Source organism: Variovorax sp. PvP013 (assembly GCF_050435945.1).
In the GTDB taxonomy this organism is placed as follows: domain Bacteria; phylum Pseudomonadota; class Gammaproteobacteria; order Burkholderiales; family Burkholderiaceae_C; genus Variovorax.
The window spans coordinates 225,514-282,311 of sequence record NZ_JBNDLF010000003.1 but is presented as its reverse complement, the minus strand read 5'-3'; the positions used below and the strand labels follow the sequence as shown (position 1 = coordinate 282,311).

49 protein-coding genes (2 of these 49 only partly in view) are annotated in these 56,798 nt (G+C 71.0%); 32 read left to right on the top strand and 17 right to left on the bottom strand.

Features of this window, described 5'->3' with window-relative positions:
* On the top strand, positions 1-752 hold the 3' portion of the coding sequence (locus ABID77_RS11685; RefSeq protein WP_429595501.1) for a urate hydroxylase PuuD. 454 nt of this gene lie to the left of the window's left edge; 752 of the gene's 1,206 nt are visible here — the last part of the coding sequence; its start codon lies off the left edge, out of view; the stop codon is at positions 750-752.
* A gap of 226 nt (positions 753-978) precedes the next feature.
* On the opposite strand, the gene ABID77_RS11680 is transcribed toward ABID77_RS11685, so the two are convergent.
* Positions 979-2,376 carry an 8-oxoguanine deaminase gene (locus tag ABID77_RS11680; RefSeq protein WP_429595498.1) on the bottom strand — a complete coding sequence of 466 codons (1,398 nt, stop codon included), beginning with the start codon at positions 2,374-2,376 and terminating at the stop codon, positions 979-981.
* A 34-nt stretch (positions 2,377-2,410) separates the two neighbouring features.
* Between ABID77_RS11680 and ABID77_RS11675 the strand changes: the two genes are divergently transcribed.
* A complete protein-coding gene (locus ABID77_RS11675) occupies positions 2,411-3,769 on the top strand; it encodes a glycerate kinase type-2 family protein (protein WP_429595495.1) in 1,359 nt (452 codons plus the stop codon).
* 6 nt (positions 3,770-3,775) lie between these two features.
* Here ABID77_RS11675 and ABID77_RS11670 read toward each other — a convergent pair whose 3' ends face one another.
* Positions 3,776-4,816: a LacI family DNA-binding transcriptional regulator gene (locus ABID77_RS11670; RefSeq protein ID WP_429595492.1), complete on the bottom strand. Its 1,041-nt coding sequence runs from the start codon at positions 4,814-4,816 to the stop codon at positions 3,776-3,778.
* Between the two features lie 190 nt (positions 4,817-5,006).
* Between ABID77_RS11670 and ABID77_RS11665 the strand changes: the two genes are divergently transcribed.
* The 15 genes from ABID77_RS11665 (at position 5,007) to ABID77_RS11595 (ending at position 22,845) form a co-directional block, all read left to right on the top strand.
* On the top strand, positions 5,007-5,699 hold the full coding sequence (locus ABID77_RS11665) for an amino acid ABC transporter permease (RefSeq protein ID WP_429595489.1): 693 nt from the start codon (positions 5,007-5,009) through the stop codon (positions 5,697-5,699).
* On the top strand, positions 5,696-6,367 hold the full coding sequence (locus ABID77_RS11660; RefSeq protein ID WP_429595486.1) for an amino acid ABC transporter permease: 672 nt from the start codon (positions 5,696-5,698) through the stop codon (positions 6,365-6,367). The genes ABID77_RS11665 and ABID77_RS11660 overlap by 4 nt, the downstream gene beginning before the upstream one ends.
* Before the next feature lie 11 nt (positions 6,368-6,378).
* Positions 6,379-7,107, top strand: a complete 729-nt coding sequence (locus ABID77_RS11655) for an amino acid ABC transporter ATP-binding protein (protein WP_429595483.1) — start codon at positions 6,379-6,381, stop codon at positions 7,105-7,107.
* A 51-nt stretch (positions 7,108-7,158) separates the two neighbouring features.
* Positions 7,159-7,956 carry a transporter substrate-binding domain-containing protein gene (locus ABID77_RS11650; protein WP_429595480.1) on the top strand — a complete coding sequence of 266 codons (798 nt, stop codon included), beginning with the start codon at positions 7,159-7,161 and terminating at the stop codon, positions 7,954-7,956.
* A gap of 2 nt (positions 7,957-7,958) precedes the next feature.
* Positions 7,959-8,501, top strand: coding sequence for a VOC family protein (locus tag ABID77_RS11645; protein ID WP_429595477.1), 543 nt, complete (start codon positions 7,959-7,961; stop codon positions 8,499-8,501).
* Positions 8,498-9,799, top strand: coding sequence for a ribulose-bisphosphate carboxylase large subunit family protein (locus tag ABID77_RS11640; RefSeq protein WP_429595475.1), 1,302 nt, complete (start codon positions 8,498-8,500; stop codon positions 9,797-9,799). Before ABID77_RS11645 ends, ABID77_RS11640 begins: the two co-directional genes overlap by 4 nt.
* Positions 9,796-11,142, top strand: coding sequence for a four-carbon acid sugar kinase family protein (locus ABID77_RS11635; protein ID WP_429595472.1), 1,347 nt, complete (start codon positions 9,796-9,798; stop codon positions 11,140-11,142). The genes ABID77_RS11640 and ABID77_RS11635 overlap by 4 nt, the downstream gene beginning before the upstream one ends.
* 57 nt (positions 11,143-11,199) lie before the next feature.
* On the top strand, positions 11,200-12,453 hold the full coding sequence (locus tag ABID77_RS11630; protein WP_429595469.1) for an Nramp family divalent metal transporter: 1,254 nt from the start codon (positions 11,200-11,202) through the stop codon (positions 12,451-12,453).
* A gap of 226 nt (positions 12,454-12,679) precedes the next feature.
* Entirely contained in the window at positions 12,680-14,413 is a 1,734-nt protein-coding gene (xdhA, locus tag ABID77_RS11625; RefSeq protein ID WP_429595466.1) for a xanthine dehydrogenase small subunit, read from the top strand.
* Positions 14,410-16,863 (top strand): xanthine dehydrogenase molybdopterin binding subunit, encoded by a 2,454-nt coding sequence (gene xdhB, locus ABID77_RS11620; RefSeq protein WP_429595464.1) that lies wholly within the window; start codon positions 14,410-14,412, stop codon positions 16,861-16,863. The genes xdhA and xdhB overlap by 4 nt, the downstream gene beginning before the upstream one ends.
* A 71-nt stretch (positions 16,864-16,934) precedes the next feature.
* Positions 16,935-17,942: a LysR family transcriptional regulator gene (locus ABID77_RS11615; protein WP_429595461.1), complete on the top strand. Its 1,008-nt coding sequence runs from the start codon at positions 16,935-16,937 to the stop codon at positions 17,940-17,942.
* A complete protein-coding gene (locus ABID77_RS11610; protein WP_429595458.1) occupies positions 17,939-19,537 on the top strand; it encodes an ABC transporter ATP-binding protein in 1,599 nt (532 codons plus the stop codon). Before ABID77_RS11615 ends, ABID77_RS11610 begins: the two co-directional genes overlap by 4 nt.
* Complete coding sequence (locus ABID77_RS11605) at positions 19,530-20,705, top strand: ABC transporter permease (protein WP_429595455.1); 1,176 nt, start codon at positions 19,530-19,532, stop codon at positions 20,703-20,705. The genes ABID77_RS11610 and ABID77_RS11605 overlap by 8 nt, the downstream gene beginning before the upstream one ends.
* The gene (locus ABID77_RS11600; RefSeq protein ID WP_429595452.1) at positions 20,705-21,625 is read left to right on the top strand and encodes an ABC transporter permease; all 921 of its coding nucleotides are present in this window, start codon (positions 20,705-20,707) and stop codon (positions 21,623-21,625) included. The genes ABID77_RS11605 and ABID77_RS11600 overlap by 1 nt, the downstream gene beginning before the upstream one ends.
* A 56-nt stretch (positions 21,626-21,681) precedes the next feature.
* Entirely contained in the window at positions 21,682-22,845 is a 1,164-nt protein-coding gene (locus ABID77_RS11595) for a BMP family ABC transporter substrate-binding protein (protein WP_429595449.1), read from the top strand.
* Positions 22,846-23,008: 163 nt separating this feature from the next.
* On the opposite strand, the gene ABID77_RS11590 is transcribed toward ABID77_RS11595, so the two are convergent.
* Positions 23,009-24,526, bottom strand: a complete 1,518-nt coding sequence (locus ABID77_RS11590; RefSeq protein WP_429595446.1) for a SulP family inorganic anion transporter — start codon at positions 24,524-24,526, stop codon at positions 23,009-23,011.
* Between the two features lie 66 nt (positions 24,527-24,592).
* Between ABID77_RS11590 and ABID77_RS11585 the strand changes: the two genes are divergently transcribed.
* Together ABID77_RS11585 and ABID77_RS11580 are read left to right on the top strand one after the other, a co-directional pair.
* Entirely contained in the window at positions 24,593-25,648 is a 1,056-nt protein-coding gene (locus ABID77_RS11585; protein ID WP_429595443.1) for an adenosine deaminase, read from the top strand.
* Positions 25,649-25,661: 13 nt separating this feature from the next.
* Positions 25,662-26,321, top strand: a complete 660-nt coding sequence (locus ABID77_RS11580) for a DUF4124 domain-containing protein (RefSeq protein WP_429595440.1) — start codon at positions 25,662-25,664, stop codon at positions 26,319-26,321.
* A gap of 7 nt (positions 26,322-26,328) precedes the next feature.
* Here ABID77_RS11580 and ABID77_RS11575 read toward each other — a convergent pair whose 3' ends face one another.
* The 5 genes from ABID77_RS11575 to ABID77_RS11555 all read right to left on the bottom strand — a co-directional run bounded on the left by ABID77_RS11575 (position 26,329) and on the right by ABID77_RS11555 (position 31,272).
* A complete protein-coding gene (locus ABID77_RS11575; protein WP_429595437.1) occupies positions 26,329-27,111 on the bottom strand; it encodes an SDR family NAD(P)-dependent oxidoreductase in 783 nt (260 codons plus the stop codon).
* Entirely contained in the window at positions 27,111-28,151 is a 1,041-nt protein-coding gene (locus tag ABID77_RS11570) for a VWA domain-containing protein (protein WP_429595434.1), read from the bottom strand. Before ABID77_RS11570 ends, ABID77_RS11575 begins: the two co-directional genes overlap by 1 nt.
* A gap of 16 nt (positions 28,152-28,167) precedes the next feature.
* Positions 28,168-29,184: a DUF58 domain-containing protein gene (locus ABID77_RS11565; RefSeq protein ID WP_429595431.1), complete on the bottom strand. Its 1,017-nt coding sequence runs from the start codon at positions 29,182-29,184 to the stop codon at positions 28,168-28,170.
* A 154-nt stretch (positions 29,185-29,338) separates the two neighbouring features.
* Entirely contained in the window at positions 29,339-30,358 is a 1,020-nt protein-coding gene (locus ABID77_RS11560; RefSeq protein WP_429595428.1) for an AAA family ATPase, read from the bottom strand.
* A 32-nt stretch (positions 30,359-30,390) separates the two neighbouring features.
* A complete protein-coding gene (locus ABID77_RS11555; RefSeq protein WP_429595424.1) occupies positions 30,391-31,272 on the bottom strand; it encodes a S1C family serine protease in 882 nt (293 codons plus the stop codon).
* 149 nt (positions 31,273-31,421) lie between these two features.
* On the opposite strand from ABID77_RS11555, the gene ABID77_RS11550 reads away from it, so the two are divergent.
* From ABID77_RS11550 to ABID77_RS11525, 6 genes are all read left to right on the top strand, one after another.
* Entirely contained in the window at positions 31,422-32,273 is an 852-nt protein-coding gene (locus ABID77_RS11550) for a TatD family hydrolase (RefSeq protein ID WP_429595421.1), read from the top strand.
* Between the two features lie 115 nt (positions 32,274-32,388).
* The gene (locus ABID77_RS11545) at positions 32,389-32,790 is read left to right on the top strand and encodes a hypothetical protein (protein ID WP_429595418.1); all 402 of its coding nucleotides are present in this window, start codon (positions 32,389-32,391) and stop codon (positions 32,788-32,790) included.
* Positions 32,791-33,075: 285 nt separating this feature from the next.
* Positions 33,076-33,834, top strand: coding sequence for a spermidine synthase (locus ABID77_RS11540; RefSeq protein ID WP_429595416.1), 759 nt, complete (start codon positions 33,076-33,078; stop codon positions 33,832-33,834).
* Positions 33,835-33,876: 42 nt separating this feature from the next.
* Positions 33,877-35,679: a GspE/PulE family protein gene (locus tag ABID77_RS11535; RefSeq protein ID WP_429595413.1), complete on the top strand. Its 1,803-nt coding sequence runs from the start codon at positions 33,877-33,879 to the stop codon at positions 35,677-35,679.
* A gap of 116 nt (positions 35,680-35,795) precedes the next feature.
* The gene (locus ABID77_RS11530; protein ID WP_429595410.1) at positions 35,796-36,284 is read left to right on the top strand and encodes a tripartite tricarboxylate transporter TctB family protein; all 489 of its coding nucleotides are present in this window, start codon (positions 35,796-35,798) and stop codon (positions 36,282-36,284) included.
* Between the two features lie 10 nt (positions 36,285-36,294).
* Entirely contained in the window at positions 36,295-37,806 is a 1,512-nt protein-coding gene (locus ABID77_RS11525; protein ID WP_429595407.1) for a tripartite tricarboxylate transporter permease, read from the top strand.
* 22 nt (positions 37,807-37,828) lie between these two features.
* Here ABID77_RS11525 and ABID77_RS11520 read toward each other — a convergent pair whose 3' ends face one another.
* Positions 37,829-38,755, bottom strand: a complete 927-nt coding sequence (locus ABID77_RS11520) for a LysR family transcriptional regulator (RefSeq protein WP_429595404.1) — start codon at positions 38,753-38,755, stop codon at positions 37,829-37,831.
* Between the two features lie 96 nt (positions 38,756-38,851).
* On the opposite strand from ABID77_RS11520, the gene ABID77_RS11515 reads away from it, so the two are divergent.
* The 4 genes from ABID77_RS11515 (at position 38,852) to ABID77_RS11500 (ending at position 43,438) form a co-directional block, all read left to right on the top strand.
* Positions 38,852-39,826, top strand: a complete 975-nt coding sequence (locus ABID77_RS11515) for a Bug family tripartite tricarboxylate transporter substrate binding protein (RefSeq protein WP_429595401.1) — start codon at positions 38,852-38,854, stop codon at positions 39,824-39,826.
* Between the two features lie 102 nt (positions 39,827-39,928).
* Positions 39,929-41,542 (top strand): gamma-glutamyltransferase family protein, encoded by a 1,614-nt coding sequence (locus ABID77_RS11510; protein ID WP_429595398.1) that lies wholly within the window; start codon positions 39,929-39,931, stop codon positions 41,540-41,542.
* A 173-nt stretch (positions 41,543-41,715) separates the two neighbouring features.
* Positions 41,716-42,618 carry a DMT family transporter gene (locus tag ABID77_RS11505; protein WP_429595395.1) on the top strand — a complete coding sequence of 301 codons (903 nt, stop codon included), beginning with the start codon at positions 41,716-41,718 and terminating at the stop codon, positions 42,616-42,618.
* A 19-nt stretch (positions 42,619-42,637) separates the two neighbouring features.
* Positions 42,638-43,438 (top strand): SDR family oxidoreductase, encoded by an 801-nt coding sequence (locus ABID77_RS11500; RefSeq protein WP_429595392.1) that lies wholly within the window; start codon positions 42,638-42,640, stop codon positions 43,436-43,438.
* A gap of 137 nt (positions 43,439-43,575) precedes the next feature.
* On the opposite strand, the gene ABID77_RS11495 is transcribed toward ABID77_RS11500, so the two are convergent.
* Entirely contained in the window at positions 43,576-44,484 is a 909-nt protein-coding gene (locus ABID77_RS11495) for a DMT family transporter (protein WP_429595389.1), read from the bottom strand.
* An 82-nt stretch (positions 44,485-44,566) separates the two neighbouring features.
* On the opposite strand from ABID77_RS11495, the gene ABID77_RS11490 reads away from it, so the two are divergent.
* The gene (locus tag ABID77_RS11490) at positions 44,567-45,556 is read left to right on the top strand and encodes a quinone oxidoreductase family protein (protein WP_429595386.1); all 990 of its coding nucleotides are present in this window, start codon (positions 44,567-44,569) and stop codon (positions 45,554-45,556) included.
* Here the strand turns inward: ABID77_RS11490 and ABID77_RS11485 are convergent.
* The gene (locus tag ABID77_RS11485) at positions 45,546-46,487 is read right to left on the bottom strand and encodes a LysR family transcriptional regulator (protein WP_429595383.1); all 942 of its coding nucleotides are present in this window, start codon (positions 46,485-46,487) and stop codon (positions 45,546-45,548) included. The two genes, ABID77_RS11490 and ABID77_RS11485, sit on opposite strands and share 11 nt — an antisense overlap.
* 70 nt (positions 46,488-46,557) lie before the next feature.
* Here ABID77_RS11485 and ABID77_RS11480 point away from each other — a divergent pair, with 70 nt between their 5' ends.
* Positions 46,558-47,628, top strand: a complete 1,071-nt coding sequence (locus tag ABID77_RS11480) for a bile acid:sodium symporter family protein (RefSeq protein ID WP_429595380.1) — start codon at positions 46,558-46,560, stop codon at positions 47,626-47,628.
* 7 nt (positions 47,629-47,635) lie between these two features.
* Here ABID77_RS11480 and ABID77_RS11475 read toward each other — a convergent pair whose 3' ends face one another.
* The 4 genes from ABID77_RS11475 to ABID77_RS11460 all read right to left on the bottom strand — a co-directional run bounded on the left by ABID77_RS11475 (position 47,636) and on the right by ABID77_RS11460 (position 53,974).
* A complete protein-coding gene (locus tag ABID77_RS11475) occupies positions 47,636-49,297 on the bottom strand; it encodes a Na/Pi cotransporter family protein (protein ID WP_429595378.1) in 1,662 nt (553 codons plus the stop codon).
* 83 nt (positions 49,298-49,380) lie between these two features.
* Positions 49,381-49,923: a signal peptidase II gene (lspA, locus tag ABID77_RS11470; RefSeq protein WP_429596135.1), complete on the bottom strand. Its 543-nt coding sequence runs from the start codon at positions 49,921-49,923 to the stop codon at positions 49,381-49,383.
* A complete protein-coding gene (gene ileS / locus ABID77_RS11465; RefSeq protein ID WP_429595374.1) occupies positions 49,920-52,769 on the bottom strand; it encodes an isoleucine--tRNA ligase in 2,850 nt (949 codons plus the stop codon). The genes lspA and ileS overlap by 4 nt, the downstream gene beginning before the upstream one ends.
* A 143-nt stretch (positions 52,770-52,912) precedes the next feature.
* Positions 52,913-53,974 (bottom strand): bifunctional riboflavin kinase/FAD synthetase, encoded by a 1,062-nt coding sequence (locus ABID77_RS11460; RefSeq protein WP_429595371.1) that lies wholly within the window; start codon positions 53,972-53,974, stop codon positions 52,913-52,915.
* A 176-nt stretch (positions 53,975-54,150) separates the two neighbouring features.
* Between ABID77_RS11460 and ABID77_RS11455 the strand changes: the two genes are divergently transcribed.
* On the top strand, positions 54,151-54,708 hold the full coding sequence (locus tag ABID77_RS11455) for an HNH endonuclease (RefSeq protein WP_429595368.1): 558 nt from the start codon (positions 54,151-54,153) through the stop codon (positions 54,706-54,708).
* 129 nt (positions 54,709-54,837) lie between these two features.
* Here the strand turns inward: ABID77_RS11455 and ABID77_RS11450 are convergent, their stop codons facing one another.
* Entirely contained in the window at positions 54,838-55,950 is a 1,113-nt protein-coding gene (locus tag ABID77_RS11450) for an acyl-CoA dehydrogenase family protein (protein WP_429595365.1), read from the bottom strand.
* A gap of 10 nt (positions 55,951-55,960) precedes the next feature.
* Positions 55,961-56,798: the 3' portion of an acyl-CoA dehydrogenase family protein gene (locus ABID77_RS11445; protein ID WP_429595363.1), read on the bottom strand. The gene runs 344 nt beyond the window's last position; only the last 838 of its 1,182 coding nucleotides appear in the window; its start codon lies off the right edge, out of view; it ends in the stop codon at positions 55,961-55,963.

Here is a 56,798-nt window from a genome sequence, read left to right as displayed (position 1 = left end):
ACACCATCGTCGGCGTGCTGATCGCGATCTTCATCGCCTTCGCGACCTGGCTGGCCTGCCAGTGGTTCGCCGGCCGCGCCGCCTTCCTGCTGGTGGGCGCGATGATGGCCACGACCATGAGCGCCAACGTGTTCTTCTGGATCATCCCCGGCCAGCGCGAGAACGTGGCCCTGCTGCGCGAGGGCAAGCCGGTCAACCCGATCCACGGCCAGCGCGGCAAGCAGCGCAGCGTGCACAACACCTACTTCACGCTGCCGGTGCTCTTCGCCATGCTGAGCAACCACTACAGCTTCACCTACACCCACAAGTACAACTGGGTGGTGCTGCTGCTGATCATGCTCGGCGGCGCGGCCATCCGGCAGTTCTTCGTCGTGCGCCATCGCTTCAAGCTGGGCAACGCGGGCAACCCGCTGCCCTACGCGATGGTCGGCGTCGCGGTGCTGGGCCTGACCATCGTCTGGATGCGGCCCGAGCCGGTGGCCGCCCCGGCGCCGGGCGCGGCGGTGCAGCAGGTGTCCTTCGGCGAGGTGCAGAAGGTGCTGGAGCAGCGCTGCTACATGTGCCACGGCGCGGCCGTGCAGATGAAGAACGTGCGCCTGGACACGCCCGACCAGGTCGCCCTGCACGCCCAGGCCGTCTACCAGCAGTCGGTGGTGACGAAGATCATGCCGATGAACAACGCCACCGGCATCACGGACGCGGAGCGGGCGCTGATCGGCAAGTGGTTCCTGGCCGGCGGAAAAACGCAATGACCCCCAGTCTTCGCGCACTGCGTGTCGCTTCGCCAACCCCCTTCCAGGGGGGGACACCGGCGGCCCGGCGGAGCCGGTTCCGCGGTGTCCTGGGCTGAGGCACGGTGCCAGTCAAGCCAGGCGATCCATCACAGCCATGCAGGTCCTCCTCGACTTCATCAACAACCTGCTGCAGCTGCTGCGCATCCTGGGCTGACCCCCACGGGCAAAGCCGGATCGCGGCGGCCTAGGCGCCGTTGCGCGCCAGCGTCACCGCCAGGCGGTTGTGGCGCTCCACCAGCGGGCCGAGGTCGAGCGTCGCGAGCCGGCCCTCGCGCACCACCACGCGCCCGTCGACCACGGTGAACGCCGCCTGCGGGCTGGCGCACAGCAGCAGGGCGGCGACGGGGTCGTGCACGGCGCCGCCGGCGAAGCCGAGGCCGTCGAGGTCGAACAGCGCCAGGTCGGCGCACAGGCCGGGCGCGAGCCGGCCGATGTCGGCGCGGCCGAGCACCTCGGCGCCGCCGCGCGTGGCCAGCGCCAGCGCGTCGCGCGCGGTCATCTCGGCCGGACCGTGGTCGCAGCCGTCGGGTTCCAGCGAACGCCCGACGCGCGCCAGCAGCAGCGCCTGCCGGGCCTCGCCCACCATCTGCGCGCCGTCGTTGCTGGCGCTGCCGTCCACGCCCAGGCCGACCGGCACGCCGGCGTCGAGCATGCGGCGGATCGGCGCGATGCCCGAGGCCAGCCGCATGTTGCTGCACGGGCAGTGCGCGACGCCGGTGCGGGTGCGCGCGAACAGCGCGATGGCGTCGGCGTCGAGCTTCACGCAGTGCGCGTGCCAGACGTCGGGGCCGACCCAGCCGAGGTCCTGCGCGTACTCGGCCGGCGTGCGGTTGAACTTCTCGCGGCTGTAGGCGACGTCGTGGTCGTTCTCCGCCAGGTGCGTGTGCAGCCGCACGCCCCGGCCCGTGAAGGAGCGCGCCAGCGCGGCCGATTCGCGCATCAGGTCGCGGCTGACGCTGAAGGGCGAGCAGGGCGCCACCGCCACCTGCGTCATGGCGCCGGGCGATGCGTCGTGCCAGGTCTCGATCAGGCGGCGCGTGTCGCGCAGGATGACGTCCTCGCGCTCGACCACGGCGTCCGGCGGCAGGCCGCCCTGGGACTGCCCGACGCTCATGCTGCCGCGCGTGGCGACGAAGCGCATGCCGATCTCGTGCGCCGCCTCGATGCTGTCGTCCAGGCGCACGCCGTTGGGATAGAGGTAGAGGTGGTCGCTGCTGGTGGTGCAGCCCGACAGCAGCAGCTCGGCCATCGCCACCTGCGTCGACACCCGCACCATCTCCGGCGTCAGCCCGGCCCAGATCGGATAGAGGCCGCGCAGCCAGGAGAAGAGTTCCGCGTCCTGCACGGCGGGAATCGCCCGCGTGAGCGACTGGTACATGTGGTGGTGCGTGTTGACCAGGCCCGGCACCACCAGGTGATGGCGGGCGTCGATCACCTCGTCGGCGGTCTGCGGCAGGTCGGCGGCGGGGCCGATGGCCTCGATGCGGCGGTCGCGCACCAGGATCGAGGCGTCGGACAGCTCGGTGCGGGCGTCGTCGAAGGTCGCGACGCGACGGGCGTTGCGGATCAAAAGCGTGGGCATGACGCGAGAATAGGCCACAGGAGACACGAAACCAATGACCTCGCCGCATCATCCGAATCCTTCGTCTTCCCCGGCCGCCACGGCCCCCGACGCGCACGCCGCGCCGCGCGAATTCCTCGAGCACCTCTACCGCGTCGCCGTCGAGCGCGCGCTGCCGCTGGCGAGCCTGGGCGCGCACCTGCCGCCGCCGCCCAGGGGGCGCACGCTGGTGCTCGGCGCGGGCAAGGCCGGCGGCTCGATGGCGCAGGCGCTCGAAGCGCTCTGGCCGGCCGACGCGCCGCTGTCCGGGCTGGTGGTCACGCGCTACGACCACATCCCGCCGCGCCCCGAGGGCCTGCCCGAACGCATCGAGCTCGTCGAGGCCGCCCACCCGGTGCCGGACGCGGCCGGCATGGCGGCGGCCGAGCGCATCCTGGCCCTGACCGAGGGCCTGACCGCCGACGACCTGGTGCTGTGCCTGATTTCCGGCGGCGGCTCCTCGCTGCTCACGCTGCCGGCCGAGGGCCTGACCCTGGCCGACAAGCAGCGCATCAACAAGGAACTGCTGGCCAGCGGCGCCCACATCGGCGAGATGAACTGCGTGCGCAAGCACCTCTCGCGCATCAAGGGCGGCCGGCTCGCGGCGGCCTGCGCGCCGGCGCGCGTCGTCACGCTGACCATCAGCGACGTGCCGGGCGACGACCCGGCCGTCATCGCCAGCGGCCCGACCGTGCCCGACGCCACCACCTGCGCCGACGCGCTGGCGATCCTGGATCGCTACCGCATCGAGGTGCCGGATGCCATCCGCGCGCGACTGGAGGACGGCTCGCTGGAGACGCCCGAGCCCGGCGACGCCGTGTTCGCCAGCCACGAAACGCACGTCATCGCCGCGCCGCAGCAGTCGCTCGACGCCGCCGCCGCCGCCGCGCGCGCCGCCGGCATCGCCGCGCACGTGCTCAGCGACGAGATCGAGGGCGAGTCGCGCGAGGTCGGCAAGGTGCTGGGCGCGCTGGCGCGGTCGGTGGCCCGGCGCGGCGCGCCGTTCGAGCGGCCCTGCGTGATCCTCTCGGGCGGGGAGACGACGGTCACGATCCGGCCGCGCCAGCCCGTCCAGGCCAAGGGGCGGGGCGGACGGGCGGGCGAGTTCTGCCTCGGCCTGGCCGGCGCGCTGGCGGGCCAGCCGGGGGTGTGGGCGCTGGCGGCCGACACCGACGGCATCGACGGCATCGAGGACAACGCCGGCGCCTTCGTCGCGCCCGACACGCTCGCGCGCGCCGAGGCCGCCGGCCGCAAGCTCGCCGACCACCTCGACCGCAACGACGCCTACGGCTGGTTCGAGGCGCTCGGCGACCTGCTGGTGACCGGGCCGACGCACACCAACGTCAACGACTTCCGGGCGCTGCTGATCCTGTAGCCGCGCTCAGGGCAGGTTCTCGCGGAAGATCACCTGACTGCGGGTGTTCTCCACGCCGACGAGCGCTTCCCGGCCATCGCGCAGGTTGGCGAAGATGCGCACGCAGTTCATCAGCGTGGTGTGCGGACTCTGGGTGATGACGGCGTCCATGCTGCCGTCGATCAGCAGGGCGCGCGTGTCGGGCGTGAGACCGTGGCCGATGAAGACGACCTTCTGGTCGCGCCCGGCCCCCCTGAGGGCGCGCGCCACGCCGTCGGAGGCGCCGCCGATGTTGTAGATGCCCGCCAGGTCCGGGTGCTGGTCGATCAGCGCGCGGGTCTGGCGGTAGTTCTGTTCGGCGTCGTCGTGGCCCTCGCGCAGGCCCACCACCTGCAGCGGCTTGAACATCTCGTCGATCACGTGCAGGAAGCCGGCCTCGCGTTCCTCGTGCGCGCGATAGCTGAGGCTGCCGGCGATGAGCGCCACCTTGGCCGGGCGCGCGCCGATGAAGCGGCCGATGAGGTAGCCGGCCGTGCGCCCCGCAGCGCGGTTGTCCAGCCCGACGTAGGCCACGCGCGGCGAGTTGGAAAGGTCGGAGATCAGCGTGATCACCGGCACGCCCCGTTCGACCAGCTCGGCCACGGCCTCGCGCACCGCCGGATGTTCGAGCGCCATCACCACGACGCCGTCGCTGCGCTTGCCATGGCGGCGCAGCGCGGCCGCGAGCGCGAGCGGATCGAAGCTGGCGATGAACTCGGTGCGGCAACGCACGTTGAACGGCGCCCAGTGCTCCTGCGCGTAGCCCACCATGTCGCCGAGCATGCGGATGAACCGGTTGTGGCCGGCCGGCAGCAGGAAGCTCAGCCGCATCGATCCGGCCAGGGTGGCGGCGGAGCCGTGCGCGTCGGCCTGCGCCGGCACGTAGTCGAGCTCGACCGCGGCGCGCAGCACGCGCTGCAGGGTCGCGGTGCGCACGCCGGGGCGCCGGTTGAGCACCCGGTCCACCGTGGCGGTCGAGACGCCGGCGGCGCGGGCGATGTCGGGGATGCGGGCGGCCTTGGTTGTCATGGTTCGAATCACATCAAAAAGCATCAGTCCGTTCGCTGGCACATCTGATGTGGCGGGGATACTATCACTCGGAGTTCGATGGCATGAAGCATCAAATCGAATCAGTGAAATCCCCAGGTCGAGCCGATCCGGATCGGCCTCACGGAGACAGTCCCATGCACCCAGCCCTGCCCGCGCGCATGTCGCACCCATGAACTACGAGTTCGACTTCGCCAGCGTGCTGGAGCGCTGGCCGCAGTTCGTCGAGGGCGCCTGGATGACGGTCCGGCTCTCGTTTCCGGCCACCGTGATCGGCTTCGTCGCCGGCACGCTGCTGGCCGTCGGCCGCCGCAGTTCGGTGGCGTGGCTGGTGCGCGCCTGCGGCATCTACGTCGAGGTGATCCGCAACACGCCGCTGCTGGTGCAGGTGTTCCTGGTGTTCTTCGGCCTCTCCAGCCTGGGCTGGCAGGTCTCGGCCTTCGCGGCCGCGCTGCTGTCGCTGGTGATCAACGTGGCGGCCTATTCCTGCGAGATCATGCGCGCGGGCATGGACTCGATCCACAAGGGCCAGCTCGAGGCCGCCGAGTGCCTGGGACTGAGCCGGCGGCAGGTCTACTGGCACGTGATCCTGCGTCCGGCCATGGAGAAGGTGTATCCCGCGCTGACCAGCCAGTTCGTGCTGCTGATGCTGGCCTCGTCGATCACCTCGCAGATCTCGGTCGAGGAACTCACCGCCATCGCGGCGCGCGTGCAATCCGAGACCTTCCGTCCCTTCGAGGCCTACATCCTGGTGGCGGTGGCCTATCTGATGGTGTCGCTGCTCATGCGCGCTGGGCTCTGGGCCTGCGGTCAGATGATCTTCACGCGCCGCCGCCGGCTGGGCGCGCAGGGAGCCGGGCGATGATCTCGGGCGGCCTGAACATCCACCATCTGTACTTCCTGCTGATCGGCGCGGCCTGGACGATCTGCCTCTCGCTCATCGCCTTCGTGGGCGGCGGCATCGGCGGCGGCGTCATCGCCCTGTGCCGCATCAGCCCGCTGCGGCCGGTGCGCTGGCTGGCGATCGGCTACATCCAGCTGATCCAGGGCACGCCGCTGCTGGTGGTGCTCTTCGTGTGCTATTTCGGCCTGAGCATCCTGGGCTTCTCGCTGCCGGGCATCGTGGCCGCGGGCCTCGCGATGGTGGTCTACGTCAGTGCCTACATGGGCGAGATCTGGCGCGGCTGCATCGAATCGGTCGCCAGGACGCAATGGGAGGCGGCCGAATGCCTGGCGCTGTCGCGCGCGCAGCGCATGCGCCTGGTCATCCTGCCGCAGGCGGTGCGCATCGCCACGCCGCCGACGGTCGGCTTCATGGTGCAGATCGTCAAGAACACCTCGCTGGCGTCGATCGTCGGCTTCGTCGAGCTGGTGCGCGCCGGCCAGCTCATCAACAACTCGATCTTCCAGCCCTTCATGGTCTACGTGCTGATCGCCATCCTCTACTTCGCCATGTGCTATCCGCTGTCGGCCTGGAGCCGCAAGCTCGAGCGCCGCATGCAGTTCGCGGCGCGCCCCGTCGGCCCGGCGTGAAGGAAACCTCCATGACCACCGTCGTCGAACTCAAGGACGTCCACAAGCGCTTCGGCAGCAATGCCGTGCTCCGGGGCGTGTCCTTCTCCATCGCCAGGGGCCGCGTCACGGCCATCATCGGCCGCAGCGGCTCGGGCAAGAGCACGGCGCTGCGCTGCATGAACCGGCTGGAGATCATCGACAGCGGCACCATCGACGTGTGCGGCCATGCGATCCATTCGCCCGACATCGACCTGCGCCGTCTGCGCATGGACGTGGGCATCGTGTTCCAGAGCTACAACCTGTTCCCGCACCTGACGGTGGAGGAGAACGTGACGCTGGCGCCGGTGGCCGTGAAGAAGAAGTCCGCCGCCCAGGCGCGCGAGATCGCCGAGCGCACGCTGCGCCAGGTCGGCCTGGCCGACAAGGCGCGCGCCTATCCGGAACAGCTCTCCGGCGGCCAGCAGCAGCGCGTGGCCATCGCGCGTTCGCTGGCCATGGAGCCCCAGGTGATGCTGTTCGACGAGGTCACCTCGGCGCTCGACCCGCAGCTCACCGGCGAGGTGCTGCGCGTGATCGAGGCGCTCGCCGCCGACGGCATGACGATGGTGCTGGTCACCCACGAGATGGAGTTCGCCGCGCGCGTGGCCGACGACATCGTCTTCATGCACCAGGGCAAGGTCTGGGAGACCGGCCCCGGTTCCATGCTGCGCGACCCGCAGACCGCCGAGCTGCGCGAGTTCCTCGCGCACGGGCTCTGAGCGCGACGCCTTTCCACCGACGACTTCCAGACATTCCAGGAGACGAAGACCATGACCCTTTCCCGCATCCTCCGCCGCACGCTGCTGGCCGCCGGCCTGGGCGCGCTGTGCGCCACGGCCGCCGCCGATTCGCTGTCGGACATCAAGGCCGCCCGGAAGATCCGCGTCGGCATCGACCTCGGCGCGCCGTTCTACGGCTATGTCGACGACAAGATGGTGCCGGTCGGCTCCGACGTGGACGCGGCCCGCCTGCTCGCCAAGGATCTGGGCGTGGAGCTGGAGATCGTGAGCACCACCAACTCGGCGCGCATCCCCAACCTGCTGTCGAACAAGGCCGACCTGATCATCTCGTCGCTGTCGATCACGCCCGAGCGCCAGAAGGCCGTCGACTTCTCGATCCCCTACGGCGCCATCCAGGCCGCCGTCGGCGCGCCCCGGAGCCTGAAGATCGCCGGCATCGAGGACCTGGCCGGCAAGACGGTCGCGGTCACACGCGGCGGCCCGCAGGACAAGCTCGTGACCGAGCGCGCGCCGCAGGCCAAGGTGGTGCGCTTCGACGACGAGGCCGCCTCCATCACCGCGGGCGCCACCGGGCAGGCCGACATCGTGGCGATCACGCCGCCGATCATCGCGGCCATCGCCAAGCGCAATCCGTCGCGCGAGTACGAAGTGAAGTTCATCCTGCAGTCCTACCAGCTCGGCATGGCGATGCGCAAGGGCCAGCCGGAATTGATGGGCTGGGTGAACGGCTGGATCAGGACCAACCTGGCCAACGGCAAGCTCAACGACATCCACGTGAAGCATGCGGGCGTGCCGATCCCCAAGGAAATCGTCGACGGAGCTAACTGAGCATGAGCCGCCATTTCGGAGAGATTCGCCAGCTCGGCTACGTCGTCCACGACATCGAGGCCGCCATGGACTACTGGAGCCGGACGCTGGGCGTGGGCCCCTGGTACTACAACCCGAAGGTGCCGATCGTTAACTACGAGTACGACGGCCGGCCGTACGAGCCGCACAACTCGGTCGCGCTCGCCAACTCGGGCTTCGTGCAGGTTGAGCTGATCCAGACGCGCAACGACGTGCCCTCGATGTACCGGGACTTCCTGCGCGCCGGGCGCACCGGCCTGCAGCACGTCGCCTACTGGACCGAGTCGTACGACGCCGACGTCGAGCGGCTGCTCGCGCAGGGCTTCCGGCCGAAGATGAGCGGTGAGGTCGGCGCGCGCGGACGCTTCGTCTACTTCGACACCGAGTACCACCCGGGCACCGTCATCGAGCTGTCGGAGGTCGCCGGCCCCAAGGGCCGGATGTTCGATCTCATCCGCGAGACCTCCAAGACCTGGGACGGCGCGACCGACCCGGTCCGGCCGTTTCCCGACCTGGCCACGCTATGACGCCCGGCCTGTCCACCGCGCATCCCGAACGCATCCGGGCCACCTACCTGATCGAGACCCCGGTCGAACCGGCGGGGGTCGCCGAGGTGATGGCCGGCGAGCAGTCCTGCGGCACCTTCGCGCGCGTCGAGGGCGAGACCGACGCGCTGCGCGGGCGGGCGCGCGCCACGGTCGAATCGGTCGTCGAGCTCGAGCCGGCCGGCGCGCCGAGCCTGCCCAACGCCCTGCTGGAGCGCCGCGGCGCGACCGGGCCGTGGCGGCGCGCGCGGGTGGAACTCTCGTTCCCGGTCGCCAACATCGGCGCCAACCTGCCGACGCTGGCCGCCACCGTCGCGGGCAACCTCTACGACCTGGGCGAAGTGACCGGCCTGCGGCTGGAGACGCTGCGGATGCCGGCGGCCTACCGCGCGCGCTTCGAGCGCCCGCGCGTGGGGATCGCCGGCACGCGGCGCCTGACCGGCGTCGCCACCGGCGCGCTGGTGGGCACCATCATCAAGCCCAACGTCGGCTTCTCGGCGGCCGAGACGGCCGAGCTGGTGGCGCGCCTGTGCGCGGCCGGCGTCGACTTCATCAAGGACGACGAGGTCTGCGCCGATCCCGACCACGCGCCGCTCGCCGAGCGCGTGCCGGCCGTCATGGCCGTCGTGCGTGCCCACCGGGAACGCACCGGCAGGCACGTCATGGTGGCCTTCAACGTCACCGACGAGACCGACGCCATGCGCCGCCATGCCGACCTCGTCGAGCGCGAGGGCGGCTCCTGCGTGATGGCCAGCCTCAACTGGTGCGGCCACGCGGCCATCCAGACGCTGCGCCGCCACACGCCGCTCGCGCTGCACGGCCACCGCAACGGCTTCGGCGCGCTGTCGCGCCATCCCCTGCTGGGCATCTCCTTCCAGGCCTACCAGACGCTGTGGCGCCTGGCCGGCGTCGACCACATGCACGTCCACGGCCTGCAGGGCAAGTTCTCGCAATCCGACGCGGAGGTCGTCGAATCGGCGCGCGACTGCTTCACGCCGCTCGCCGCCGACGCGCCGCACGACGTCGACGACCGCGTGATGCCCGCTTTCTCCTCCGGCCAGTGGGCCGGGACCGTGCCCGCGACGTGGAAGGCGATCGGCGGCGACGACCTGCTCTTCATGTCGGGTGGCGGCATCCTCGCGCATCCCCAGGGCCCGGCCGCCGGCGTGGCGAGCATCCGCCAGGCCTGGGCGGCGGCGCGCGCGGACGTCCCGCTGGCGGAGGCGGCGCGCCAGGCGCCCGAACTCGCCGCGGCGCTGGCCTTCTTCGGCGAGCCGTGAGCCCGGAACGGCCGCCCCGCGCGGCGCCCGCGATCCTGTACTACGCCGACGACTTCACGGGCGCCACCGACACGCTCGGCACCGCCGCCCGCGCCGGCCTGCGCACGCTGCTCTTCCTGCGCCCGCCCGACGATGCCCGGCTCGCCGCCGCCGGCGCGCTCGACTGCCTGGGCATCGCGGGCGCGGCGCGCGCCATGACGCCGGCCGAGATGCGCGACGAACTCGCCCCCGTGGCCGCGCTGTTCGCACGCGTCGGCGCGCGCGTGCTGCACTACAAGACCTGCTCGACCTTTGACAGCGCGCCGCGGGTCGGCAGCATCGGCGTGGCCGTCGCGGCCCTGCGCGGCGCCGTCGCCCAGTCCTGGGCGGCCATCGTCGGCGGCCAGCCCGACCTGGAACGCTACTGCCTGTTCGGCCACCTGTTCGCCGCCGCCGGCAGCGGCGGCGAGGTGCACCGCATCGACCGGCATCCGACGATGAGCCGGCATCCGGTCACGCCGATGGGCGAGGCCGACCTGCGGCGCCATCTGGCGGCGCAAGGGCTGGCGGACGTCCGCTCGCTGCCGTGGACGGTCCACGCGCAGGGCGGCGACGCGCTGGAGGCGGCGCTCGACGCGCGGCTCGCCGGCCGGCCCGACGCCGTGCTGTTCGACGTCGCCGACAACACGCAGCTCGCGGCCATCGGCCGTGCGCTGCACGCGCGCGCGCGCCGGGACACGCTGCTGGCGGTGGGACCGAGCAGCGTGGTGCAGGCGCTGGCCGCGTCGTGCGCGGCCGGAGCCGATGCGGCGCCGACGGTGTCGGCGACCCCGGGCGTGATGCCGGCCGACGGCCCGGTCCTCGCGCTCGCCGGCAGCCTGTCGCCGGTCACCGCCGCCCAGGTGGCGGCGGCCCGGTCGTTCCACATCGTCGGACTCGACCCTCGACGGCTGGCGACGGACGCGGCCTACCGTGCGGCGGCCGCGCGCGAACTGTCCGCCGGGATCGCCGCAGGCCGGCACGTGCTGGGCTGCACCGTGCGCTCCGGCGCGGGAGCGGTGCCGGCGATGGACGTCGGCGTGCCCGCCCGCGAACTCGCGCGCGCCGGCGGCGAGGTGCTGGCGCAGGTGCTCGCGGACACGCCGGTGCGCCGCGTCGGCGTCGCCGGCGGGGACACGTCCAGCCTCGCGGTGCAGGCCCTCGACGCCTGGGGCCTGTCCTACCGGGCCGCGCTGGCGCCGGGCGTGTCGCTGTGCCGGCTGCACAGCGACCGGGCCGCGCTCGATGGCGTCGAGATCATGCTCAAGGGCGGTCAGATGGGTCCGGTGGACGTCTTCGAACGCCTGGTCCACGGCACCGGCTGAGTCCCGGAAGGCGGTGCCGGTCGGCTGGCGTTCATGTGCGGCGGTTAGCGTCGCGCCATGAAGCAGCTCATCCCGTCCTTCCTCCGCCACGTCGGACCCGGCGTCGTCACCGGCGCGGCCGACGACGACCCGTCGGGCATCGCGACCTACACCCAGGCCGGCGCGCAGTTCGGCACCGGTCTGCTGTGGACGGTGTTCCTGTCGCTGCCCTTCATGATCGCCATCCAGATGGTGTCGGCGCGCATCGGCCGCGTCACCGGCAAGGGCGTGGCCGCCAACCTGCGCGACCACCTGCCGCGCTGGCTGCTGATGACGCTGGTCGCTCTGCTGGTGGTGGCCAACACCATCAACATCGCCGCCGACATCGCCGCGATGGGCGAGGCGCTGCAGCTGGTCGCGGGCGGGGGCCAGCACTTCCATTCGCTGGCCTTCGGCGTGCTGACGGTGCTGCTGCAGGTGTTCGTGCCCTACCGGCGGCTCGCGCACGTCCTCAAGTGGCTCACGCTGACCCTGTTCGCCTACGTGGCGGCGGTCTTCGCGGTGAAGGTGCCCTGGGGCCGGGTGCTGCACGACCTGGTGGTGCCGCAGTTCCAGTGGAGCGGCGACTACTGGATGATGGTCGTGGCGCTGCTGGGCACCACCATCTCGCCCTACCTGTTCTTCTGGCAGGCCTCGCAGGAGGTCGAGGAACTGCGCCAGAAGGGCGGAGCGCGCGGCACCGACGCGCAGGTGCGCAGCGACCTGCGGCGCGTCAAGGTCGACACCTGGATCGGCATGATCTTCTCCAACCTGATCGCCTTCTTCGTGATGGTGGTCGGCGCGGCGGCGCTGTACGCGGCCGGCGTCCACGACGTCACCTCGGCGGCGCAGGCGGCCGAGGCGCTGCGTCCGCTGGCCGGGGACTTCGCCTTCTGGCTGTTCGCCGGCGGCATCGTCGCCACGGGGCTGCTGGCCGTGCCGGTGCTGGCCTCGTCGGCGGCCTACGCCGTGGCCGAGGCCTTCGGCTGGCGCGAAGGGCTGGAGCGCCACTGGCGCGAGGCCAAGAAGTTCTACGCCATCATCGGCATCGCCACCCTGGCGGGCACGGCGCTGGACTTCACGCCGGTCGATCCGATGAAGGCGCTCTACTGGAGCGCGGTGATCAACGGCGTGGTCGCCGTGCCGATCATGGCGGCCATGATGACGCTGGTCGCGCGCGAGCGCGTGATGGGCCGCTTCACGTCGAGCCGCCGCACGCGCTGGCTCGGCTGGGGCGGCACCGCGCTGATGGGCGGGGCGGTCGCGATGATGGCGGTCGACGTGTTCCGCTGAGCGTCGCGGCGGGCGCAGGCGCGCCACCGGCGCACGAAACCTCGCGCACCCTGGCCCGACACTTGCTGCATGCGCGGCAGCGCACCTCGCGAGTGCATACCGGCACCGGCATACAGGCTATGGCCGGGGCCGTATGCCTGCGTGTCCCCATCGCCCTTAAGTTCCAGCATTCCCCGCCGCGCCCACGATGCGACGCGCCCAACCAGAACGAACGCCCGCCACCACGATGACCCCTTCCGCCGCCACCACGCAGCCGGTCCGCTTCTTCCACCAGGGACGCGTCGTCGACGTCGCGGGCGTCCATCCGACCCGCTCGGTGCTCGACTGGCTGCGCGAGGACGCGCGCTGCACCGGCACCAAGGAAGGCTGCAACGAGGGCGACTGCGGCGCCTGCACGGTCGTGATCGGCGAACTCGCGCCGGCGGCCGACGCCGTCGACGGCCGGCCCGCCACCGACGTGGTCGGCGGGCTGCGGCTGCAGACGGTCAACGCCTGCATCCAGTTCCTGCCGACCCTCCACGGCAAGGCGCTGTTCACCGTCGAGGACCTGAAGACGCTGGCCGGCCGCACCGACGGTCCCGCGCGCGGCGACTCCCCGCACGAGAAGCACCCGGTGCGGCGCCTGCATCCGGTGCAGCAGGCGATGGTCGAGTGCCACGGCTCGCAGTGCGGCTTCTGCACGCCCGGCTTCGTGATGTCGCTGTGGTCGACCTACGAGCGCCACCAGGACGCCGGCACGCGGCCCACGCGCCAGGAACTGGCCGACGACCTCTCGGGCAACCTGTGCCGCTGCACCGGCTACCGCCCGATCCTCGATGCCGGCCAGCGCATGTTCGACCTGCCGGCAGCGCCGCTCGACACCCGTGCCGCCGTGGCGGCGCTCACGCGCCTGAAGTCCGAGACGGCCGAAGCCGCCGCGACGGCGGACGGCGCCGCCGGCTTCCGCTACGTCGGCGCGCGTCACGGCCGCACCGACACCTTCCACGCCCCGACCACGCTCGACGAACTCGCCATGCTGCGCGAGCGCCTGCCCGCCGCGCAATTGCTCGCCGGCTCGACCGACGTCGGCCTGTGGGTCAACAAGCAGTTCCGCGACCTGGGCGACATCGTCTTCGTCGGCGGCGTCGAGGAGATGAAGCGCATCGGCGAGCGCGGCACGGGCGAGGGCGCCGAGCTGTACATCGGCGCCGGCGCTTCGCTGGAGGAAGCCTGGCGCGCGCTGGTGCGGCGCGCGCCGTCGCTGGCCGACGTCTGGCTGCGCTTCGCCTCGCCGCCGATCCGCCATGCCGGCACGCTGGGCGGCAACGTCGCCAACGGCTCGCCCATCGGCGACTCCCCGCCGGTGCTGATGGCGCTCGACGCCGAGGTCGAACTGCGGCGCGGCGCGCGCGTGCGGCGCCTGCGGCTCGACGCGTTCTACCTGGGCTACATGCAGAACCGGCTGGAGTCGGGCGAGTTCGTGCAGGGCATCGCCGTGCCGCTCGCGGCGCTGCGCCGCCACGTGCGGGCCTACAAGATCAGCAAGCGCTTCGACAGCGACATCTCGGCGCTGTGCGCGGGCTTCGCCATCGAGTTCGAGGCGCCGGTCGATGCCGGCGCCGGCGCTTCGGGCGACCCGGTCGTCAAGGCCGTGCGCTTGGCCTTCGGCGGCATGGCCGCGACGGTGAACCGCGCCGCGCGCGCCGAGGCCGCGGTGGTCGGCCGACCCTGGACGCCGGCCACCGTGGCCGCCGCCCAGGCCGCGCTGGGCGAGGACTTCGAGCCGCTGTCGGACCTGCGCGCCTCCGCCGCCTATCGCCTGAAGGTCGCGCGGAACCTGCTGCAGCGCCTGTGGCTGGAGACCCGCGCCACCGATCCCTTGCCCAACGCCGCCGTCAGCGTCTGGGACGCGATGCCGCACGTGCTGCCGGCGCCCGTCGCCGCCACCGCATCCGCCGTCCCCTTCCGGAGCCAGCCATGAACAAACCCGTCGACACGGCCTTCCTCCAGCCGGCCACCGCCTTCGCCGACTACCGCGCCAACACCGCCGCGCGCATCGACGAGGGCGCCGAGGCGCGCTCGCGCGAAGCCGGCGCGCGCGTGGGCATCAGCCGGCCGCACGAGTCGGCCGGGCTGCACGTCGCGGGCGAGGCGGCCTACGTCGACGACCTGCCCGAACTCGCCGGCACGCTGCACTGCGCGCTGGGCCTGTCGCCGGTGGCGGCCGGGCGCCTGACGGCGCTGGACCTCGACGTCGTGCGTGCCCTGCCGGGCGTGGTGGCGGTGCTGTCGGCCGCGGACATCCCGGGCAGCAACGACTGCGGCTCCATCGTCCACGACGACCCCATCCTGTGCGACGGCGAGATCCGCTACCTGGGCCAGCCGGTGTTCGCCGTCGTCGCCCGCACGCGCGACGACGCCCGCCGCGCCGCCGCCCGGGCCAGGGACGTGATCCGCGTCGAGGCCGCCGCGCCGGTGCTCACGCCGCGCGAGGCCCACGCGCGGGGCGCCTACGTGGTGCCGCCGATGCACCTGGTGCGCAGCGCCAGCCTGGACGACGACAGCGACAAGGACCGGGCCGAGGCGGCGGTGCGCGCCGCCATCGCCGCCGCGCCGCATCGCCTCCAGGGCGGCTTCGACGTCGGCGGCCAGGAGCAGTTCTACCTGGAAGGGCAGATCAGCTACGCCATCCCGAAGGAGGGCGGCGGCATGCACGTGCATTGCTCGACGCAGCATCCGAGCGAGATGCAGCACATGGTCGCCCACGCCCTGCACCTGCAGGCCAACGAGGTGCACGTCGAGTGCCGGCGCATGGGCGGCGGCTTCGGCGGCAAGGAATCGCAGTCGGGCCTGTTCGCCTGCGTGGCTGCGGTGGCGGCCAGCCTGCTGCGGCGGCCGGTCAAGCTGCGGCTCGACCGCGACGACGACTTCATGGTCACCGGCCGGCGCCACTGCTTCTGGTACGAGTACGAGGTCGGCCACGACGACGAGGGCCGCATCCTCGGCGCCGAGATCTCGATGGTCTCGCGCGCCGGCCACTCGGCCGACCTCTCCGGCCCGGTGATGACGCGGGCGCTGTGCCACTTCGACAACGCCTACTGGCTGCCCGAGGTCGCGATCCACGGCTACTCCGGCCGCACCAACACGCAGAGCAACACGGCGTTCCGCGGCTTCGGCGGGCCGCAGGGCGCGATCGCGGTGGAGAACATCCTCGACACGGTCGCGCGCACGCTGGGGCGCGATCCGCTCGACGTGCGGCGCGTCAACTTCTACGGCACGGACGAGCGCAACGTCACGCCCTACGCGCAGACCGTGACCGACAACGTCGTCCACGAACTGGTGGCCGAGCTGGAATCGACCAGCGACTACCGCGCGCGCCGCGCCGCCATCGCCGAATTCAACGCCGCGAGCCCGGTGCTCAAGCGCGGCATCGCGCTGTCGCCGCTGAAGTTCGGCATCTCCTTCAACGTGCCGCACTTCAACCAGGCCGGCGCGCTGGTGCACGTCTACAACGACGGCTCGATCCTGGTCAACCACGGCGGCACCGAGATGGGCCAGGGCCTGAACACCAAGGTCGCGCAGGTGGTGGCGCACGAGCTGGGCGTGAGCTTCGAGAGCGTGCGCGTGACGGCCACCGACACGGCCAAGGTCGCCAACACCTCGGCCACGGCGGCCTCCACCGGCGCCGACCTCAACGGCAAGGCCGCGCAGGACGCCGCGCGCCAGGTGCGCGAGCGGCTGGCCGCCTGCGCCGCCGCGCGCCACGGCGGGCGGGCCGCCGACGTGCGCTTCGCCAACGACAAGGTCGAGGTCAACGGCCGCACGCTGGGTTTCGGCACGCTGGTGGGCGAGGCCTACCTCGACCGCGTGCAGCTGTGGTCCGACGGCTTCTACGCCACGCCCGGCCTGAGCTGGAACCGCGAGACGCTCAAGGGCCGGCCGTTCTACTACTTCGCCTACGGCGCGGCGGTCAGCGAGGTGGTGGTGGACACGCTCACGGGCGAGTGGAAGCTGCTGCGCGCGGACATCCTGCAGGACGCCGGCCGCTCGCTCAACCCGGCCATCGACATCGGCCAGGTCGAGGGCGCCTTCATCCAGGGCATGGGCTGGCTCACGACCGAGGAGCTGGTCTGGCACCCGACCACCGGCCGGCTCGCCACGCACGCCCCCAGCACCTACAAGATCCCGACGGCCAACGACTGTCCGCCGGTGTTCAACGTGCGCCTGTTCGACGGGCCCAATGCCGAGGACTCGATCCACCGCAGCAAAGCCGTGGGCGAGCCGCCGCTGCTGCTGCCGTTCTCCGTCTTCTTCGCCATCCGCGACGCCGTCTCGGCCGCCGGCGGCCACCGCGCCGACCCGCCGCTGCGCGCGCCGGCCACGTCCGAGGCCATCCTCGACGCGATCTCGGCCGTGCAGGCGCGGCCATGACGGCGCGGCGCGTCGTACGTGTTCCGACCGAGGCGTGAGCGCGCGCGGGTCGTGACAATGCGGGGATGGCCATGAGAGACCAGATTGCCTTCGACAAGATCGACCTGCACCTCATCCGCGTGCTGCACACGGTGCTGACCGAGCGCAGCGTCTCGCGCGCGGCGCTGCGCCTGGGCATGCACCAGCCGGCGGTCTCCGCCGCGTTGAAGCGATTGCGCGAGCTCGCCGGCGATCCGCTGCTGGTGCGCTCGGGCGCCGGCATGGCGCCCACCGACGCGGCCCTGCGCATGATCGAGCCGGCCGCCAGCATCCTGCGCTCGGCCGAGGCGCTGTTCTCCGACGCCCGCGGCTTCGATCCGCAGACCGCCGAGCACGCCTTCCGCATCGCCGCGAGCGACTACCTCGACCCGCTGTTCCTGCCGCTGCTGGTGGCGCAGGTGAAGGCGCAGGCGCCGCGCTGCGCCATCGAGATCCAGGCGCTGTCCTCGGAGGCCGACTACCACGCCAAGCTGGCGATCGGCGAGGTCGACGTGGTGGTGGGCAACTGGCGCCAGCCGCCGGACGACCTGCACATGGCGCGCCTGTTCGAGGACGAGGTGGTGTCGCTCGTGGCCCAGGGCCATCCGGCGGTCCGGCGCGGTTGGAGCGTCGCGCAGTGGCTCGATTCCGAGCACGTCGCGCCGACGCCCACGCACCCCGGCGCGCGCGGCATCATCGACCAGATGCTCGACGCCCAGGGGCTGGAGCGCCGCATCGCCGCGCGCTGCGCGCACTTCGGGCTGATCCCGGACATGGTCGCCGCCAGCCTGCTGGTGCTGACCACCGGGCGCCAGTACTGCGAGCGCTTCGCGCAGCGGCTGCCGGTGCGCATCGTCGCCTGCCCGGTCGAGTTCCCGCGCCTCGTCTACTACCAGCTGTGGCACGAGCGCACGCACGCCTCGGCCGCGGCGCGCTGGCTGCGCGAGCGCGTCAAGGCGGTCGCCGCCTCGCTGCGACCGGGCGCCACCGACACCCCGCAGACCCCCATTCCAACAACGACGACAACGGCGCCGGTCACCCCGGCCGCGGCACAGGCATGAGCACCACCCCCCCCACCTCCACGACGTCCCCTCCGGCCGCGACCCGGCTGCAGCTCGCCCACATCACCAAGCGCTACCCCTCGGTGGTGGCCAACAGCGACGTCTCGCTGGTCGTGCGACCCGGCGAGACGCACGCCGTGCTGGGCGAGAACGGCGCGGGCAAGTCGACCCTGATGAAGATCATCTACGGCGCCGTCAAGCCCGACGAGGGCAGCGTCGCGTTCAACGGCCGCGCCGTGAACGTGCGCAACCCGCAGGAGGCCAGGGCGCTGGGCATCAGCATGGTGTTCCAGCACTTCAGCCTGTTCGACACCCTGACGGTGGCGGAGAACGTCTGGCTCGGCCTGGACAAGTCGCTCGCGCTGGCCGAGGTGGCGCGCCGCATCGACGCCAAGGCCGGCGAGTACGGCCTGGACATCGACCCCTCGCGCCCGGTGCACACGCTGTCGGTGGGCGAGATGCAGCGGGTGGAGATCATCCGCGCGCTGCTGACCGATCCGCAATTGCTGATCCTCGACGAGCCGACCTCGGTGCTGACGCCGCAGGCCGTCGCGCGGCTGTTCGTGGTGCTCAAGAAGCTGGCCTCGCAGGGCTGCAGCATCCTCTACATCAGCCACAAGCTCCACGAGATCCGCGAGCTGTGCACGGCCTGCACGGTGCTGCGCGGCGGCAAGGTCACGGGCGTGTGCAACCCGCAGCAGGAGAGCAACGAATCGCTCTCGCGCCTGATGATCGGCGCCGAGCCGCCGCCGCTGGTGCACCGGCCGTCGAGGACCGGCGCGGTGGCGCTGCGCGTGAAGGCGCTCTCGCTCCCGCGCGAGGACCAGTTCGGCGTCGACCTCGACGGCGTCTCGATGGAGGTGCGCGCGGGCGAGGTGGTGGGCATCGCGGGGGTGTCGGGCAACGGCCAGAAGGAGCTGCTCTACGCGCTCTCGGGCGAGGACACGCGCGCCGAGCCGGCCATGATCGAGGTCTTCGGCCAGCCGGCCGCGCGCCTGCGGCCCCGGGCCCGGCGCGCGCTGGGCGTGCACTTCGTGCCAGAGGAGCGGCTGGGCCGTGGCGCCGTGCCCTCGCTGGGTCTGGCGCACAACCTGCTGCTCACGCGCGGCGACGCCGTCGGCGCGGGGGGCTGGATCCGCACCGGTGCGCTCGCGGCGCAGGCCCGGGAGATCATCCGGCGCTTCAACGTCAAGGCCGGCGGGCCGGACTCGGCGGCGCGCTCGCTCTCGGGCGGCAACCTGCAGAAGTTCATCGTCGGGCGCGAGATCGACGCGCGACCGAAGCTCTTCATCGTCTCGCAGCCGACCTGGGGCGTGGACGTGGGCGCGGCGGCCCTGATCCGCAACGAGATCCTGGCATTGCGCGACGCCGGCTGCGCGGTGCTGGTGGTCAGCGAGGAGCTCGACGAACTGTTCGACCTCAGCGACCGGCTGCACGTCATCGCCAAGGGCCGGCTGTCGCCCTCGGTCGACCGCGCCGAGGCCACCGTGCCGCGCATCGGCGAATGGATGAGCGGGCTGTGGGACGCGCCCGCCGCCGGCGCCACGACGACGGCTGGCGCGGCCACGACCGCCCGGGAGGTGACCCATGCTTAAGCTCGAACCCCGCCCGCAGCTCTCGCGCTTCTGGAGCTACGCCTCGCCGCTGCTGGCGCTGCTGGTCACGGTGGCCATCGGCACGGCGCTGTTCGCGCTGCTGGGCAAGGACCCGGTCAAGGGCCTGCTGGTGTTCTTCTGGGAGCCGATCAAGAGCGGCTACGCGCTGGGCGAGCTGATGGTCAAGGCGACGCCGCTGCTGATCATCGCGCTGGGCCTGGCGGTGTGCTTCCGTTCCAACATCTGGAACATCGGCGCCGAGGGCCAGTTCGTCTGCGGCGCCATCGCGGCCGGCGGCGTGGCCCTGATGGCCGACAAGACCACCGGGCCGTGGATCGTCGTGGCGATCCTGCTCGCGGGCATCGCCGGGGGCATGGTGTGGGCCGGCATCGTCGCCTTCCTGCGCGACCGTTTCAACGCCAGCGAGATCCTGGTGAGCCTGATGCTGGTCTACGTGGCGACGTTGCTGCTGGGCTGGCTGGTCTACGGGCCGTGGAAGGACCCGCTGGGCTACAACTTCCCGCAGACCCGCACCTTCGACGCCGTGACGCAGATCCCGCGCCTGTTCAAGGGCTCGCGCGCGAGCATCGGCCTGCTGATCGCATTGGCCGGGGCGGCGGCGCTGTGGGTGTTCCTGTTCCGCACGCGCGCCGGCTTCGCGCAGCAGGTGGGCGGGCTGGCGCCGGCGGCGGCGCGCTACGCGGGCTTCTCGGCGCGGCGCGCGGTGTGGATCGCCTTGCTGACCTCGGGCGGCGCGGCGGGCCTGGCCGGCGGGCTCGAGGTCGCCGGGCCGATCGGCCAGCTCACGCCCTACGTGCCGGCGGGCTACGGCTTCGCGGCCATCATCGTGGCCTTCGTCGGGCGGCTGCATCCGGTGGGCATGATCTTCTCGGCCCTGCTGATGAGCATGTTCTACATCGGCGGCGAACTGGCGCAGTCGCGCCTGGGGCTGCCCAAGTCGCTGACCGGCGTGTTCCAGGGACTGCTGCTGTTCTCGCTGCTGGCCTGCGACACGCTGATCGCCTACCGCGTGCGGCGCAAGGCACCGGCCGCAACCGCCCGCCCCGCCGAGGGCACCGCCTCGCTGCAGGCCGCCACGCCGCTCGTGGCGCCCGTCGCCGCCGGCACCGCGATCGCCACCGCCACCGCCACCCAAGGAACCGTCTGATGGACAGCTACGCACTCCTCCTGGGCTCGTCCCTGGCCGCCGGCACCGTGCTCGCCATCGCGGCATTGGGCCTCCTGATCAACGAGAAGGCCGGCATCGTCAACCTCGGCGCCGAGGGGATGATGCTGTGCGCGGCCATCGCCGGCTTCGCCACGGTGTCGGTCACGCACAGCCCGTGGCTGGGCTTCGCGGCCGGCATGGCCGCCGGCGCGGTGCTGGCGGCGATCTTCGGCGTGCTGGTGATCTGGCTCAACACCAACCAGTACGCGACCGGGCTGGCATTGAGCCTGTTCGGCGTCGGCTTCTCGGCCTTCGTGGGCATCAACTTCGTGCAGGCCAAGCTGCCCGCGAGCGTGTCGTACGCGCTGCCGGTGCTCGGCGACATCCCGCTGGTCGGCCCGGCGCTGTTCCGGCACCACCCGATGGTCTACGGCGCGGTGGCGCTCACCCTCGGCCTGATCTGGTTCCTCTACCGCACGCGCGCCGGGCTGGTGCTGCGCTCGGTGGGCGAGTCGCCGGAGTCCTCGCACGCGCTGGGCTATCCGGTGCGGCGCATCCGCTTCATGGCGGTGGTCGCGGGCGGGGCGCTGTGCGGGCTCTCCGGCGCCTACCTCTCGACGGTCTACACGCCGCTGTGGGTCGAGGGCATGACCGCCGGGCGCGGCTGGATCGCGCTGGCGCTGACCACCTTCGCCACCTGGCGGCCGGTGCGGGTGCTGCTCGGGGCCTACCTGTTCGGCGGAGTGTCGATGCTGGGCTTCCACCTGCAGAGCACCGGCGTCGACGTGCCCAGCCAGTTCCTGAGCATGCTGCAGTACATTGCCCCGATCGTGGTGCTGGCCCTGATCTCGCGCAACCCGGCGTTCATCCGCATCAACATGCCCGCGTCGATCGGCAAGCCGTTCCACCCGGGGGCCTGAACCGCGTGCCCGCCCTCCGTTTTTCCAGCAACCCGTCTCCCGAGGACCCTCCGCCCATGACCGAACTCAACAAGCGCTCCCTGCTCAAGCTCGCCGCCTTCTCGGCCGTCGCCTCCGCCGCCCTGGTGGGCTGCGGCAAGAAGGAGGACGCGCCGGCCGCCGTCGTGCCCGCGACCCCGGCATCGACCGCCGCTGCGCCGGCCGCCGCGCCGGCCGCGCCGCTCAACATCGCCTTCGCCTACGTCGGCCCGGTGGGCGACGGCGGCTGGTCCTATGCGCACGACAACGCCCGCAAGGCGCTGGAGAAGGAGTTCGGCGACCGCATCAAGACCAGCTTCGTCGAGAGCGTGCCCGAGTCGGCCGACGCCGAGCGCGTGTTCCGCGACCTCGTCGGCCAGGGCAACAAGCTGATCTTCGGCACCACCTTCGGCTACATGGAGCCGATCCTGAAGGTCGCCAACGACAGCAAGGACGTGAAGTTCGAGCACGCCACCGGCTACAAGACGGCCGAGAACCTGCGCACCTACGACAGCCGCACCTACGAGGGCGCCTACCTCGCGGGCATCATCGCCGGCGGCATGACCAAGTCGAACACGCTGGGCGTGGTCGGCTCGGTGCCGATCCCCGAGGTGCTGCGCAACATCAACAGCTTCACGATGGGCGCGCAGTCGGTGAACCCGAAGATCACGACCAAGGTCGTGTGGGTCAACGAGTGGTTCAGCCCGCCCAAGGAGACCGAGGCCGCCACGGCGCTCATCAACGGCGGCGCCGACGTGCTGTTCCAGAACACCGACTCGCCCGCCGTGCTCAAGACGGCGCAGGAAAAGGGCAAGCGCGCCTTCGGCTGGGATTCCGACATGACCGCCTACGGCCCCAAGGCCCACTTGGCCTCGGCCGTCATCAACTGGGGCCCGTACTACATCAAGACGACGCAGGACGCGCTCGACGGCAAGTGGGCGACCGGGCGTAGCTGGTGGGGCGTGAAGGAGGGCGCGATCGACATCGTCTCGATCGCCGAGGACGTGCCCGCCGAGATCAAGACCAAGGTCGAGACCGTCAAGGCCGGCCTGAAGGACGGCAGCTTCTCGATCTGGAAGGGCCCGATCGTCGGCCAGGACGGCAAGGAACTGGTCGCCAAGGACACGGTCGCGGACGACGCGTTCCTCTCGGGCGTGGGCTTCTACGTCAAGGGCGTCGAGGGCAAGGTCCCCGGGAAGTAAGTTCGCCCCCAGGCTTGCTCACTGCGTGTGGCAGCGCCAACCCCCGTCCGGGGGCGACACCGGCGGCCCGGCGGAGCCGGTTCCGCGGTGTCTCTGGGATGGGGCGGGACGGCTTGCTCGCTCGCGTCGCGGCGCTGGCGCGGTGTGACGTCGAGGGAGGGCGCTACGCCTTCGGCCCCAGCCGGTCGATCAGCACTTCGCTCGCCATGTTCAAGCCGATGACCTCGACGGGGCTGCCGTGCTTCTTCAGGCGCTCGACGACCTTGTCGAGGGCGGCGACGGCGGTGACGTCCCAGAAGTGGGCCTGGGACAGGTCGATGCGCACCGGGCGGCCCTCGGTGTCGCGGGTGTCGAAGGCGTCGACGAACAGGTCGGCCGAGGCGAAGAAGACCTGACCGCGCACGCGGTAGGTGCGCGCGCCGAGGACGGCGCCGGGCAGGGCGCCGAGGTCGGTGGTGTCGCGGTCGACGGCCGCCGCCATGTCGACGGTGACGTCGTCGTGCACGGCGACGTCGAGCAGCTGCGCCACCTTGAAGGTGAAGAACACCCCGCTGAGCATCACCCCCACGGCCACGCCGGCGGCGAGGTTGTCGGTGGCGACCGTGACGGCCACCGTCGCCACCATCACGACGCTGGACATGCGCGGATGGCGCACCACGCCGCGCAGCGATCCCCAGTCGAAGGTGGAGGCCGACACCATCACCATGATCGCCACCAGCGCCGCCACCGGCACCTGCGACACCCAGGGCTTGAGCATCACCATCAGGATCAGCAGGAACACGCCGGCGAACAGCGTGGAGAGCCGCCCGCGTCCGCCGTAGCGCACGTTGCTCACGGTCTGGCCGATCATCCCGCAGCCGGCGATGCCGCCGAAGAAGCTCGCCGCCACGTTGGCCAGGCCCAGGCCCGTGCACTCGCGGTTCTTGTCGCTGGGGGTGTCGGTGAGCTCGTCGACCACGCTGGCGGTCATCATCGACTCGAGCAGGCCGACCATCGCGATGGCCAGCGCCGGCAGGGCGATCAGGCGCAGCGTCTCCAGCGTGAAGGGGACGTCGAGCCACGCGAAGACCGGCATCGCGTCGGGCAGCCGGCCGAGGTCGGCCACCGTCTTCACCGGCAGCCCCAGCCACGACGCGACGACCGTCAGCACCACGATGCACACCAGCGGCGAAGGCACCACGGTCGTCAGGCGCGGCAGCAGGTAGATGATCGCCAGGCCGGCGGCCAGCACGGCCCAGGTCGCGCCGTTGGCGTTCACGAGGTGCGGCAACTGCGCCGAGAAGATCAGGATCGCCAGCGCGTTGACGAAGCCGGTGCGCACCGAGCTGGAGACGAAGCGCATCAGCGCCCCCAGCCGCAGCAGCCCGAAGGCGACCTGCACCAGCCCGGCGAGCACGCCCGCCGCCAGCAGGTAGCGCACCCCGTGCGCCTGCACCAGCGGCGCCGCCACCAGCGCCACCGAGCCGGCGGCCGCCGAGATCATGGCCGGCCGCCCGCCGGTGAAGGCGATCACGATGCCGATGACGAAGGAGGCGAACAGGCCCACGGCCGGATCGACGCCGGCGACGAAGGAGAAGGCGATGACTTCGGGGATGAGGGCGAAGGTGGCGACGGCACCGGCCATCAGTTCGCGCGGGACGGTGGTGGGGCACCACTGGGCGCGCAGGCGGGAAGAATGCATCCGCCGATGGTAGGCGAGCCCACCCCGCAAGCGCCGTGGCGGGGCCGGAGCATTTAGAGTGCGTGCATGACCCGCCCCGCCTTCGACACCATCCCCCCCGACCGCCTGCCCGACCTCCTGCGCGCTATGCCCAAGGCCGAGCTGCACATGCACATCGAGGGTTCGCTCGAACCCGAGCTGATCTTCGCGCTCGCCCGACGCAACGGCGTCGCGCTGCCCTACGCCGACGTCGAGGCCCTGCGCCGCGCCTACGCCTTCACCGACCTGCAGAGCTTCCTCGACATCTACTACGCCGGCGCCAGCGTGCTGCTGACCGAGCAGGACTTCCACGACATGGCGTGGGCCTACCTGGAACGCGCCGCCGCCGACCACGTCGTGCACACCGAGATGTTCTTCGACCCGCAGACCCACACCGCGCGCGGCGTGCCGATGCGCACCGTGATCGACGGCCTGCACCGCGCCTGCGTCGAGGCGCGCGAGACCCTGGGCGTAAGCGCCTCGCTGATCCTGTGCTTCCTGCGCCACCTGAGCGAGGAGGACGCCTTCGCCACGCTGGAGGCCGCATTGCCGTTGCGGGACCGCTTCATCGGCGTCGGCCTCGATTCGAGCGAGGTCGGCCATCCGCCGGAGAAGTTCGCCCGCGTCTTCGCGCGTTGCCGCGAGCTGGGCCTGCACCTGGTGGCGCACGCGGGCGAGGAGGGTCCGCCGGCGTACGTGTGGAGCGCGCTCGACGTGCTGAAGGTCGAGCGCATCGACCACGGCGTGCAGAGCCCCAAGGACCCCGAGCTGATGCGCCGCCTGGCGCGCGACCGCATCCCGCTGACCGTGTGCCCGCTGTCGAACCTGAAGCTGTGCGTGTTCCCCGACCTGGCCGCGCACAACCTGCGCGAGCTGCTCGACGCCGGCCTCGTCGCCACGGTGAATTCGGACGACCCGGCCTATTTCGGCGGCTACATGAACGACAACTTCCTGCAGACCTTCGCCGCCACGGGACTGACGGCCCGGCATGCCTGGCAGCTGGCGGCCAACAGCTTCGAGGGCAGCTTCATCGGCGCGGACGAGAAGGCCGGCTACCTGCGGCGCCTGGACGACTGCTTCGCCCGCTTCGCGGTCGCGGCCTGAGCATCACGCCCTCATGCGCGGCCCGCTCGTCCTCGCCCTGCTGCTGGCCCTGGGCGCCGCGTCGGGCGCGCAGGTGGTGCGCTGCCGCGACGCCGCCGGCCGGGTCAGCTACAACGACACCGGCTGCAAGGCCGGCGACCAGCGCGTCGACCTCGGTCTCGATGCCGGCGCCTATACCGAGCGCGGCGAGGCCGGCGCCGCGGGCTCCGACCGGCTGCAGCAGCAGCTCGACGGCGTCGAGCGTGCGCGCCGGCTGCAGCGCGAGACGGTCGATGCGGTGACGCGGTCCGAGCGGGCCGCGGTCGGCGTCGCGAACGCCCGGCTCCAGCAGGAGCAGCAGGAGCAGCAGGCGCAGCAGAACCGGCGAGACGCCGAACTGCGGCGCCAGCGCGAGGCGGAGGCGGCACGCTGGAATCCGGGCTGGAGCCCCCAGGTCGGCGGCGCCTACGGCGTCCCCTATGGCGCTCCCTATGCCATCCCCTATGGCGCCGTGCCCTATCGCGGTCCGGCGCCGGCGCTGCCCGACATGCGCCCGCAACTGCGCGACTGCGGCATCGCGGGTTGCCAGGACACCCAGGGCAACCACTACGACCGCGCCGGCCGGCTCGACCGCTACGTGCGCCCCGACGGCCGCACCTGCCGGCCGGTGGGCACGACGGTCGTCTGCAACTGAGCGAAGCTCAGGCGGCGATCGAGTAGCCGCCGTCCACCGGGATCGCCGTGCCGGTGACGAAGTCCGACGCCGCGCTCGCCAGGAAGACCGCGATGCCGGCCAGGTCGCCCGGCTCGCCCCAGCGGCCGGCGGCGGTGCGCGCGGACACGCGTTCCTCCAGGCCGGCCACCTGGGCGCGGGCGCCGTCGGTGAGCTCGGTCCGGATCCAGCCCGGCAGCACCGCGTTGGCCTGGATGCCGTCGGCGGCCCAGGCCGCCGCCAGCGACTTGGTCAGCTGCACGATGCCGCCCTTGCTCGCGCCGTAGGCCGGCGCGTAGGGCGCGCCGAAGATCGACATCATCGAGCCGATGTTGATGATCTTGCCGCCGCCGGACGCCTTCAGCAGCGGATGGGCGGCGCGGCAGCAGAGGAAGGCGCTGGTGAGGTTGGTGTCCATCACCGCGTGCCACTCGTCGAGCGAGAGCCGGTCGACCGGCTTGCGCACGGTGGTGCCGGCGTTGTTGACCAGGATGTCGAGCCGCCCGGCGCGCTCGGCCAGGGCGTCGAACAGCGTCCGCACCGAGGCCTCGTCGGTCACGTCCGCCGTCAGCGCGAAGGCGTCGCTGCCGGCCTCGGCGAGCGCCGCCACGGCCGCCGCCGACTTCTCCGCGTTGCGCGCGGCCACCACCACGCGGGCGCCGGCGCGCGCCAGCCCCAGCGCCATGCCCAGGCCGATGCCGCCGTTGCCGCCGGTCACTAGGGCCACGCGGCCGGTCAGGTCGAACGGGTCGATCGATGCGGTGTCGGCCATCACAGGATGCGGTTGAACCAGAACAGCGACAGCCCGGCCGAGAGCAGCGCCAGCAGCGCGGCGCCGAGCGCGAACAGGGCGGAGACCTCGGTCTCCTTCTTCTCGACCGTCAGGCGCGAGCTGAGCGTGTCGTAGACCTTCTTCAGGTCGGCCGCCGTGCCGGCGTAGAAGTAGTCGGCCTGGGTCTGGTTGGCGACGGCCTTGAGCGTGTCCTCGTCGAGCCGCACGCGCATCGACCAGCCCTCGAAGCCGATGGTCTCGCCGTCGACCGTGCCCACGCCGACGGTGTAGACGCGCACGCCGCGCTCGGCCGCCGCCTTGGCCGCGTCGAGCGGGTCGACGCCGGTGGTGCGCTGGCCGTCGGTCAGCATGATGATCGCGGCGGAGGTGTAGGAGCCCGGCGCCACCGGCACGAAGGCCTTGGGCGGCGCGCGGCCGGCCTGCTCGATCGGCACGCCGCGCGAGCGGCTCGGCGGCCCGAAGTTGGCGACGTCGATGCCCTGGTCGGGGAACAGCGTGGCGAGCGACACCACGATGGCGTTGCCCGTGGCGGTGGCGCGCTGCAGCTGGAAGCCGTCGATGGCGGTCATCAGGTCGTCGTGGTTGACGGTGGGCAACTGCGCCACCTGCGCGCTGCCTGCGAAGGCGACGATGCCCACCTTGACGGTGCGCGGCAGGTCCTTGATGAAGGCCTTGGCCGCTTCCTGCGCGGCCACCAGCCGGTTGGGCAGCACGTCGGTCGCGCGCATGCTGCCCGAGACGTCCATCGCCAGGATGATGGTCTGCTGGTTGGAGGGCAGCACCACCACCGCCATCGGGCGCGCGGCGGCGATCAGCATGGCGGCGATGGCCAGCAGGAACAGCACCGGCGGAACGTGGCGGCGCATGCTCTGGCCGGCGCCCATGGCCTCGCGCACCAGCGACAGGCTGGCATAGCGCAGGGCCAGCTTCTTCTTGCGGCGCAGCAGCGCGACGTAGAGCAGCAGCAGGACCGGCAGCAGGGCCAGCAGCCAGAGGAACTGGGGCCAGAGGAAATTCATGGCGTCTCCGCGTGCGTCATGCGGCCGAGGCCGTCTTCGTGAAGTTCGGATGGCCGCCGCCGCTCGCGCGCATGCGCTGCTTGCGCGCGTCGGCGAAGCGCAGGATGGCGGCGGCGAGGTCGTCGGCGGTCGAGAGTTCGAGCGTGTCCACGCGCGCCTTGGCCAGCGCCGCGCGCAGCGTCGCCTCGCGCTCGGCGGCGAGCTTGGCGAAACGCTTCCTGAAGCCCGGGTCGTGGGTGTCGACCCACAGCTGCTCGCCGGTCTCGGCGTCGCGCAGCGGCACCAGGCCGAGGTCAGGCAGGTCCAGCTCCAGCGGATCGAACAGCCGCACGGCGACCACCTCGTGGCGCAAGGCCAGCCGGCCGAGCGGCTGCTCCCAGCCGGGCTCGCTCAGGAAGTCGGAGACCACGAAGACGGTCGAGCGCCGCGGCATCAGGCCGGCGGCCGAGGCCAGCAGGTCCGACAGCCGCGTCATGCCCTTCTGCGTCGGCGCGGCCTCGGCGGCACGGCGCTCCATGGCGTGGAGCAGGTGCAGCACGTGGCGCCGCCCGGTGCGCGGCGGGATCACCGCTTCCAGGTCGTTGCCGTAGACCAGCGCGCCGACCCGGTTGCCGTGGCGCGTCAGCAGCCGCGCGAGCGCGCCGACGAAACCGATCGACACCTCGCGCTTGGCCTTGGTGCCCGAGCCGAAGTCCACCGACCGGCTCAGGTCGAGCACGAACCACGCGGTCATCTCGCGGTCCTCGGTGAACACGCGCACGTGCGGCGTCTCCAGCCGCGCCGTGACGTTCCAGTCGATGTGGCGCACGTCGTCGTGCGACTGGTACTCGCGCAGGTCCGCCAGGTCCAGCCCCGCCCCGCGCATCAGCGTGCGGTAGTTGCCCTGCAGCAGGCCGTCGAGCCGGCGGATGACGGTCCATTCGAGCCGCGCCAGCAGCCGTTCCGCGCCCCCGGCCCCGGCGTCGTTGGCCGCCGCGACCGGTTCCGGCGCCGCCTCCGGCGCGCGCGACCTGGAGCGCCACCACAGCTTCACGGACGAACTCCGGGGATGCCGCGGAACCGGCTTCGCCGGGCCGCTGGCATCGCCCCCTGCAAGGGGATTGGCGAAAGCGACCCGCCGTGCGCGAAGACTGGGGGTGAGCCTGTCTTTCGACACGCCGTGCGCGAAGACTGGGAGTGAGCCATGTTCACGCTGCCAGCTTCTCGTGTTCCAGCGGCTTCGGCGGCGCCGGCACGGCACGCATGATCCGCTCGATCAGCCCGTCCGAGCTCAGCCCTTCCGACAGACCCTCGTACGACAGCGTCACGCGGTGGCGCAGCACGTCGGGCACCAGCGCGGTCATGTCCTCGGGCAATGCGTAGCTGCGTCCGCGCAGCAGCGCCAGGGCGCGCGCACCCTCGGTCAGGTTGATGGTGGCGCGCGGGCTGGCGCCGAAGGTGATGAAGCGCTTCATGTCGCGCAGGCCGTGCTTCTCCGGGTTGCGCGTGGCCGACACCAGCTTCACCGCGTACTGGATCAGCGAGGGGTCGACGTACACGCGCCGCGCCTCGGCCTGCAGCGCGGCGAGCTGCTCGGTCGTCGCCACCGGGCTCGCCTGCACGGGAGGGCCGATCACGCGCTGCACGATGACGAACTCCTCCTCGTCGCTCGGATAGTCGACCATCACCTTCATCATGAAGCGGTCGACCTGCGCCTCGGGCAGCGGGTAGGTGCCCTCGGTCTCGATCGGGTTCTGCGTCGCCATCACCAGGAAGGGGCGCGGCACCCTGTGCGTCTCGCCGGCGATGGTCACCTGGCGTTCCTGCATCACCTCCAGCAGCGCGCTCTGCACCTTGGCCGGGGCACGGTTGATCTCGTCGGCCAGCAGCAGGTTGGCGAACACCGGGCCGAGCGAGGTCGTGAAGTCGCCGGTCTTCTGGTTGTAGATGCGCGTGCCCACCAGGTCCGAGGGCACCAGGTCGGGCGTGAACTGGATGCGCTTGAACCGGCCCTGGATGGTGTCGGCCAGCGTCTTGATGGTGAGCGTCTTGGCCAGCCCCGGCACGCCCTCGACCAGCAGATGGCCGCCCGCGAGGATGGCCACCATCACGCGCTCGAGGAAACGGTCCTGCCCGACCACCACGCGCTTGACCTCGTAGAGGATCTGCTCCATCAGCTCGGCGGTGGCGGGCGCGGTGGCGAAGGGCGATGTCTCTGGCGTGCTCATGCGGGGTGGTCCTGAAGAGTTGGGGAGGCGGATCAGAAGGGCGGCGAGCCGGCCGCGGAGGCCGCGTTCTCGATCGGCACCGCGAAGCCGATGCCGATGAAGGTGCGCTGCTGGGTCGGGTTGAGGATGGCCGTGACGATGCCCAGCACCTCGCCGTCCATGTTGACGAGCGGACCGCCCGAGTTGCCGGGATTGGCCGCGGCGTCGAACTGGATCAGGTTGCCCAGCTCCTGTTTGCCCTCGGGCGAGCGGAACGAGCGCCGCAGTCCCGACACCACGCCCGCCGACACCGACGGCCCGATGCCGAACGGGAAGCCCACCGCCGCCACCTGGTCGCCCGGCTGCAGGTCGGCCGTCGAACGCATGGTCGCGGCGATCAGGTCGTCGGGGATCTTCTGCGCCTGCAGCACCGCCAGGTCGTTCTCCGGCTGCGTGCCGGTGACGGTGGCGATCGATTCGAGGCCGTCGAAGAAGGTCACCTTAATCGTGTCAGCGCCGGCGACGACGTGCAGGTTGGTCAGGATGATGCCCTTGTCGACGATCACCACGCCGGTGCCGACGCCGCGTTCCTCAGGCTCGTCAGGCGCCGGGTCGGCCTCCGGGGGCTTGCCGCGCGCCAGGTTGCGGCCGCGCTTCTGGGTCTTGGCTTCCGGCGTGGCGCGCTCGGGGCCGTAGGCCACCACCCGCACGACCGCCGGCCGGACGATGGCGGCGGCGCGCGCGGCCGGCGAGGGCAGGGCGGTCGTCTGCAGGGTGCGCAGTACGGCCGCGTCGATGTCCTTCTGCGTCAGCACCTGCGGCGCCTGGCGCGGCCACAGCACCGCCGTGCCGACGGCCAGCGACAGGAACAGCACCATCAGCACCGCGAAGGAGCGCCGACCGGGTTGCCAGCCGAGGAAAGCTTGCCTGCGCATCGGCACCTCCAGCAAAAGTGACGTGTGACGGACGAGGGAACGCACCGTGGATGCGCTTCCGGTTAAGAAGAACACCTTAATCAGTGCATGAAGTAAATCACAGTAGCATGCTTCGTGCCCCCTTGCAGGCCTTCGGGCATCATGTTCCGATGGCCGGTTTCATCGATACGCACTGTCACCTGGACGCCGCCGAATTCGGCGCCGAGCAACCTCTCGTGCGCGCCCGCGCCGCCGCCGCCGGCGTGTCGCTGTGCGTGATCCCGGCGGTGGCGGTCGCCAACTTCGGCGCCGTGCGCGAACTCGCCCACGCGCAGGGCGACGCCTACGCGCTGGGCATCCATCCCCTGTGCGCCGGCGCGGCGGACGATGCCGACCTGGAGGCGCTCGACGCCGAGCTGCACGCGCGCCGCGACGACCCCCGGCTGGTGGCCGTCGGCGAGATCGGCCTGGACTACTTCGTGCCCGGGCTCGACGACGCGAGGCAGCAGCGCATCTTCGGCGCCCAGCTGCGGCTCGCGCGCGCGCACGACCTGCCGGTCATCGTCCACGTGCGCCGCTCGGTCGACCGGGTGCTCGCGCACCTGCGCCGGGCCGGCGGCGGGCGCCCGTGGCACGGCATCGCGCACGCCTTCAACGGCAGCGAGCAGCAGGCGCGCGCCTGCCTCGACCTGGGATTGAAGCTGGGCTTCGGCGGCACGCTGACCTTCGAGCGCGCGCTGCAGGTGCGCCGGCTCGCGGCGGCGCTGCCGGACGAGGCCATCGTCATGGAGACCGATTCGCCCGACATCCAGCCGCACTGGCTCTACCGCACGCGCGAGGCGCGCGACGCCGGCCTGCCGCAGGGGCGCAACGAGCCCGCCGAACTGCCGCGCATCGCCGCCGTGCTGGCCGACCTGCGGGCCACGAGCGTCGAGGCGCTGGCCGCGACCACCACCCGCAACGCCGTGGCCGCGCTGCCGCGCCTGGGCGCACTGCTGGACCCGGCCGCACGCACCGTCTGAAAAAAAGTGGGGCGAACGGCGACGGGCTGTCATCCGGCCTCGCCGGCGGCCCGTTGTCTCCTCGGCGCGGCGCAGTTCGCGCTCCGTGACTACAACAACTCCCTGGAGCTTTGCTATGACATCGACTTTCATCCGTACCGTCCCCGCAATCCTCGCGCTCGGCATCGCTTCCATCGGTTTCTCGGCCGTGGCCCAGACCGCGACCCCCGGCCCCGCACCCTCGGCGCCGATCACGGCACCCCAGGCCGCGCCGGCACGTCCGGTCGCACCGGCCGCCATGGCACCGGCCCAGCCGACCGTGGGCGAGAAGGCGGTCGACGGCGCCAAGCGCGCCGGTGCCGCTACCAAGCGCACCGCCAAGAAGGCCGGCGCCGCGACCAAGCGCGCCGCCAAGAAGACCGGCAACGTCGTCTCGAACACCGCCTCGAAGGCCGCCGGTGGCGTCCGCGCCGCGGGCCACAAGATCGGCGAGAAGATCCCCGGCACCGCCGAGCACGCCGCCGCCACCGGCAAGTGATCCGCTTCGGGCCGGTCGCCGGCAGGGCCGCGAGGCCCCCGGCCACGGACCCGGGCGACTCCGATTCCAGGAAACCCGCTTCGGCGGGTTTTTTGTTGTCCGCCCCGCGCGCGGTCGCCGGGCGCTCCGCGGGCAGTACCATGCCCGTGCGCCTTTCCGGCCTTCCTCATCACTCACGGGTCTTCGTCCTTTGAAAGTTTTCCGGTCCTTCCGCCGTCCGTCCCCCTCGAACGCTCCGCATGCCGCGCTCCGGAGCGCGAGCGCCATCGCACGGGGAGCCCTCTGATGGCGTCCCGGGCCACACCGGCGCTGCCGGAGGTCAACTTCTCGGACTGGGGCGACATCCGCTACCTGCACCTGGGCACCGAATGGATCCAGGGCTCCATGAAGATGGACGCGCCCTACGAGATCGAGCTCGAATACGTGCAGCGCATGATGGCCTGGCTGCTGTTCGTCGACCCGGCCGGCGTGGCCAAGCGCCATGCGATGCAGCTCGGTCTGGGCGCGGCGACGCTGACCAAGTTCAGCCGCAAGCAGCTGCGCATGCGCACCACCGCCGTCGAGCTCAATCCGCAGGTGATCGCGGCCTGCCGGGGCTGGTTCAAGCTGCCGGCCGACGACGCCCGGCTCGCCGTGGTGCTGGCCGATGCGGGCGAGGAGATCCGCAACCCGCGCTGGCACGGCACGGTCGACGCGCTGCAGGTCGACCTCTACGACCACGAGGCGGCGGCGCCCGTGCTCGACAGCGAGGGCTTCTACGCCGACTGCCGCGCGCTGCTGACCGAGGACGGCGCCATGACCGTCAACCTCTTCGGGCGCTCGTCGAGCTACGAACGCAGCCTGGAGAAGATCGCCGCCGCCTTCGGCGCCGAGGCGGTCTGGGCCTTCAAGCCCACGCGAGAGGGCAACACGGTGGTGCTGGCGCAGCGCACGCCGACGCGCCCGAAGCGCGACCTGCTCGCCGGGCGCGCCGAGGCCGTCCAGACCCGCTGGGGCCTGCCGGCGCCGAAGTGGCTGCGGGTCTTCAAGCCCCTGCAGCCGTGAATCCCCGGAATCCCTGAACCCGTCCGACGGAGCGACCGACCGATGTCCCAGAGCGATCCCTCCGCGCCGGCCGCCGCGGCGCCGCCGGCACCGCGCTACGAGGGCCCGCTCGAGCTGCGCCTGCTCATCGAGTGGCTGGCCCGGGACCGCGTGATCTCGCCGGCCGAGGCCCAGCGCACCATCGCGCGCTGCGCCCAGGCCGCGAGCCGCCAGCCGCCGCTGGTGCGCCTGGCCAACGTCGCGATGACGCGCGAGTCCGACGGCAAGCCGCTCGACCTGGAGATGCTCACGCAGTGGCTGGCCGAGCGCGCGGGGCTGGCCTACCTGCGCATCGACCCGCTCAAGGTCGACGTCGGCAAGGTGGCCGACACCATGAGCGCGGCCTATGCCGAGCGCCACAGGGTGCTGCCGGTGCAGGTCGCGCCGACCGAGGTGGTGGTCGCGACGGCCGAGCCCTTCCTCACCGACTGGATCGCCGAGGTCGAGCGCCAGTCGCGGCGCACGGTGCGCCGCGTGGTGGCCAACCCGACCGACATCCAGCGCTACACGGCCGAGTTCTTCGCGCTCGCGAAGTCGGTGCGCGCGGCGCAGAAGTCCGGCGGCAACGCGGGCGGCGCGAGCTTCGAGCAGCTGGTCGAGCTGGGCCGGAGCAACCGTCCGCTCGACGCCAACGACCAGAGCGTGGTGCAGGTGGTCGACTGGCTGTGGCAGTACGCCTTCGACCAGCGCGCCAGCGACATCCACCTGGAGCCGCGGCGCGAGCAGGGCGTGATCCGCTTCCGCATCGACGGCGTGCTGCACCCGGCCTACCAGATGCCCATGGGCGTGATGAACGCGATGGTCGCGCGCATCAAGCTGCTCGGGCGCATGGACGTGGTGGAGAAGCGCCGCCCGCTCGACGGCCGCATCAAGACGCGCAACATGCGCGGCGAGGAGGTCGAGATGCGGCTGTCGACGCTGCCCACGGCCTTCGGCGAGAAGATGGTGATGCGCATCTTCGACCCCGACACGGCGGTCAAGGACCTCGACGCGCTGGGCTTCTCGCAACACGACGCCCAGCGCTGGGAGCGGCTGGTGACGCGCCCGCACGGCATTGTGCTGGTGACCGGGCCGACCGGCTCGGGCAAGACGACGACGCTCTACTCGACCCTCAAGCGCGTGGCGACCGAGCAGGTCAACGTCAGCACCATCGAGGACCCGATCGAGATGATCGAGGCCTCCTTCAACCAGACGCAGGTGCAGCCGCAGCTCGACTTCGGCTTCACCGAAGGCCTGCGCGCGCTGATGCGGCAGGACCCGGACATCATCATGGTCGGCGAGATCCGCGACCTGGCCACGGCCGAGATGGCGGTGCAGGCCGCGCTCACCGGCCACCTGGTCTTCAGCACCCTGCACACCAACGACGCGCCCAGCGCCGTCACGCGGATGATGGAACTGGGCGTGCCGTCCTACCTCATCAACGCGGTGATGCTCGGCGTGCTGGCCCAGCGCCTGGTGCGCACGCTGTGCCCGCACTGCAAGCAGCCCGACGAGACGATGACGCAGGAGCGGCTGGCCGAGTTCGTCAAACCCTGGCAGCTCAACGGCGCCGTGCGCGCCTACCGGCCGGTGGGCTGCGTCGACTGCCGCATGACCGGCTACCGCGGGCGGATGGGGCTCTACGAGCTGCTGAGCATCGGCGAGGCCTTCAAGACCCGGGTCGACAAGACGCCCGACCTCGCCGCGCTGCGCCGCCAGGCCGTCGCCGACGGCATGCGTCCGCTGCGCCTGGCCGGCGCCCTGCGCGTGGCCGAGGGCCTGACGACGATCGAGGAAGTGCTGAGCGCGACGCCGCCGCTGGAGTGAATCGGACAGGGCCGACGCCGGGGTTATCCCTAGGCGCCCGCTAGGTGGAATCCACATCGAGCGAACCGTGGTCGCCACTGAGAATCGTCCGTTCGATTCATTCGAGGAGACTGTTCGTGAAAATCAAAAGTCAGAGAGACTTTTTCTCGGGGCTGATGTTCACCGTCGTGGGCATCGCCTTCGCATGGGGAGCGTCGACCTACAACGTGGGCAACGGCGCGCGCATGGGGCCGGGCTACTTCCCGCTGATGCTGGGCATCCTGATGGCCCTGATCGGGGCCGGCATCATGTTCACCGGCCTCACGGTGGAGACCAACGACGGCGAGAAGATCGGCAAGTGGGCCTGGAAGCAGGTGGTCTTCATCCTGGGCGCCAACCTGGCCTTCGGCATCCTGCTGGGCGGCCTGCCGAGCCTGGGCGTTCCGGCCATGGGCATGATCATCGCCATCTACGCGCTGGTGCTCATCGCCAGCCTGGCGGGCAACGAGTTCGATCTCAAGAAGGTGCTGATCCTCGCGACCGTCCTGGCCGTGGGCAGCTACATCGCCTTCATCTGGGCGCTCAAGCTCCAGATCCAGGTCTGGCCGACCTTCATCACCGGCTGAGGAAAAAAACATGGATCTGATCAACAACCTCTCGCTGGGCTTCGGCGTCGCGTTCACCTTCACGAACCTGCTGTACTGCCTGGTCGGCTGCATCCTGGGCACGCTCATCGGCGTGCTGCCCGGCATCGGCCCGGTCGCGACCATCGCGATGCTGCTGCCCGCAACCTACGCGCTGCCGCCCGTCTCGGCCCTCATCATGCTGGCCGGCATCTACTACGGCGCGCAGTACGGCGGCTCCACCACCGCCATCCTGGTCAACCTGCCGGGCGAATCGTCCTCGGTGGTGACCGTGATCGACGGCTACCAGATGGCGCGGCGGGGGCGGGCGGGTCCCGCGCTCGCGGCCGCCGGCCTGGGCTCGTTCTTCGCCGGCTGCGTCGGCACGCTGATCCTGGCCGCCTTCGCGCCGCCGCTGACCGAGATCGCCTTCAAGTTCGGCCCGGCCGAGTACTTCTCGCTGATGATCCTTGGCCTGATCGGCGCCGTGGTGCTGGCCTCGGGCTCGCTGCTCAAGGCCATCGCGATGATCGTGCTGGGCCTGCTGATGGGCCTGGTGGGCACCGACGTCAACTCGGGCGTCGCCCGCTTCAGCTTCGACATCCCGGAACTGACCGACGGCATCGGCTTCGTGGCCATCGCCATGGGCGTGTTCGGCTACGGCGAGATCATCGCCAACCTGTCGCGTCCCGAGGAGGACCGCGAGGTCTTCACCGCCAAGGTCTCGGGCCTGATGCCCACCGGCGAGGACTTCAAGCGCATGATCCCCGCCGTGCTGCGCGGCACGGCGCTCGGCGCGGCCCTGGGCATCCTGCCCGGCGGCGGCGCGCTGCTGGCGGCCTTCGCGGCCTACACCATCGAGAAGAAGACCAAGCTGCAGCCGGGCGAAGTGCCCTTCGGCAAGGGCAACATCCGCGGCGTGGCCGCTCCCGAGGCGGCCAACAACGCCGGCGCGCAGACCTCCTTCATCCCGCTGCTGACGCTGGGCATCCCGCCCAACGCCGTGATGGCGCTGATGGTGGGCGCCATGACGATCCACAACATCCAGCCCGGTCCGCAGGTCATGACCAGCAACCCGGAACTGTTCTGGGGCCTGATCGCCTCGATGTGGCTCGGCAACGCGATGCTGATCATCCTGAACCTGCCGCTGATCGGCATGTGGATCAAGCTGCTGTCGGTGCCCTACAAGTTCCTGTTCCCGGCCATCGTGCTGTTCTGCGCCATCGGTGTGTACTCGACCAACAACAACACCTTCGACATCTGGATGGTGGGTGCGTTCGGCTTCATCGGCTACGCCTTCTTCAAGCTCGGCTGCGAACCCGCGCCGCTGCTGCTGGGCTTCATCCTGGGCCCGATGATGGAAGAGAACCTGCGCCGCGCGCTGCTGCTCTCGCGCGGCGACTGGAGCGTCTTCGTCACGCGTCCGATCTCGCTCGGCCTGCTCGCCGCCGCGGCCCTGCTGCTGGTGATCGTGCTGCTGCCGGCGGTGAAGTCCAAGCGCGAGGAAGCCTTCGTCGAGGATTGATCCACGACGAAAGACGCACCACTCAGTCCCGGTCCTTGCGCGGCGGCCTCATGTGCTGCCGCGCCATGGCGAGAAACGCCATGGCGGCCGGACTGAGCGGATGCTTGGCCAGGCGAACGGCCACGACCGGAAATTCCAGCGTCGGGTTCGCCACCGCCACGGCCCTCAGGTCGGCGGGCATCAGGATCTCCACATAGCGCGGCAACAGCGCCACCCCCGCTCCCGACTGCACCATCCCGAAGGCGGTCGACAGCATCGAGACGTGCTGCACCACCCGCGGATAGACGTGCGCCTCTCCGGCGAGCCGCGCGCTGATCGCGCGCCAGACGGTGGCGTCGCGGTTCACGTGGATGAAGTCCAGCGCCTCCAGCCGCTTCGCGTCCACCACGAGATGCCGCGCCAAGGGGTGGTCGTGGCGCACGAACAGCGCCATCGGCTCGGAGAACAGCGCCTCGGTCGCGAGTTCCGAATGCTTCTGGCCGATGTCCGAACCGAAGCCCAGGTCGGCCTCGCGCGAGAGGACGCGCGACATCATCTGCTCGGCCGTGCTGTCGAGCAAGGTGGTGGCGAGCTGCGGATGCGCCTCGGAGAAGCGCCCGAGCAGCGCCGGCATCAGGGCGCCCGCCGTGAGATGGCCGACGGCCAGCACCACCTGGCCTTCCTGCAGCTGCGACTGCGAGCGGCAGGCGCCCACCGCGTCGTCGACCATGCGCAGCGCGCGCGCGGCGGTATCGGCCATCATGCGGCCGGCGCCGGTCAGGCGGATGCGCCGCCCGCGCACCACCAGCGGCTGGCCGAGTTGCTCTTCCATGCGCCTGACGAGGTGGCTGATCGCCGGCTGCGTCAGCTGCAGGGCTTCGGCCGCGAGGGTGAAGCTGCCGGTGTCGGCGATGGCGGCGAGCGCGCGCAATTGCTGCATCGAGACCTCGTCGCTGGCATTCCTTGCCATAAGCCCCATTGATAGTCGAATAAGGCGAATTATCTGTTTCGATGGATGCGGGGTGCCTAGGATGGGACTTTCCTCCACCTTCCGGAATCGAGCCTCATGAAGCGCATCCGCTTTCTCCAGAGCATGGCGCTCGCGCTGTGCGCCGCCGCCGGGCCGGCCGGCTTCGCGCAGCAGGCCTGGCCGGCCAAGCCGATCCGCCTGATCGTGCCGTTCCCCGCCGCCGGCGCGACCGACCTGTTCGCGCGCACCCTGGCGCAGAAGATGGGCGAGCGCCTGGGCACGTCGCTGGTCATCGACAACAAGCCCGGCGCGGGCGGCGCCATCGGCTCGGACCTGGCGGCCAAGGCGCCGCCCGACGGCCACACGCTGCTGCTGGCCACCACCAGCACGCACTCGATCGGCCCGGCCATGGGCCAAAAGCTGCCCTACGACACGGTGCGCGACTTCACGCCGATCGCCCACGTCGGCAACGCGCCCAACATCATGCTGGTGCCCAACGCCTCGCCCGCGAGGACGGTGCGCGAATGGATCGATCACGCGAAGAAGAACCCCGGCCGGCTCAACTACGCCTCCAGCGGCAACGGCACCATCGTGCAGCTCACCGCCGAGCTGTTCAAGGCGCAGGCCGGCGTGTTCGTCACGCACATCCCCTACAAGGGCACGGCGCTGGCCATTCCCGACCTGATCGCCGGCAACGTCGACGTGCTGTTCGATTCGCTGCCCACCGGCATGCCGCACGTGCGCGACGGCCGCCTGCGCGCGCTGGGCGTGACCTCCCTGAAGCGCAGCCCGCTCGCGCCCGAGCTGCCGCCCATCGCCGACACGCTGCCGGGCTTCGAGTCGAGCACCTGGTTCGGCCTGTACGGGCCGAAGGCGCTGCCGCCGGAGATCGTCGCGCGCGTCAACGCCGCCGCCAACCAGGCCCTGGCCGATCCGGAGGTGAAGGACAGGCTCGCCCGCCTGGGCATCGAGCCGGTCGCCAGCACGCCGCAGCAGTTCGCCACCATGGTGGCCGCCGACGCCGCCAAGTGGAAGAAGACGGTGGTCGAGCGCGGCATCAAGAGCGACTGAGCGCCGTCCCGCGCATCGCCGCGACCCCTTCCAGTCCCGCGCTCCGGCGCATCATCCCTTCCGACACTTCCTCCACAACGACCCGAGACGAGACACGACGCCATGAAATTCGATCACGCCAATCCCTACCTCTCCGCCCGCATCCCGGTGTTCGCGCGCAACGTGGTGTCGACCTCGCACCCGCTGGCCGCGCAGGCCGGGCTGCGCATCCTGCAGCAGGGCGGCAACGCAGTCGACGCCGCGATCGCCACGGCGGCGGTCATGACCCTGGTCGAGCCGGTGAGCAACGGCCTGGGCAGCGACGCCTTCGCGATCCTGTGGGACGGCGAGCGGTTGCACGGCCTCAACGCCTCCGGCCCGGCGCCCCGGGCCTGGACGCGCGAATACTTCCTGGCCAAGTACGGCGACGGCACCCTGGCGCCGCCGATGCGTGGCATCGACTCGGTCACCGTGCCGGGCGCGGTGCGCGGCTGGGTGGCGATGAGCGAGCGCTTCGGCAAGCTGCCCTTCGCCGACCTGTTCGCGCCGGCCATCGACATCGCCGAGCGCGGCTACCTGGTGCCGCCGGTGGTGCAGCAGAAGTGGGCCGCCGGCACGCCGATCCTGCAGGCGCAGCCGGGCTTCGCGCAGGCCTTCCTGCCCTGGGGCCGGGCGCCCGAGGTGGGCGAGCTGTTCCGCTTCGCCGCCGCCGCGCGCGCGCTGCGCGCCATCGCGCAGACCAAGGGCGAGGCCTTCTACAACGGGGAGATCGCCCACGCGCTGGCCAAGTTCTCCGCCCAGCAGGGCGGCGCGCTCACGGTCGAGGACCTCGCGGCCTACCAGCCGGAGTGGGTGACGCCGATCGCGCGCGACTACCGCGGCCACACGCTGCACGAGATCCCGCCCAACGGCCAGGGCATCGCCGCGCTGATCGCCCTGGGCATCCTGGAGAAGTTCGACATGGCGTCGCTGCGGGTCGACTCGGTCGAGTCGCAGCACCTGCAGATCGAGGCCATGAAGCTCGCCTTCGCCGACGTGTACCGCTACGTGTCGGAGCCATCGTCGATGACGCTGACCCCCGCGCAAATGCTCGACGACGCCTACCTCGCCTCGCGTGCCAGACTCATCGACGTGAACAAGGCGCAGGACTTCCAGGCCGGCAATCCCGTCAAGGGCGGCACCATCTACCTCACCGCGGCGGACGAGCGCGGGATGATGGTCAGCTTCATCCAGAGCAACTACATGGGCTTCGGCTCGGGCTGCGTGGAGCCCGACTTCGGCATCAGCCTGCAGAACCGCGGCCACGGCTTCAGCCTGAAGGCCGACAGCCCGAACGTCGTGGCGCCGGGCAAGCGCCCGTTCCACACCATCATCCCAGCCTTCCTGACGAAGGACGGCCGGCCGGTCATGAGCTTCGGCGTCATGGGCGGCAACATGCAGCCGCAGGGCCACCTGCAGACGCTGGTGCGCATCCTCGACCACGGCCAGAGCCCGCAGGCGGCCTGCGACGCGCCGCGCTGGCGCTTCAACGCCGGCCTGAACCTGAACGTCGAGGCGGCGATGGATCCGCGGACGGTGCAGGGCCTGTCGGCGCTGGGGCACGAGATGGACGTCATTAACGACTCCTACCAGGACTTCGGGGCCGGGCAGTTCATCTGGCTGGCGGGCGATCCGTCGGTGGAGGGCTACGTGGCGGCCAGCGACCCGCGCCGCGACGGCGTCGCCGCAGGGTACTGATGCTCGCCCCCAGGCTTCGCGCACTGCGTGTCGCTTCGCCAACCCCCTACCGGGGGCAACACCGGCGGCCCGGCAGAGCCGGTTCCGCGGTGTTCCTGGCGCGAGGCGGCTCGTCCGCTTCGCGGACATCGCATAGCGTGGCGGGTGACGGATTTCGATTTGAGGATTGAACGTTGACGACTGCTGTTGAGAAGGGGCGGGGGGCGGGGCTGGTGCTGGCGGCGCTGGGGGCGATCGCGTTCAGCGGCAAGGCGATCATCGTCAAGCTGGCGTACCGGCACGGGGTGGACGCGGTGACGCTGATCATGCTGCGGATGCTGTTCGCGCTGCCGCTGTTCCTGGGGATGGCATGGTGGGCGGGGCGGGGGAAGGCGGCGTTGACGCGGCGCGACTGGATGGGGGTGGCGGGGCTGGGGTTCTCGGGCTACTACCTGTCGAGCTTTCTCGATTTCGCCGGGCTGGCCTACATCACGGCCAGCCTGGAGCGGCTGATCCTGTACCTCAACCCGACGCTGGTGCTGCTGCTGGGCTGGGTGCTGTACCGGCGCCGCATCACGGGATGGCAGGCGGCCGGCATGGCGATGAGCTACGCGGGGGCGCTGGTGGTGTTCGGGCACGAGGTGACGATCGGCCAGACCCGCGCGGCGGCCTGGGGCACGCTGCTGGTGTTCCTGAGCGCGGTGAGCTATGCGGCTTACTTGATCGCCAGCGGCGAGTTCGTCAAGCGGCTGGGATCGCTGCGGCTGGTAGGGCTCGCGACCAGCGTGGCCTGCGTGCTGTGCATCGCGCAGTTCCTGCTGCTGCGCCCGGTGGACAGCGTGTTCGCGCTGGCGCCGCCGGTGATCGGGCTGTCGCTGCTCAACGCCACGCTGTGCACCGCCGCGCCGGTGCTGATGGTGATGATGGCCATCGAGCGCATCGGCCCCGCGATGGCGGCGCAGACGGGCATGGTCGGCCCGGTGTCGACCATCCTGATGGGCGTCGTCATACTCGGCGAACCCTTCACCGCCTGGACGGCCGCCGGCACGCTGCTGGTGATCGCGGGCATCTTCGTCTTCACCCGAACCGGGCGCTAGCCGCCCACAGGAAACACACATGGATTTCGGAATCGCGGGCCGCACGGCCCTGGTCTGCGGCGCGAGCAAGGGACTCGGCCTGGGTTGCGCCGAGGCGCTGGTGCGCGAGGGCGTGAACGTGGTGATCGTCGCGCGCGGCGCCGAGGCGCTGGCCGCCGCCGCCGCCCGCCTGGAGGCCGTGGCCGCCGGTGGCGCCGGCGCCCGGCCCTTCGTGCGCCAGGTCGCCGCCGACATCACGACGCCCGAGGGCCGCGCCGCCGCCTTCGCCGCGCACGCCGACTACGACATCGTCGTCACCAACGCCGGCGGTCCGCCGCCGGGCGATTTCCGCGACTGGGACCGCGAGGCGTGGATCAAGGCCGTCGACGCCAACATGCTCACGCCCATCGAACTGATCAAGGCCACGGTCGACGGCATGGCCGCGCGCGGCTACGGCCGCATCGTGAACATCACGTCGAGTTCGGTGAAGTCGCCGATCGACATCCTGGGCCTGTCCAACGGCGCGCGCAGCGGCCTGACCGGCTTCGTCGCCGGCGTGGCGCGCACGGCCATCGCCGCCAAGGGCGTGACCATCAACAACCTGCTGCCGGGCTCTTTCGACACCGACCGCCTCAAGGGCAACATGGCCGGCGCGGCGAAGAAGTCGGGCCAGGACGTCGAGGCGGTCCGCGCCGCCCGGCAGAAGACGATCCCCGCCGGCCGCTTCGGCAACCCGGAGGAGTTCGGCGCCATCTGCGCCTTCCTGTGCAGCCTGCAGGCCGGGTACATCAACGGCCAGAACGTGCTCGCCGACGGCGGCGCCTACCCCGGGACGTATTAGGCTCTCCCCCAGTCTTCGCGCACTTCGTGTCGCTTCGCCAACCCCCTTCCGGGGGCAACACCAGCGGCCCGGCGGAGCCGGTTCCGCGGTGTTCATGGCCTGGGGCGTGGCGGTTGTCCAGGCTCCGTGTGGGTCCTCTACCTGCGTGACGACAGCACGATGCCGCCGACGATCAGCGCGAAGGCGGCGCCGTGGTACCAGTGCGGCAGCTCGTGCAGGAAGGCCGCCGAGAGCAGCGCGGCGAAGAGCGGCGTGAGGTTGATGAAGAAGGCCGCCGCCGTCGGGCCGGCGCGCTGCACGCCGCCGCTCCAGCAGCGGAAGGCGACGATCGCCGGGCCGACGGCGATGAAGACGAGCGCGGCGGCGAGCGGCCAGCTCCATGCGAGGCGGCCCGCGCCCGTGCCCCATTCGCCCAGCGCGAACAGGCCCGACCAGGCCGAGCCGAAGACCACCTGCGCGAGCAGGAACATGGCCCAGTCCCGCCGCACGGCCACGGGCTCGTGCGTGCCCACCAGCAGCCAGCTGTAGAAGGCCCAGCAGGCCGTCGCCAGCATCATGTACAGGTCGCCCGGCACCAGCCGCAGCGCCAGCAGGTGCCGCCAGTCGCCCTGGCCCAGCACCAGCAGCACGCCGACCATCGACATCACGGCGCCGGCGACCTGCAACGGCCGCACGCGCTGGCCGAAGAAGAGCGTGCCGACCGCCAGCATCCAGAACGGCAGGCTGGCGCCGACCAGCGTCACGTTGAGCGCCGAGGAGGTCTGCAGCGCCAGGTACTGCAGCGCGTTGTAGAGCCCGATGCCCAGCAGGCCGAGCACGGCATAGCGCCGCCAGTGCGGCCACAGCGGGCTGGCGGCGCGCAGCACGGCGACGGCCAGCGGCAGCAGCAGGACCAGGGCCAGGCTCCAGCGGGCGAAGTTGAGCGTCAGCGGGGAGATCGCGTCGCGCAGCAGGCGGCCGACCACCGCGTTGCCCGCCCACAGCAGGGGCGGCACCGTCAGCAGCAGGGCGGTGGCGGGGGTCAGGCGGGTCGCGTTCGGGGTCATGGGGGCGACTGTAGCGAGCGGCCGGGGCGTGGCAGGATGCGCGGCGTTTTTCCGTTTCCCACCACCCCTGAGGAATGAACCGATGAGCACCAGCAAAGCCGTCATCATCGACCGCGCCGGCGGTCCCGAGGAACTCAAGATCGTCGAGGTCGAGGTCGGCGATCCCGGCCCCGGCGAGATCCGCATCCGTCACAAGGCCGTGGGCCTGAACTTCATCGACACCTACCAGCGCAGCGGCCTCTATCCGCTCCCGATGCCGCTGCGCCTGGGCATGGAGGCCGCCGGCATCGTCGAGGCGGTGGGCGAGGGCGTCGCGCACCTGAAGGCCGGCGACCGCGCCGCCTATGCCAGCCAGCCGCCGGGCGCCTACTGCGAGGTGCGCGTGATGCCCGCCAAGTGCGTGTGCCGGTTGCCCGACGCGATCTCCTTCGAGACCGGCGCGGCCATGATGCTCAAGGGCCTGACCGCGCAGTACCTGCTGAAAAGGACCCTGCCCGCCGAGGGCCTGCAGCCGGGCGACTTCGTGCTGTTCCACGCCGCGGCCGGCGGCGTCGGCCTGATCGCCTGCCAGTGGGCGAAGGCATTGGGCCTGCGGCTCATCGGCACCGCCGGCTCCGACGAGAAATGCAAACTCGCGCTCGCGCACGGCGCGGCCCACGCCATCAACTACACCACCACCCCGGACTTCGCCGCGCGCGTGCGCGAGATCACCGGCGGCCAGGGCGTGAAGGTGGTCTACGATTCGGTCGGCAAGGACACCTTTCAGGGCTCCATCGACAGCCTGCGGCCCCTGGGCCTGCTGGCGGTGTTCGGCAACGGCTCGGGTCCGGTGCCGCCGGTCAACCTGGGCGTGCTGGCCAAGGGGTCGTTCTACCTCACGCGGCCCACGCTGTTCACCCACATCGCCACGCGCGAGGGCACGCAGGCCATGGCCGACGACCTGTTCGACGTCGTACAGAGCGGCGCCGTGGAGATCGCCATCGGCCAGCGTTACGCGCTCGACGACGTGCAGCAGGCGCACCGCGACCTCGAGGCGCGCAAGACCACCGGCTGCACCGTCCTCACGCTGTAGCCGCGCCGTCCGCCGCCGAACGGGCATCGGCATCGGCATCGATGCCGTGCCGCGCGACGTCGGCGATCAGCCGCCACACGCGCTGCGCCAGCGGCGAGGGCGCCCGGTTGCGCCGGTGCACCAGCATCACGCGGCGCTGCACGCGCGGCGCGAGCGGCAGCACCCGCAGCGGCGCCAGTGCCTGCGGCGCCGCCGCCAGCGCCGGCATCACGCCGATGCCGATGCCGGCCTCGATCATGCGGAACACGGTGGTCGGATGACCCAGCTGCTGGGCCACCCGGGGCACCACGCCGTGGGCGCGCAGGGCGTCGTCGATGAGCCGCCGGCTGCCCGAGGAGTGGTCCAGCAGCACCAGCGGCCGCTCGGCCAGTTCGGTCCAGCGCACCTCGCGCCGCCGGGCCAGCGCATGGCCGGGCGGCACCACCAGCACGAAGGGGTCGACCAGGATGGCCTCGGCCTGCAGGTCGTCGGCCGAGGACGGCTCGATCACGACGCCGAAGTCCACCGCGCCGCCGCGCACGCTGTCGAGCACGTCCTGCTGCACGCGGTCGAGCAGCACCAGCTCGATGTCGGGCTCGCGGCGGGCGCAGGCGGCGATGCAGGCGGGCATCAGGTGCGCCGACAGGGTCGGGCTGCTGGCCACGCGCACCTTGCCGCGCCGCCCGCTGGCCATGCCGCTGACGTCCTGCAGGGTCTGGTCGAGTTCGTCGAGCACGCGGTCCAGGCGCGCCGCGAGCGAGGCGCCGGCCTCGGTCAGCACGACCTCGCGCGTCGTGCGGTCGAGCAGCTTCAGGCCCAGCTGCGATTCGAGCTCCAGGATCGAGCGGCTGACCGCCGGCTGCGTGAGGCCGACGGCGTCGCCGGCGCGGCTGAAGTTGCGCTCCAGCGCGGCGGCGCGGAAGACCCGGAGCTGGCGCAGCGTGACGTTCATGCGCCGCAATCATAGAACCATCAGATAAATCCATTTCCCTTCGGCCGCCGGCGCGGGTCCAATCGCGGGCATGGCACGTTCACGCTTCCTCCCCGACAACTTCACCCTCGCCCTGGTCGCCACCGTGGTGGCCGCGAGCCTCCTGCCGGCTGCCGGCGACGTGGCCAAGGGCTTCCAGATCCTCACCACCTTCGCCATCGGCCTGCTGTTCTTCCTGCACGGCGCCAAGCTCTCGCGCGAGGCGATCCTGGCCGGCGCCGGCCACTGGCGGCTGCACCTGCTGATCTTCGCCTGCACCTTCGCGCTGTTCCCGCTGCTGGGGCTGGCGCTGCGGCCGGTGCTCTCGCCCCTGGTGACGCCGGCGCTCTACGTCGGCGTGATGTACCTGTGCGTGCTGCCGGCGACGGTGCAGTCGGCCATCGCCTTCACCTCGATGGCGCGCGGCAACATCCCGGCGGCGGTCTGCAGCGCCTCGGCCTCGACCCTGCTGGGCGTGTTCATCACGCCGCTGCTGGTGGGGCTGCTGGTGTCGACCGACCGCGCCGGCGCCGCCGCCTCGCTCGACTCGATCGGCAGCATCCTGCTGCAGCTCATGGTGCCCTTCGTCGCCGGCCACCTGATGCGCCCGCTGATCGGCGGCTGGGTCAAGAAGCGCGCCAAGGTGCTGACGCTGGTCGACCGCGGCTCGATCCTGCTGGTGGTCTACACCGCCTTCAGTGCCGCCGTCATCGAGGGCCTGTGGAAGCAGGTCCCGCCCGAGGCCCTGGCCGGCCTGCTGGGCGTGTGCGCCGTGCTGCTGGCGCTGGCGCTGACCCTCACCACGTGGATCGCGCGCCGGCTGGGCTTCTCCAAGGCCGACGAGATCACGATCGTGTTCTGCGGCTCCAAGAAGAGCCTGGCCAGCGGCATCCCGATGGCGCACGTGCTGTTCTCCGCCTCGGCGGTGGGCGCCATCGTGCTGCCGCTGATGCTGTTCCACCAGATGCAACTGATGGTCTGCGCGGTGCTGGCGCAACGCTATGCGCGGCGGCCGCCGGAGGCGGGCGAGGAGACGGCGGTCCTCGCAGCGCCGGTGGCTGCCACTGATGCTGCTGCTGCGTCGACCGCGACGCCCGTCGCTCCGGCGCGGACCCGGACCTGACCCGGCCTCAGGAGTCCAGCGGCATCAGCCGCGAGGCGCGCAGGCGGCTGGGCGCCAGGGCGCCGGCCGAATCCAGGATGGGGTAGGCGATCGAGCAGATGTGCGAGTTGATGCGCTTGAGGTCGCTGATCAGGTCGATGTGCAGCGAACTCGTCTCCATGCTCGGCGTGGTGCGGTCCATCAGCCGGCTCAGGTGGGTGGTGGCGTAGGCGCGCTCCAGGTCGCGGAAGCGCGCCTTCTCCTCCAGCAGCTTCTGGGCGTCGCGCACGTTGCCGTTGAGGAACACGCTCATTCCCAGGCGCAGGTTGGCCACCAGCCGCTCGTGCAGCTCGACGATCTCGGCCATGCCCGCCGGCGAGAAGTTGCGCTTCGGCTTGATCTTCTTGTCCTCGATGTCGATGATCACGCGCTCGATGATGTCGCCGACCTGCTCCATGTTGATGGTGAAGCTGATGATGTCGGTCCAGCGCTTGCTTTCCTCCTCGCCCAGCGCCTCGCGCGAGATCTTGGTGAGGTAGTACTTGATGTCGGAGTAGAGCCGGTCGACCGTGTCGTCGAGCTTGCGCAGCTCGTCGGCCAGGCGCAGGTCGTTGTGGCGGATGACGTTGAGCATGCCGATCAGCATGGTCTCCACGATGTCGGCCTGATGCAGGGCCTCGCGCGCCGCGTTGGAGATCGCCAGCGAGGGCGTCGACAGCGCCGAGGGGTCGAGGTGCTGAGGCCGCGAGGTCGCGGCCGACTGCTTGGGCACGGGCATCAGGCGCTGAACCAGGGCGGCGACCCAGCCGGTCAATCCGATGAAGCCGATGCTGACCACCGCGTTGAACGCCAGGTGGTAGAGCACCACCAGCAAGGTCGTGTCGGCCACGTAGGGCCGCACCTGCGACAGGTACAGATCGATGAGCGGGATGGCTACTGCCACGCCCAGCAGCTTGAAGACCAGGTTGCCCACCGTCACCTGCCGCACCGCGATCTCGGACTTGGCGGTGGTCAGCACGGCCAGCACGCCGCTGCCCAGGTTGGCGCCCAGCACCAGGCCCAGGGCGACGTCCAGCGGCACCACGGCCGAACTCGCCATCGCCGCCACCAGCAGCACCACCGCCAGGCTCGAATAGGCCACCACGGCGAAGGCCGCGCCAATGGTGACTTCGAGCAGCACGTCGCTGCTGATGGAGGTCAGCACGGCGCGCATGGCGACCGATTCGAACAGCGGTCCGGTGGCCTCCACCACCAGCCGCAGGGCCAGCAGCATCAGCCCGAGGCCGATCAGCACGCGACCGAAGCGCCCGGCCGTGGTGGCCGGCCGCGTGATCGAGAGCACCACGCCGACGAAGATGAACAGCGGCGACAACCACGACAGGTCGGTCGAGAACAGCACCGACATCAGCGCCGTGCCGATGTCCGCGCCGCGCATCACCGCCAGCGCCGCCGGCAGCGCGATGAGCCCCTGGCCGACGAAGGACGAGGTCATCAGCGAGGTCGCGGTGCTCGACTGCACCAGTGCCGTCACCCCGATGCCCGAGAGCGCGGCGGTGAAGCGGTTGCGCATGCCGCGCGCGAGCAGGACGCGCAGATTGGCGCCGAAGACGCGCAGCACGCCGGTGCGAACGAGGTGGGTGCCCCAGACGAGAAGGGCGATGGCCGCCAACAGATCCAACAGATGCTTCATGTGCGCGGACGACTATACGCCCGGGTACGAAGCGGATCGCCGCGTGCGGCGGCCGGCCGCGCGTCTCCGGCCGGACCGATGCGTCAACGTCGTCGGACGCGCCGGACCTCGTCCCAGATCAGGCAGACGGCGCCGACGGTGATGGCGCTGTCGGCGACGTTGAAGGCCGGGAAGTGCGTGCCGGCGAGGTGGAAGTCGAGGAAGTCGACCACGTAGCCGTGCATCATGCGGTCGACCACGTTGCCGATGGCGCCGCCCAGGATGCAGGCCATCGCGAAGCTGAACAGCTTCTGCCCGGCGTGCGTGCGCAGCATCCAGACGATGAAGACCGCCGCGGCGACGCCGATGCCGGTGAACAGCCAGCGCTGCCAGCCCGAGTGGTCGGCCAGGAACGAGAAGGCGGCGCCGGTGTTGTGGGCGCGCACGACGTTGAAGAAGCTCGTCACGTAGGTGGCGTCGCCCAGGCGGTAGTAGCCCAGGATCAGCGTCTTGGTGAACTGGTCGAGGATGAACAGCACCAGCGCCAGTCCGAGCCAGGGCCACATGCCGCCCGACGAGAACGCCGAGGACGCACCGCCGCGGTTCGAGCCGGCGGTGCGCGAGGAGGTCGTGCCGCGGGCCATCAGGCGACGCTCCGCGCTTCGCCGGCGCCGTACAGGTTGCTGGTGCAGCGGCCGCAGATCGTCGGGTGCACCGGGTCGACGCCGACGTCGTCGCGCCAGTGCCAGCAGCGCTCGCACTTGACGTCGGCGCTGGGCACGACCTCGGTGGCCAGCGCCTCGCCCGCGACGAGGTCGACGACGGAGGTGATGAAGACGAACTTCAGGTCGTCGCCGAGCGAGGCCAGCAGGGCGTGGTCGGCCGGCGCCGCCGTCAGCACCACGTTGGCCTGCAGCGACGAGCCGACGCGGCCGGTGGCGCGCACCGCCTCGATGTCCTTGTTGACCACGTCGCGGATCTCGCGGATGCGCGTCCACTTGGCCAGCCGCGCCTCGTCGGGTGTGCCGAGGTCGCCGTAGACCTGCGTGAAGATCGACTCGCCGGGCGAGCCGGTGCCCACCAGCGTCCAGGCCTCTTCGGCCGTGAAACTCAGGAACGGCGCCATCCAGCGCAGCATCGCCTGCGTGATGTGCCACAGCGCGGTCTGCGCGCTGCGCCGCGCGTGCGAGCCCGGTGCCGTGGTGTAGAGCCGGTCCTTGAGCACGTCGAGATAGAACGCACCCAGGTCCTCGGAGCAGTAGACCTGCAGCTTGGCCACCACCGGGTGGAACTCGTAGACCCGGTAGTGCGCCAGGATCTCGGCCTGGAACTGCGCCGCGCGGTCGAGCGCGTAGCGGTCGATCTCCAGCAGCTGGTCGAACGGCACCGCGTCCTGGTCGCGGTCGAAGTCGCTGGTGTTGGCCAGCAGGAAGCGCAGCGTGTTGCGGATGCGGCGGTAGGCGTCCACCACGCGCGCGAGGATCTTGTCGTCGCCCGCAATGTCGCCGGAGTAGTCGCTCGCGGCCACCCACAGGCGGATGATCTCCGCGCCCAGCTTCTTGCTGACCTCCTGCGGGTCGATGCCGTTGCCCAGCGACTTGCTCATCTTGCGGCCCTGGCTGTCGACCGTGAAGCCATGCGTGAGCAGGCCGCGGTAGGGCGCCCGGCCCTCGAGCGCCGAGGCCAGCAGCAGCGACGAATGGAACCAGCCGCGATGCTGGTCGTGGCCCTCGAGGTAGAGGTCGGCCTCGGGGCCGGCGTCGTGATGGACGTTCGGGTGCGTGCCGCGCAGGACGTGGAAGAAGGTCGAGCCGGAGTCGAACCAGACCTCCAGGATGTCGGTGCTCTTGGTGTAGTGGGACGCATCCTCGGCGCCGAGGATGTCGGCCACGCTCACGCGGCTCCAGGCCTCGATGCCGCCCCGCTCGATGATCTCGGCGGCCTGGTCGAGGATCTCCATGGTGCGCGGATGCAGCTCGCCCGAATCCTTGTGCAGGAAGAACGGGATCGGCACGCCCCAGCTGCGCTGGCGCGAGATGCACCAGTCGGGCCGGTTGGCGATCATGTCGTGCAGGCGCGCCTTGCCGTTCTCCGGGTAGAAACTGGTCTGCTCGATCGCGGCCAGCGCGGTCTGGCGCAGCGTCTGCGGCGCCTTGTCCTTGGTGAACACGCCTTCGCCCTCGTCCATGCGGATGAACCACTGCGCGGCGGCGCGGTAGATCACCGGCGTCTTGTGGCGCCAGCAGTGCGGATAGCTGTGGGTGATGGTCTCGGTGGCGAGCAGACGGTGCGCGTCGCGCAACGCGCCGATGATCTCCGGCACCGCCTTCCAGATGTGCTGGCCGCCGAAGAGCGGGAACTCCGCCGCGTAGGCGCCGTTGCCCTGCACCGGGTTGAGGATGTCGTCGTAGGCCATGCCGTGCGCGACGCAGGAGTTGAAGTCGTCCACGCCATAGGCCGGCGACGAGTGGACCAGACCGGTGCCGTCCGTGGCGGTGGCGTAGTCGGCCAGGTAGATCGGCGACAGGCGCCGGTAGCCCGCGTCGACGTCGTGGAGCGGATGCTCGAACTCGAGCCCGCCGAGCGCCTCGCCCTTGACGGTCGCCAGCACCTGGCCGTCGAGCGCGTAGCGGGTCATGCACATCTCGACCAGCGAGGTCGCCAGGATCAGCAGGCCGCGCTCGGTGTCGACCAGCGAGTAATCCAGCTCCGGATTCAGGTTGATGGCCTGGTTGGCGGGGATGGTCCAGGCCGTGGTGGTCCAGATGACGGCGAAGATGTCGCCCAGGATCAGGTGGTCGGCACCGAAGGCGGCCAGCACCTTCTCGCGCTCGTGCGCCTTGAAGGCGACGTCGATCGTCTGCGACTTCTTGTCGGCGTACTCGATCTCGAACTCGGCCAGCGAGGAGCCGCAGTCGAAGCACCAGTACACCGGCTTCAGGCCGCGGTAGACGAAGCCGCGCTCGATCACGCGCTTGAAGGCGCGCAGCTCGCCCGCCTCGTTGGCGAAGTCCATCGTCTTGTACGGATGGTCCCACTCGCCCAGCACGCCCAGGCGCTGGAAGTCGGCCATCTGCTGGGCGATCTGCTCGGTGGCGAAGGCGCGGCTTCGGGCCTGCATGTCGTCGCGTCCGAGGTTGCGGCCGTGCTTCTTCTCGATGGCGTTCTCGATCGGCAGGCCGTGGCAGTCCCAGCCGGGCACGTACAGCGCGTCGAAGCCTTCCAGCTGCCGCGCCTTGGTGATCATGTCCTTCAGGATCTTGTTGACGGCGTGGCCCATGTGGATCTGGCCGTTGGCGTAGGGCGGGCCGTCGTGCAGGATGAACTTGGGCGCGCCGTGGCGGGCGTCGCGCAGGCGGTGGTAGCGGCCCTCGTCGTTCCATTGCTTGACCCAGCCCGGCTCGCGCTTGGCCATGTCGCCGCGCATCGGGAAAGGGGTGTCGGGCAGGTTGAGCGTGGCTCGGTAGTCGGGGGTGGAGGCGGCGTCGGACATGGTGGGCGGGTGCGGTGCAATGCGGGGCAGGGCGTGGAAGGGCTTCGACGGGCTCGATCCCGGAAACGGGGCGGATCGAGTGCAAAGGAGGGGCGGTCTTCGGCCCCGGGCGCGTCCGGGGCGGCGGCGCGGGATGTGCGGCGCTAAATTCGGTCGCGCGTAATCTGCCGATGCGTTTCCGCGTGGGTCTGCGCCTGCGCCTGCGCGTGCATCGAGGCGAAGAACGCCCGCGCGTCGCGGCCATCCTTGGCGATGCCCGCGGTGAGGGCTTCGAGGCTGGTGTAGCGCAATTCGTCGTGCAGTTTGTGCAGCAGTTCCACGCGGACGATTTTACCGTAGGCCCCCTCGCGGCCGAGTTCGGCGGGCCAGTCGAGGCAATGGGTCTCCAGCAGCACGCGTCCGGCGTTGACGTCGTTGGCGTCGAGCGACGGCCGCACGCCGAGGTTGGCCACGCCTTCGAGCGGCTGCGGCGACAGGCCGTGCACCAGCACCGCGAAGATGCCGCCGGCCGCCGGCTTCCAGTGCTTGAAGCGCAGGTTCAGGGTGCGGAAGCCGTCGTCGCGCCCCGGCGCCGAGGCCCCCAGCGTCCGGCCGAGCTTGCGTCCGTGCACCACGTGGCCGGAGATGGCGTAGGGCCGGCCCAGCAGGCGCTGCGCGTCGGCCATGCGGCCCTCGGCCAGCGCCTCGCGCACGGCGGAACTGGAGACGCGCAGGCCGTGCACCTCGTAGCTGTTCATGCGCGCGACGTCGAAGCCGTGGCGCGCGCCGGCCTCGTCGAGCATGGCGTAGTCGCCCGCGCGCCTGGCGCCGAAGCGGAAGTCGTCGCCCACCAGCACGTAGCGCGCCCCCAGGCCGTCGAGCAGCACGTGGTCGATGAAGTCGTCCGGCGTGCGCGCGGCCAGGCGGGCGTCGAAGGGCAGCACGATGGTCTGCGCCACGCCGCAGGCGGCGAGTTCGCCGAGCTTGTCGCGCAGGGTGCCGATGCGCGCGGGCGCGAACTCGGGCCGCTTGTTGACGGCGGCGAAGTAGTCGCGCGGATGCGGCTCGAAGGTCAGCACGCAGCTGGGCAGGCCGCGCTGGCGCGCCTCGGTGTTCAGGAGCGCCAGCATGGCTTGATGACCACGGTGGACGCCGTCGAAATTGCCGATGGTCAGCGCGCAGGCCGGTGCCACGCCGGGATGCCGGAACCCACGAAAAACCTGCATGGATCGATCTGTTTTTGATAGCGCGCCAGGCCCGTCGCATGGGCTTGGACACGGGGTAGGGCGATTTGTCACAAAGCCGGTATATTGTGACGCAGTGCCCGGCAGCGGCGTCCCCCACGAGGGCCGCGTCGTCCGCCGGCTTCCTGCGTGATTCTTCTTTTTCGAGGAGACGTGGTGTGAAGGTCTTGAAGCTGTCGGCCCAGGGATTGCCGCAATCCTGGATCTCGCTGGAGCAGGCGGTGCTCCACTACGCCGCCGACGAGGTGCGCTGGGAGTCGGGCGCGCACGTGGCGCTGTTCCGCGGCGGCCACAACGCCGTGACCGGCCAGCAGTCGCAGATCGCGATCAACAGCATCATCGGCACCAAGGGCGTGCCGCGCATCAATCCCTTCGCTCAGCGTCCGGGACTCACCAACAGCAAGCTGTTCGCCCGCGACCGCAACGTCTGCGCCTATTGCGGCGACCATTTCCACGAGGAAGAACTCACGCGCGAGCACATCATCCCGTTCGCCCAGCAGGGTGTCGACGTGTGGATGAACGTGGTCACGGCGTGCCGCCCCTGCAACCACCGCAAGAGCAGCCGCACGCCGGAACAGGCCGGCATGCCCCTGCTCTACGCCCCCTACGTGCCCAGCCTCTGGGAGGACTTCATCCTGCGCAACCGCCGCATCCTGGCCGACCAGATGGAGTTCCTGATGATGCACCTGCCGCTCAGCTCGCGGCTGCACCTCTGAGCAGCGCTTGAATCAAGACAGGGGAAAGCAGGTCAGGGACACCGAGGAACCGGCTTCACCGGGCCTCTGGTGTCGCCCCCGGTGAGGGGGTAGGCGAAGCGACACGAAGTGCGCGCAGCCTGGGGGTGGTCAAAACACTCCGGCCGTGTCCTTCATGCGCGCCGACACCTCGCCCAGGTGATGCAGCGTGTCACCGTACGTCATCTCCATCTGGGTCAGCCGCCGGAAGTAATGGCTCACGATGTACTCGTCGGTCACGCCGATGCCGCCGTGCAACTGCACCGCCTGCTGGCTGATGAAGCGCATGGACACGCCCAGCTGGTACTTGGCGCGGGCGATCGCCAGGCGGCGTTCGTCGGCGGGCGCGTCCAGCTTCAGGCTCGCGTAGTAGCTCATCGAGCGGGCGAGTTCGAGCTGCATCTTCATGTCGGCCACGCGATGGCGCAGGGCCTGGAAGCTGGCGATGGTCACGTTGAACTGCTTGCGCGTGTTCATGTACTCGACCGTGACGGCCAGGGTCTTGTCCATCACGCCGACCGCCTCGGCGCACAGGGCGGCGATGCCGATGTCGACGGCATGCTCCAGGGCGATCAGGCCGTCGGTCGTGACGAGGCGCGCCGCGGCCTTGTCGAACACGACCTCTGCCGCGCGGGCACCGTCCTGCGTGCCGTAGCCGCGCGCCTCGACGCCGTCGGCGCCGCGCTCGACGAGGAACAGGGCGATCCTGCCATCGGCCTGCGCGGGCACGAGGAAGGCGTCGGCCTCGTCGCCGGCCGGCACCAGGCTCTTGGTGCCCGAGACGGTCCAGCAATCGCCCGACCGTTCGGCACGCGCCTCGCAGACGTCGAGGCGATAGCGCGCCTTGCGTTCCTGGTGCGCCAGCACGACCAGCGCCTCGCCGCCCGCGATGCGCGGCAGCCAGTCGCCCTTGAGGTCGGCGTCGGCGTGAGCGCCGAGCACCGCGCCGGCGATCAGCACCTGCGCGAACGGCTCGGCGACGATGCCGCGGCCGAGCTCCTCCATCACCACCATGCCGGCCACCGGGCCCATGCCCAGGCCGCCGTCGTCCTCGGCGATGTAGAGGCCGCCCAGGCCCAGGGCGGCGAGTTCGTCCCAGGCCTCGCGCGAGAAGCCGCCGGCGGCCTCGATGCGCCGGCGGCGCTCGAAGTCGTAACCCTTGTCGACCCACTTGCGCACCGCGTCGCGCAGCTGTTCCTGGTCGTCGGAAAAATCGAAATCCATGTGTGTCTCCTCAGCCCAGGACGGTTTGCGCGACGATGTTGCGCTGCACTTCGTTGGAACCACCGTAGATGGTGGTCTTGCGCATGTTGAAGTAGGTCGAGGCGAGCGGCGCCAGGCCGGCGTCGCCGCCGGGAAAGTCGCCCTGCCAGCCGGCTTCCATGGCCTCGCGCACCAGCGGCAGCGCGTACGGGCCGCCGGCGAGCATCATGAGTTCGCTGTAGCGCTGCTGGATCTCGCTGCCCTTGATCTTGAGCAGGCCGGCGATGTCGAGCGAGTTCTTGCCCGAGGTCGAAGCCGCGAGCACGCGCAGCACCAGCATCTCCAGCGCCACCACGTCGACCTCGAGCTTGGCGATCTCGTCGCGGAAGCGAAGGTCGTCCCAGACGCCCTCGCTCCTGGCGATGCGTTTCAGGCGCTCGAGTTCACGCTTGGCGCGATTGACGTCGGCGATGTTGGTGCGCTCGTGGCTCAGCAGGTGCTTGGCGTAGGTCCAGCCCTTGTTCTCCTCGCCGATCAGGTTGTTCGCCGGCACCTCGACGTTGTCGAACCAGACCTCGTTGACCTCGACGCCGCCGTCCATCAGCTTGATCGGGCGCACCGTGACGCCCGGCGACTTCATGTCGATCAGCAGGAAGCTGATGCCGGTCTGCGGCTTGCCCTCGTTGCTGGTGCGCACCAGGCAGAAGATCCATTCGCCGTACTGGCCGAGGGTGGTCCAGGTCTTCTGGCCGTTGACGATGTACTTGTCGCCCTGACGCTCGGCCCGGGTCTTGACCGAGGCGAGGTCGGAGCCCGAGCCCGGCTCGCTGTAGCCCTGGCTCCACCAGACCTCGCCGCTGGCGATGCCC

Coding starts and splice junctions, on each gene's coding strand:
- ABID77_RS11680 (WP_429595498.1), bottom strand. CDS start 2,376: ATGCCCACGCTTTTGATCCGCAACGCCCGTCGCGTCGCGACCTTCGAC.
- ABID77_RS11675 (WP_429595495.1), top strand. CDS start 2,411: ATGACCTCGCCGCATCATCCGAATCCTTCGTCTTCCCCGGCCGCCACG.
- ABID77_RS11670 (WP_429595492.1), bottom strand. CDS start 4,816: ATGACAACCAAGGCCGCCCGCATCCCCGACATCGCCCGCGCCGCCGGC.
- ABID77_RS11665 (WP_429595489.1), top strand. CDS start 5,007: ATGAACTACGAGTTCGACTTCGCCAGCGTGCTGGAGCGCTGGCCGCAG.
- ABID77_RS11660 (WP_429595486.1), top strand. CDS start 5,696: ATGATCTCGGGCGGCCTGAACATCCACCATCTGTACTTCCTGCTGATC.
- ABID77_RS11655 (WP_429595483.1), top strand. CDS start 6,379: ATGACCACCGTCGTCGAACTCAAGGACGTCCACAAGCGCTTCGGCAGC.
- ABID77_RS11650 (WP_429595480.1), top strand. CDS start 7,159: ATGACCCTTTCCCGCATCCTCCGCCGCACGCTGCTGGCCGCCGGCCTG.
- ABID77_RS11645 (WP_429595477.1), top strand. CDS start 7,959: ATGAGCCGCCATTTCGGAGAGATTCGCCAGCTCGGCTACGTCGTCCAC.
- ABID77_RS11640 (WP_429595475.1), top strand. CDS start 8,498: ATGACGCCCGGCCTGTCCACCGCGCATCCCGAACGCATCCGGGCCACC.
- ABID77_RS11630 (WP_429595469.1), top strand. CDS start 11,200: ATGAAGCAGCTCATCCCGTCCTTCCTCCGCCACGTCGGACCCGGCGTC.
- xdhA (WP_429595466.1), top strand. CDS start 12,680: ATGACCCCTTCCGCCGCCACCACGCAGCCGGTCCGCTTCTTCCACCAG.
- xdhB (WP_429595464.1), top strand. CDS start 14,410: ATGAACAAACCCGTCGACACGGCCTTCCTCCAGCCGGCCACCGCCTTC.
- ABID77_RS11615 (WP_429595461.1), top strand. CDS start 16,935: ATGAGAGACCAGATTGCCTTCGACAAGATCGACCTGCACCTCATCCGC.
- ABID77_RS11610 (WP_429595458.1), top strand. CDS start 17,939: ATGAGCACCACCCCCCCCACCTCCACGACGTCCCCTCCGGCCGCGACC.
- ABID77_RS11605 (WP_429595455.1), top strand. CDS start 19,530: ATGCTTAAGCTCGAACCCCGCCCGCAGCTCTCGCGCTTCTGGAGCTAC.
- ABID77_RS11600 (WP_429595452.1), top strand. CDS start 20,705: ATGGACAGCTACGCACTCCTCCTGGGCTCGTCCCTGGCCGCCGGCACC.
- ABID77_RS11595 (WP_429595449.1), top strand. CDS start 21,682: ATGACCGAACTCAACAAGCGCTCCCTGCTCAAGCTCGCCGCCTTCTCG.
- ABID77_RS11590 (WP_429595446.1), bottom strand. CDS start 24,526: ATGCATTCTTCCCGCCTGCGCGCCCAGTGGTGCCCCACCACCGTCCCG.
- ABID77_RS11585 (WP_429595443.1), top strand. CDS start 24,593: ATGACCCGCCCCGCCTTCGACACCATCCCCCCCGACCGCCTGCCCGAC.
- ABID77_RS11580 (WP_429595440.1), top strand. CDS start 25,662: ATGCGCGGCCCGCTCGTCCTCGCCCTGCTGCTGGCCCTGGGCGCCGCG.
- ABID77_RS11575 (WP_429595437.1), bottom strand. CDS start 27,111: ATGGCCGACACCGCATCGATCGACCCGTTCGACCTGACCGGCCGCGTG.
- ABID77_RS11570 (WP_429595434.1), bottom strand. CDS start 28,151: ATGAATTTCCTCTGGCCCCAGTTCCTCTGGCTGCTGGCCCTGCTGCCG.
- ABID77_RS11560 (WP_429595428.1), bottom strand. CDS start 30,358: ATGAGCACGCCAGAGACATCGCCCTTCGCCACCGCGCCCGCCACCGCC.
- ABID77_RS11555 (WP_429595424.1), bottom strand. CDS start 31,272: ATGCGCAGGCAAGCTTTCCTCGGCTGGCAACCCGGTCGGCGCTCCTTC.
- ABID77_RS11550 (WP_429595421.1), top strand. CDS start 31,422: ATGGCCGGTTTCATCGATACGCACTGTCACCTGGACGCCGCCGAATTC.
- ABID77_RS11545 (WP_429595418.1), top strand. CDS start 32,389: ATGACATCGACTTTCATCCGTACCGTCCCCGCAATCCTCGCGCTCGGC.
- ABID77_RS11540 (WP_429595416.1), top strand. CDS start 33,076: ATGGCGTCCCGGGCCACACCGGCGCTGCCGGAGGTCAACTTCTCGGAC.
- ABID77_RS11535 (WP_429595413.1), top strand. CDS start 33,877: ATGTCCCAGAGCGATCCCTCCGCGCCGGCCGCCGCGGCGCCGCCGGCA.
- ABID77_RS11525 (WP_429595407.1), top strand. CDS start 36,295: ATGGATCTGATCAACAACCTCTCGCTGGGCTTCGGCGTCGCGTTCACC.
- ABID77_RS11520 (WP_429595404.1), bottom strand. CDS start 38,755: ATGGCAAGGAATGCCAGCGACGAGGTCTCGATGCAGCAATTGCGCGCG.
- ABID77_RS11515 (WP_429595401.1), top strand. CDS start 38,852: ATGAAGCGCATCCGCTTTCTCCAGAGCATGGCGCTCGCGCTGTGCGCC.
- ABID77_RS11510 (WP_429595398.1), top strand. CDS start 39,929: ATGAAATTCGATCACGCCAATCCCTACCTCTCCGCCCGCATCCCGGTG.
- ABID77_RS11500 (WP_429595392.1), top strand. CDS start 42,638: ATGGATTTCGGAATCGCGGGCCGCACGGCCCTGGTCTGCGGCGCGAGC.
- ABID77_RS11495 (WP_429595389.1), bottom strand. CDS start 44,484: ATGACCCCGAACGCGACCCGCCTGACCCCCGCCACCGCCCTGCTGCTG.
- ABID77_RS11490 (WP_429595386.1), top strand. CDS start 44,567: ATGAGCACCAGCAAAGCCGTCATCATCGACCGCGCCGGCGGTCCCGAG.
- ABID77_RS11485 (WP_429595383.1), bottom strand. CDS start 46,487: ATGAACGTCACGCTGCGCCAGCTCCGGGTCTTCCGCGCCGCCGCGCTG.
- ABID77_RS11480 (WP_429595380.1), top strand. CDS start 46,558: ATGGCACGTTCACGCTTCCTCCCCGACAACTTCACCCTCGCCCTGGTC.
- ABID77_RS11475 (WP_429595378.1), bottom strand. CDS start 49,297: ATGAAGCATCTGTTGGATCTGTTGGCGGCCATCGCCCTTCTCGTCTGG.
- ileS (WP_429595374.1), bottom strand. CDS start 52,769: ATGTCCGACGCCGCCTCCACCCCCGACTACCGAGCCACGCTCAACCTG.
- ABID77_RS11460 (WP_429595371.1), bottom strand. CDS start 53,974: ATGCAGGTTTTTCGTGGGTTCCGGCATCCCGGCGTGGCACCGGCCTGC.
- ABID77_RS11450 (WP_429595365.1), bottom strand. CDS start 55,950: ATGGATTTCGATTTTTCCGACGACCAGGAACAGCTGCGCGACGCGGTG.